Genomic DNA, 57538 nt, shown 5'->3' with positions numbered 1-57538 from the left:
GCGTCCGAGGCCGCACTGCGGGGCGCAACGCCGGTTACGATGCTGGGCGTTAGATATGGCCCCTGCGCGATAGTCTCCTGACCATTGCGAGACACGCGGTATTCCAGAACCTTTTCAACCGGAATGCTGTCTTCAAAGGCGGCCCATGCAACGCCATCGGAGAAATCAGGCGTATCAATCCCTGCCACTGCAAGAATCTCATCTCCGGGCTGCAAGGTGTAACCCGCAGCAGGCAAGTCTTTGACCGCCCCCACCGCGAGAGGCTCCTGCATCTGCCCCCGGCTCAGGTTCACACCCGTAAAGATGACGGCCGCGAGGATGAAATTGAACACCGGACCCGCAGCAACTGTCGCGGCACGCGCCCAGAGCGGGGCGCCATGCATGGTCTTGCGCAGCATTTCCGGATCACTCTGTGCCGCAGTTATCGCGCCGGAATCCTTGCCCGACGCGGCATCCGCATCGCCAAGGAATTTCACAAACCCGCCAAAGGGAAACGCCGCCAGTTGCCAGCGCGTGCCGCGCTTATCGACCCGGCTGGCCAATACCGGACCAAATCCAAGCGAAAAGACCTCCGGATGAATGCCACTCCAGCGCCCAACGATGTAGTGTCCGTATTCATGTACGAACACGATGATCGAAAGCACCACGACAAAGCTGCCAATCGTGTAGAGGAACCCGCCCAGTTGCGAGACCAGAAATACTGCGTCCAAAACTCTATCCTGTTCGTTGCGCCACGATCTGATCCGCCGCCTGCCGCGCCAGATCGTCAACTTGGGTGACGTTTTCAAGTGTCATTGAGGCGTCAATAAGGCCCGGCTGAGCCTCGAGCGCCTCCAACACCTGTTCAGTTATGGTGGCCATATCGAGAAAGCCAATGCGACCCGCGATAAAGTGATCAAGCGCCCGCTCTTTGGCCCCGTTAAAGGCCGCGCCGCTCAACCCGCCGCGCGCCATCACGTCCTGCGCCTGCCGGAGCGCCGGATAGCGCTGCAAGTCCGGAGTGCGGAATTCAAGCTGCCCGACAGCCGCGAGATCCAGTCTCTCAACCGGCAGTTCCTTGCGATGCGGCCAATGCAAGGCATATCCAATAGCGTGGCGCATATCAGGCGCGCCAAGGTGGCTCATCAATGCACCATCGCGAAAGCCCACCAGCGCGTGCACCAGCGATTGCGGATGCACCAGAACCTCAATCTGCTCAGGTGAGATACCAAAGAACTCTCTGGTTTCAATGACTTCGAGCGCCTTATTGAACATAGACGCGCTATCTATGGTGATCCGCTGCCCCATATCCCAGTTGGGATGCGACGAGGCCTGCGCCAGCGTTGCGGTTTTTAAATCCGCAAGCGGCCAATCCCGAAATGCCCCGCCCGAGGCCGTGATGATGATCCGCTCCACATCCTCGATTTGTTCACCGACAAGAGCCTGAAACACCGCGGAATGCTCGCTATCCACGGGCAGGATGCGCGCGCCATGCTGTGCGGCGGTTCGCATCAATAACTGTCCCGCGCAGACCAGCGATTCCTTATTGGCGAGCGCCAGTGTCGTGCCTTGCTCCAGCGCCGTTAGGCCCGGTGCAAGCCCTGCTGCGCCCACAATCGCTGACATGATCCAATCAGCCGGGCGGCTGGCAGCCTCCACCAAGGCCCGCGCGCCCGCGGCAGCCTCTACATCGCTCCCGGCCAACGCAGCGCACAGTTCCGGCAAGCGCGATTCATGCGCGGTGATCGCAATCTCCGCGTTCAGCTCGATCGCATCACGCGCCAGTTGCGCCACATTGTGACCACCGCTCAATGCCACGACATCATAGGCCTCCGGCGCCCGGCGGATCAGGTCAATCGTGCTCTGACCAATAGAACCCGTTGCACCGAAAATGGATATTTTTCTCATCTAGAACCTATTCGTCGTCGTCCTCTCCCCGGTTTCCCGAGGGTGAGGTCATCCCCAGATGACAGCGATCAAAAAGCAGAGCGCGCCTGCCCCCAGCATCCCATCAAAGCGATCAAACACGCCGCCATGACCGGGAATAAGCTGGCTGGAGTCTTTAACATCCATACGCCGCTTCAGAGCGCTTTCGGCGATATCGCCTGCCTGACTGGCCATCGACACGAGGATTGAAATCCAGATGAGGTTTGCAGGCAATCCGGCGAAAACCGAGAAGATCAAACCGACACCCGCTGCAGCCACCCAACCGCCAGCGGTGCCGGACCATGTTTTCTTGGGGCTGACAGCTGGCCAGAACTTTGGCCCGCCGAAATATTTCCCTGCAAAATAACCAGCGACATCGGTCGCCACCACCACGCAGATTAGCCAGACGGTCCAACTGACCCAGAAAGCGTCACGCAGCCATACCAGCCCAAAGCCACCCAGCAGCACCCATGCAAGAATGATGAGAAAGGATGTCTTTCGCTGCTCCAGAACACGAATGCCGAGCAACAGAGGCAGCGCGAGAACCGGCACCGCCACAATCAGCGGCATAAAGCAGGCAAGAAACACCAAAGCAGCTGCTGCAACGCCATATCCAACGGCGGCCAAGCTGTTGTCTTTGCGATACATTCGGGTCACTTCCCAGAACACCGCGCCGACGCTCAGCGATACAAATAACGCAAAGGCCACCCCGCCCAGATAGCTGGCACCTCCACCCACCAAGAGCAAAACCAGAGCCGACGCTGTGCGCGGCCCCAGGTCTGCCCAACGGCTGGTTTTCACAGCGTGCGAGGACATAGAGTTCTTCATTTCTTTACAGCCCCGAAGCGTCTGTCGCGATTGCCAAAATTCTGGCAGAGCCGCGCCAGTTCATCTGAGGAGAAATCCGGCCAGAGCGTGTCGATAAACTCGTATTCCGAGTAGGCCGACTGCCAGAGCAGAAAGTTCGAAATCCGCGCTTCGCCGGATGTGCGGATCACCAGATCCGGGTCCGGCAACACATGAGTGTCGAGATATCGCGGCAGTGTTTCCTGATCCACGTCAGCAGGATCGAGTTTGCCATCGGCCACATCCTGCGCCAGACGCTGGGTGGCACGGGCCACCTCATCGCGACCGCCATAGTTCAGCGCAATGGTCAGATGGGTGCCATCGTTGCCTTCGGTCTCGTGCTCCAACGCATCCATCAGCTGCACAAGCTTAGTGTCCAGCCGCACCCGGTCACCGATGAACCGCACGCGCACGTTCTTGGCCGCCAGTGCCTTCATTTCCTTGGAAATATAACGGCGAAACAGGCTCATGAGCCCGGCGACTTCAACTTGGGTGCGTTTCCAGTTTTCGGTCGAGAACGCAAATATCGTCAGATATTTGATGCCCAATGCGGGGCAGCATTCCACCACTTCGCGTACACGACGCGCGCCTGCATGATGCCCAAAAAGCCGTGGCCGCCCGCGCGCCTGCGCCCAGCGGCCATTGCCGTCCATAATGATCGCAACATGTCTAGGCCCGTCACCAATGCCCGGCGCCGCATTCTCCGCACCAGCCGCAGCCGGGGTTTCGCTATCCGTGACGCGTGACATATGCGCTGATCAAACCTGCATGATTTCGGCTTGTTTGGTCTCCAGCGCGGCGTCCACGGCCTTGATCATCTTGTCGGTCAGATCCTGTACCTCGGCTTCCCAGAACTTCTGGTCATCCTCGGACATGCCCTCGGACTTGGCTTTCTTGATCTGGTCCATCCCGTCACGGCGTACGTTACGAACCGAGACGCGTGCGTGTTCAGCGTATTGGCCCGCAACTTTGGTCAGCTCACGGCGGCGCTCTTCATTGAGCTCCGGAATCGGCAACATAATGATGGTACCGTTGAGCTGAGGGTTGATGCCAAGGCCAGACTCGCGGATGGCTTTTTCCACCTTACCGACGAGACCCTTGTCCCAGACGTTGATGGTAACCATGCGCGGCTCAGGCACGTTCACGGTGCCGACTTGGTTGATCGGAGTCTGCGATCCATACGCATCAACCATCACTGGCTCCAGCATCGAAGCGGAGGCACGACCGGTTCGCAGGGACGCGAATTCGGTTTTCAGGTTGGCCATCGCACCATCCATGCGGCGTTTCAGATCGTCGGTGTCCAGTTCAAACTCTTCAGACATGCTGCTCTCCCCTTGCTTGAGGCGGTCTTGAGGACGGCTCTTACGCCATCACATGTGTATTGTATAGCGATCTCGGCGGACAAACACCCGCGAAACCTTCGGAACTCGGTGAAATCCCACGCAAAACACGCGCCAGATTGCCGACGCGTGTCGCAGGGTATCGGCCTCGCGGAGTTAGCCGTGCACCTTGGTAAAAGTGCCCTTGCCCGCCAGAACACCCCGGAATCCGCCGGGTTCATCCAGACCAAACACAATCAGAGGCAGATTGTTGTCACGCGCCAGCGCAATGGCCGAAGCATCCATGACTTTCAGGCGTTTGGCCAGAACATCGTCGTAGCTCACGCTGTCATACCGCTTGGCGTCGTCGTTGGTTTTGGGATCTTTGTCGTAGACCCCATCAACGCCGTTCTTACCCATGAAGATCGCTTCGCAATTCATTTCATTGGCACGCAGGGTCGCGGCGGTATCGGTGGTGAAATAGGGGTTACCTGTGCCCGCGGCAAAGATGCAGACCCGTTTCTTCTCAAGGTGGCGCACGGCCCGGCGTCGGATGTAGGGTTCCGCCACCTCGTCCATGCGAATGGCCGAAATCACCCGCGTATAAACCCCCAGATCTTCGAGCGCGGATTGCATCCCCAGCGCGTTCATCACCGTGGCAAGCATCCCCATATAATCCGCAGTGGTGCGTTCCATACCCTGCGCAGAACCCGACAGCCCGCGAAAGATATTGCCGCCCCCGATCACCATACAAATCTCAACACCGAGATCGTGAACCGATTTCACTTCCTCGGCGATTCTGCGAACGGTCGGCGGATGCAGGCCAAAACCCTGCGTTCCCATCAGGGCCTCGCCGGAAATCTTCAGCATCACACGTTTATAACTAGCGGCCGTTGAGACGTCCGGCTGATCAGGGCTCTGGGGCATGTTGCGCTCCGCAATATGTCGGGGTTAAAACTCGCGGCAAAATGAAGCAAAAGCCGCCGAGGATCAATCCAGCCTGCCGGATAATTGCCGATCTTCTTCAGAACGCCTCTCGCAAACACAGGCCGCCTTACATATGCGCAGCGGAAAGCCTTGATGGACATAGAAAATATCCCCGCCGACAGGCCTGTACTCATCGCCGGACCCACCGCGTCGGGGAAGTCGGAACTGGCACTACGCATCGCGGAGCGAGATGGCGGTGTCATAATCAACGCCGATGCCAGTCAGGTCTATGACTGCTGGCGCGTGGTGACCGCGCGCCCATCCGCCCAGGACGAATCCCGTGCGCCGCATCTGCTCTATGGTCATCTGGCCTATGATGCGCCCTACTCCGCCGGGCACTGGCTGCGCGAGGTGACGCCCCTGCTGAACGGCCCCGAACGCCCAATTATCGTTGGCGGCACCGGGCTTTACTTTTTAACGCTGACCGAAGGCATGGCAGAAATCCCGGCCACGCCAGCTGCAATACGGGCAGAAGGGGACCAGATGTCGCTTGAAGCGCTCAGTGATGCCTTGGATGACATCACCCGTATGCGGATCGACATGAAGAACCGCGCCCGTGTTCAGCGCGCATGGGAGGTCCTTCGCGCCACCGGGCGTGCGCTTGCCGACTGGCAGGATGACACCCCGCCACCGGTTTTGCCCTATGAAAGTTGCACCGCCTTGGTGGTTGAGGCTGATCGGGACTGGCTGGAAGCGCGCATCAGACGCCGCTTTTCGATGATGATTGCCAATGGCGCGCTTGAGGAAGCGCGCGCGATGCAGGGGCGCTATGATCCCAGCCTGCCGTCCTGCAAGGCAATTGGCGTGCCGGAACTCATGGCCCATCTCAGCGGCGATCTTAGTCTAGCCGAGGCCGAAGAAAGCGCCTCTGTCGCCACCCGCCAATATGCAAAACGTCAACGCACATGGTTCCGTTCACGCATGAAAAAATGGCAAAGGGTCAGCCCTTCGCCATAAGCGCAGCGCGATAGATGCGTAAAAATCAGCCCTTACTCGCCTTTCTTGAACAAATTTTGCAAAAAAATTGAACGAATCACCGGCACAGGCCAATCTCGATTTCAACGAGAATAAGAACAGCTATTCACAGCAAGATGCCATTTGATCCAAACACCCATGGGCCTTTAGATGTAAGCCCGCTGCTGCGGCTTATGTCGGCTGGCAATTGGCAGATTGAGCTCGCGCATGAGCGCGACTGTCATCTGGTAATCTGGGTGACCCGTGGTCAGGGACGTATGCTGCTGGATGGTCAATGCCGGGGGTTTGGTCCGCACACCGCCATCTGCGTTCCCGCGCGCACATTGTTCTCGCTTGAGCTTGGCCGACAAAGCATCGGTCAGGTTCTCCAGATCGGCGAAGATATCCCCTGCGGCCTGCCAGATACGCCCATGCAGATCCGTATCAATGATATGCAGGAACAGGCCCGCATCAATTCCCTCTTTGATGCAGCACTGCGCGAACAACAGGTGAGCGACGACCACACGGCTCAGGCAATCAGAAGTTACGCCGACCTGATTGGGATCCACATGCAACGTCTGTGGCAAACCGCACCAGAAAACAGCAAACTTTCCGCGGCGCGCAAACTCTGCCGCGCCTACTGCGCGCGATTGGCCGAGGATAGCGAAGGTGCCTTTAACATGGCTGGGCACGCAGCGGCACTGGGCGTCACACCGACACATCTAACGCGTGTCTGCCGACAAGAGACAGGAAAGACCGCTGCCGCGTTGCTCACGGAACGCCAACTGCACGCCGCCCGGAGCCTTCTGATCCGCACCTCGCTGCCGATGCGTGACATTGCACAAAGCCTCGGCTTTGGCAGCGCCGCCTATTTCACCCGGTTCATCACGCAGCACACCGGCAGCACACCGAGCGCTTTGCGCAAGAAAGCGCGCCGCCCAGCGACCAGCGCCTCCGCGCATCACTGACTCGCTGAAATTTTCAGATTTCTGGACACAAGTGTCTTTTTGTCAAAAGCGACAAGAAAAATGTCGCTTTTATACACTTTCATGCCGATACTGTGCATTGACCTGCCCGCTCAACTGGTGCCGTATAGTGGGGATGGGGAAACTTTGTGACAATTCAAACACCTCAGCACGATGCCCGCCTGCCAACGTCAGGATGGTGTCATGCGACAGGTCGCCGCCCCACGACGCTCTAGACAGGGAGACATATATGACCACCACCAAACTCAAGAGCTCGACGACCCACCATTGGGCGGCAGAGATGCATGCGCAGGAGTTGAAGGCCGGAAAGATCTCGCGCCGCGAGTTCCTGACCCGCGCCACTGCGCTGGGCGTTTCAGCCACTGCGGCCTATGGTATGATCGGCCTGAGTGCCCCGGCGCGCGCCGCAGAAGGCATGAAAGAAGGCGGCACGCTGCGCGTCCAGATGGATGTTCGTGGCCTGAAAGATCCGCGCACGTTCGACTGGTCCGAAATCGGCAACGAGATGCGCGGCACGCTCGAATATCTGGTTGAGTACAACAACGATGGCTCTTTCACCCCGATGCTGCTGGAAAGCTGGGAAGTGAACGACAGTGCCGACGAATATATCCTGAACGTCCGCAAGGGTGTGAAGTGGAATAACGGTGATGACTTCACTGCCGAGGACGTGGCGCGCAATCTCAAAGGGTGGTGCGACAAGGACATGGAAGGCAACTCCATGGCTGGCCGTTTTGGCAGCCTGATCGATCCGGACACCAATCAGGCGCTGGAAGGCGCGATTGAAGTCATCGACAGCCACACCGTGAAGCTGAACCTGCCCAATTCCGATATCTCGATCATTCCGGGCATGGCGGACTATCCGGCAGCAATCACCCACGCGAGCTTTAGCGCCGATGACGCGCAGAATGCAGTGGGCACCGGACCTTACCTGATTTCCGAACTGGAAGTCGGCGTAAAATGCACCCTCACGCGCAACGAGAACCACACATGGTGGGGCGAAGAGGTGTTTGGCAAACCTGCGCTCGACAGCATCGAATATATCGATTTCGGCACCGACCCGTCATCGTGGCTGGCCGCACTGGAATCCGAAGAAGTTGACATGCTCTATGAATCCGTTGGGGAATTCATCGACGTGATGGACTCGCTCGGCTTTGTGAAATCCGAAGTTGTTACCATGTCCACCATCGTGGTGCGCCCGAACCAGCTCGCTGAAGTGGACGGCAAGAGCCCTTACGCGGATCAGCGCGTCCGCAAGGCGCTGCAGATGGCCGTCAATAACGACATCTGCCTCGAACTTGGCTATGGCAACCGCGGTGTCACGGCCGAAAACCACCACGTGGGTCCGGCGCATCCTGAATATGCCGAACTACCCAAACAAGAAGCGGATCCCGAAGGCGCCCGCGCCCTGATGGAAGAAGCTGGCATGATGGATTTCGAGCATGAGCTGATCTCCATCGACGATGACTGGCGCAAGAACACCACCGATGCGGTGGCTGCACAGCTGCGGGATGCCGGCTTTAAGGTAAAGCGCACGGTTCTGCCCGGCTCTACCTTCTGGAACGACTGGACCAAATATCCGTTCAGCTCCACCAACTGGAACCACCGCCCGCTTGGCGTTCAGATCTGGGCGCTGGCCTATCGCTCCGGCGAGGCATGGAACGAGTTTGGCTGGTCCAACCCGGAGTTTGACGCCATCCTCACCGAGGCACTTGCCATTGCGGATGTCGACAAACGTCGCGAAGTCGTCGCCAAGGGCGAAAAGCTCATTCAGGACGAAGGCGTTACGATCCAACCTTACTGGAAGTCACTCTTCCGCCATATGCGCGAAGGTGTGAAAGGTGCCGATATGCACATCGGCTATGAGCACCACCATTACAAATGGGGTTGGGCGGCCTGATCGCCTGAACCGCAATTGAAAAAGGCCGCTCTCGGTGACCCTTACCGGGAGCAGGCCAACAAGAACAAGAATAAGCTCACGACAACGAGGCCCCCACGGTTCTGTGCGCCCAGCACCGAACGACCTCAGGGCCAGCTGACCGCCAGTCTGCAGGGGAACACATGGGACTATTCATATTGCGCCGCTCGGGCGTGATGATCATTACGGCGTTGTGCCTGACGTTCATCGTGTTCGTGATGACCAACCTCTACCCGAACCTCGAAAAGCTCGCCAAAACCGAGGGCAACTTCCGAATGTCGGACGAAGCCGTTGCAAGCTGGCTGGACAAGAATGGCTACGGCCAGCCGATGCTGGTCAAATATGGTCAATGGCTCGGTGTGGTGCCGGGGTGGCAACGCCTGAGCGATGAGGGCGTCACCGGCCGCTGTATTGATGGCGCCGTTTCAGAAGATGAGGCCGCGCAAGCCCCGCGTTTCTGCGGTATCCTGCAGGGCGATTGGGGGTACTCCACCCGATTTAAGACTGATGTGAGCGAGATCATCCAGACCCGGCTTGGCAACACTGGCTATCTGATGATGTGGGTTTTGATCCTGATGGTGCCCTCGGCGCTCATTATTGGTGTGCTGGCGGGCATGCGCGAAGGCTCTGCCACCGATCGGTCGCTGTCAACGCTGTCTATCATGACCACCGCAACGCCGGAATATGTCTCCGGCGTGATCTTCATTGCGGTGTTCACCTCCTCCACCGTGGGGCTCAAATGGTTCAAGGGCACCGCCACCTCAGCGATGGAAAACCCGACGTTTGAGAACTTCTTCCTGCCGGTTCTGACCATTGCGCTTTATGGCATGGGGTATATCGCGCGCATGACACGCGCCTCGATGACCGAGGTGATGACCGCACAATATATCCGGACCGCGCGCCTCAAGGGGGTGAGCTTTCCCAATATCGTCCTCAAGCACGCCCTGCGCAACGCGCTGATTGCCCCCTTTACGGTCATCATGTTGCAGTTCCCATGGCTGTTGAACGGTGTGGTGATTGTCGAAAGCCTGTTCAATTACAAAGGTTTCGGCTGGTCGCTGGTAGAGGCTGCAAGCAACAATGACATTGAGCTTCTGCTGGCGATCTCTGTTGTCTCTGTCGTCGTGGTTCTGCTGACGCAACTGATTTCTGACATCGGCTACATCTTCCTGAACCCTCGCATTCGCATCTCATAAGGCAGGAGGCATCTCATGGACCCTTTGACTTGGACAGGCTCTCTCGCCTTCATCACTCCGATCTTTATGATCGCATTGCTTTTATTGGCAGCGACCATCGCCATCTGGGTTGTTGTCTCGATCTTCAGCGCTGGCACCCGTCATGTGGCAAATGCCGATGGCACCATGTCGCTTGCGGGCAATCCGCAGGCGATGGCGGCACTGGCGGTGCGTCTGGCCTTTCTCGCCGTCGCAGCCCTTGGGTTGGCCTATCTGGTCATGGGCCTGATCATGGGCACCGGCGCCGGAATTGTTGGGGCCATGTCGCGACAGATATGGCCCACATGGCTGGCGCTCGTAACGCTGTTTAGCCTGTCGATCCTTTTTAAACGTCGCTTGGGTCTTTATGGAAAGCTGTTTGACAGCCCCATTGGCATGGTCGGTTTTACCCTTGTGATGTTCTGGGTCTTTACCGGTGTGTTTGCGGCGATGGATCTGATCGCCACGCACGATCCGCTGGCGCAAGCTTCCGGCATGAAAAACAAAGTGCCCGGCACGCCACTACGTGGCGCGGAGGCCGGCGAATATGCGTGGTATCTCTTGGGCGGCGACAATCTCGCACGCGATGTGTTCTCGCGTATGGTCAAGGGCGCTTGGGAAGTTCTGAAATACGCCCCGCTTGCAACGCTCTTTGCCTTTATGGTCGGGATCACACTGGGCCTGCCTGCTGGGTATTACGGGGGGAAACTCGACACCTTCCTGTCCTTCCTCGCCAACCTCATTCTGGCCTTTCCGGTGATCTTGCTGTTCTACCTGCTGGTCACACCTGAAATTGTCGCAACGGGCTTGCCACAGTTTATGGCGGTGGTGCTTTTTGCCTTTCCGATGGTGTTTTGCGGCGTGCTGATCCATTCGAGGTTTCGCACGCAACCGGCGAAAAACACCTTCTGGCTCCTGCTGGTTCTGGGGCCAATCTTTCTTCTCTATATGTCTCTGATCAACGCCCAAGGCTCCAAGATCGACTTTTGGCCTTTGGACTTCTTTGACATTCCGGGCGGCGTGTTGGTGGTTTTTGTGTCAGTGGTTTTTGTGAACTCACCCACTGTGTTCCGGATCGTGCGTGGCCTTGCGATGGACATCAAGACCCGAGATTATGTGGCAGCGGCACAAACCCGTGGCGAGCGCCCGTGGTATATCATGCTCTGGGAGATCCTGCCCAATGTGCGTGGGCCGCTGATTGTCGATTTCTGTTTGCGCATCGGCTACACCACCATCCTCTTGGGGACGTTGGGCTTTTTCGGTCTTGGCCTGCCCCCTGAAAGCCCGGACTGGGGGTCCACCATCAATGATGGACGCAAACTCCTGTCGATCTACCTGCACCCGGCCCTGCCGCCTGCGGTGGCGTTGATGAGTTTGGTGCTGGGGCTGAATTTGCTGGCGGACGGCCTGCGCGAAGAAAGCCTCCGGGACTGATGAAAGCACTGCCGGGGGCGCTGCCCTCGGACCCCCGAGATATTTTGGGTTAGAAGAGGTGGATCACGCCTCATTCCGCCCACCAGGGAGACCAAAATGAGCAAACTTGCAGATTATGACGGCCCGATCCTTGAGATTGACAAGCTGTCGATCTCCTTCTTCACCCGCCTGCGCGAAATTCCGGCGGTGATGGATTTCTCTGTCGCGGTGCAACCAGGGGAAGCCGTGGGGCTGGTGGGAGAGTCGGGTTGCGGGAAATCCACCGTGGCGCTGGGCGTGATGCAGGATCTTGGCAAGAACGGACGCATCGTTGGCGGGTCGATCAAATTCAAAGGGCGCGATCTGGCCCAGATGAGCGCCGATGAGCTGCGCGATGTGCGCGGCAATGAGATTGCGATGATCTATCAAGAGCCGATGGCCTCGCTCAATCCGGCGATGAAGATCGGCAAGCAGTTGATGGAAGTGCCGATGATCCACGAAGGTGTCGGCGAAAAAGAGGCCTATGCCCGCGCCTTGGAAGTGGTGACCGACGTTAAGCTACCTGACCCCAAGCGGATGCTGAATTCCTATCCGCATCAGCTCTCTGGCGGTCAGCAGCAGCGGATCGTTATTGCGATGGCGTTGATGTCGAAACCGTCGCTGCTGATCCTCGATGAGCCGACCACCGCACTGGACGTGACGGTGGAAGCGGCCGTAGTGGAACTGGTCAAGGATCTGGGCAAGAAATACGGCACCTCGATGCTGTTTATCTCTCACAACCTCGGACTGGTGCTGGAGACCTGCGACCGGATTTGCGTGATGTATTCCGGTGAGGCGGCGGAGCGTGGCTCGATTGAGGATGTGTTTGATCACATGCGTCACCCCTACACGCAGGCGCTGTTTCGGTCGATCCCGCTACCCGGTGCGGATAAGAACGCACGCCCCCTGGTCGCAATTCCCGGCAACTTTCCCCTGCCCCACGAACGCCCAAAAGGCTGCAATTTTGGGCCGCGCTGCGATTACTTTGAGGCTGGGCGCTGTGATGCAGGTGACATCCTGATGGCACCCGTGCCCGGCAATGAGCGCCACCATACGCGCTGTCTGCGTTTTCAGGATATCGACTGGGACGCGCCCATCGCACTGGGCGAGCAAAAGGCCAAGAATGAGCCGGGGCGCGTTGTGCTCAAGATGGACAAGCTCAAGAAATATTATGAGGTTACCGCCAATGCGCTGTTCGGCAGTGGCGCCAAGAAAGTGGTCAAGGCCAATGAGACGCTGAGTTTCGAGGCGCGCGAATCCGAAACCCTGGCGATTGTCGGTGAATCGGGTTGCGGCAAATCGACTTTTGCCAAAGTCCTGATGGGGCTGGAGACCGCCACCGACGGCGAAATCCTTCTGGACAACCGCAACATCGAGGATATCCCGATTGAGGCGCGCGATCCCAAGACGATTTCCGATGTACAGATGGTGTTTCAAAACCCGTTTGACACGCTCAACCCGTCAATGACCGTGGGGCGTCAGATCATCCGGGCGCTGGAGGTATTTGGCATCGGTGACAATGATGCGGCGCGCAAACAGCGGATGCTGGAGTTGTTGGATCTGGTAAAACTGCCGCGTGCCTTTGCCGATCGAATGCCACGGCAGCTTTCGGGCGGGCAAAAGCAGCGGGTCGGTATTGCCCGCGCTTTCGCCGGTGGGGCACGGATTGTTGTCGCGGATGAGCCCGTCTCGGCACTGGATGTTTCGGTTCAGGCCGCCGTCACCGATCTGTTGATGGAAATTCAGCGCGATGAGAAGACCACGTTGCTGTTCATCAGCCATGATCTGTCGATTGTACGCTACCTGAGCGACCGGGTTATGGTGATGTATCTCGGCCATGTGGTTGAACTGGGCGACACCGAACAAGTGTTCTCGCCCCCTTATCATCCTTATACCGAGGCGCTGTTGTCGGCGGTTCCCATCGCCGACACCTCGGTCGAGAAAACCCATATCGTGCTGGAAGGCGATATCCCGTCGGCCATGAACCCACCATCGGGTTGCCCGTTTCAGACCCGATGCCGCTGGAAATCAAAGGTGCCCGGAGGGCTTTGCGAGGTTGAGGTCCCACCGATTCAAACACTTGCCGGTGGGCACCAAATCAAATGCCACTTGAGCGATGAAACGCTCGAGAGCATGGAGCCGGTGATCAAAATCGCTGCCGAGTGATTTGGCTCCGCACCTGCCCTTGCGGGGTAAATCGCGACGTAAAAAAGGCCTCACCTGTTCGGGTGAGGCCTTTCTTATTTTCTTACACTCCGGTGAATGCGGCAGGGGCGCATTGATACGCGGCCTGCCAAGCCGTCACAGGATCAGCGCAGCGTTGCGTCGAAGGTTTCCCATGCCGACACCCAGCGCTCGCCGCCAAGCTCATCAAAGACAGGCTTTAGCTGCGCCTCATAGGGCTGCCACTGGTTTTGGGTCTCAGTGGAAAGTTCTTCCTGACCCAGCATGGTGGCGATATTGTCCACATCACACAGCGCGTTTGGCTTCAGACATGCTGCGTTAAACTCCAGACCTGCATGCTCCAGCAGCAGACTGATTTCGCGCTCAGAGTTCTGCACCAGCGCCTCGTAGGACTGAAGACGCATGGTGTCGCCAAGTTTCGCGGCATAGTTGGTCGCGGAGGAATAGACAGTCCGCATCACCTGCGCGATCCATTCCGGACGTGACGCAAGCGCGTTTCCGTTCAGCACGTTAGACGCGATATTGGCAAGCGCCGTCTCCATCGGGTGCCGCGACATAAAGACGAACTTCGCCTCCGGGAACAGGAACTGCGCCAGACCAAACTCCAGACACCCCAGCGGGTGTGCGTCAACAATGGTCTTGCCACCGGCAACCTGACCACCCAGAGCACGCTCCAGATAATACTGGCGGAAGATGTCGATTTCTTCGGCGCTCAGTTGTTCCAACCAATCCCAGTAGTTACAGGGACGGCCGGTTTTTGCCAGATGCATACGGATGGCACCATGGGTGCGCGACAGAGCCGTATTTTCCCCAACGCTAAAGACGCCCGGATGCTGCGCCATGATGCGGTCAACCAGACCGGTGCCCGCCATCGGCATACCGCCGACAAAGACCAGCTTTGGCAGAAGAGAGGCATCCTCAGATGCCGGGCGCGGCTCAAACATCTGTTCCTGTTCAGCGACCATTTCGTCAAAGATGGCCGGAGCGAAGGGACCAGCGACTTCTTGACGCGCGGATTGGAACAGGGTGAAGGCAGCATCCACCTCGCCCGCGGCATGGGCAATTTGCGCCAGCGCATAATGGATCAGTGCGCGGTGCTTGCTGTCGAGATTTTCACGCTCGGACAGAGAAATCATGCGCTGCGCATAAAGGCTATCGACAGAGAACGTCTCGATCCCGTTGAGTGCAGTCAGCGCCGGAATAGAATTGGGATCGCGTTTCAGCACCTCTTCAAAGGCCTGTTCTGCGCCCAGCAGATCGCCCTTGGTCTGCAGCATCAGTCCGAGTTTACCCCAGGCGGATGTATCATCAGGCGCGTTTTCGGTGATGTGGCGCATGACGTTGACAGCGTTGTCGTAATCACGCATCTCAAAAAAGCAATCGGCGGTGCGATCAAGCAGGCCAGCATCCAGCTCACCTGATTGAACAAAGGGCAGCATCACGCTGAGAGAGCGCGCATATTTGCCCGTGGCCATCAGACCGTCGACTGTTGCAAATGCCTCGGTCAAGGCATCAGGAGTGTGGCTGTTTTCTACCAGCATGTGTTGTTCGCCCTTCTGTAACGATGGGCCGAAATTGCTGGACAGAAGTGAATCCCCGGTAAAGCGCTTGGTTCGAAAATGTGTCTTTTTCTTGGAATTTAACGCCCAACTCGTTGATGAGAGGTGACCTACTCTTTCAGGAGCGCCTCGTAGCGGGAATCAGTGAGCGTTTTTAGAAAGGCAACCAGCGCGTCAATCCGTCGATCATCCAGCGCAGGCCCATGCGTCAGCTCCGTTTCGGAGAGTGTCTCTGCCACCGGAATATCGCCCCAAGGCGCGCCGGTTTCCGGGTTGATCTGCGCGCTCTCGGCTTTGCTGTTGTAGCGATTATAAAACGCAACAACCGTGCGCAGATCCTGAAAGACCCCATTATGCATATAAGGACCGGTCACCGCCACATTGCGCAGGGTCGGAGTCTTAAACTTGCCGCGCTCCTTTGGATCATTCACCATAGGATTATCGAGCAGCCCATTGTCGACCCAATCCACAGCGACCCCGTTTTCGGATCGCCCAGCAAGATTCGCAGGCACGCCGATATTGTGATAGCGGAAATCAGTGAAAGGCTCAGCCGGGTCCATCGCACTCCGGCGCAACTGGTGACATTGATTGCAGTTGGTGAACTGCTGCGAGAAGAACAACAGCCGTCCTAATTCTTCTTCTTTTGTCAGTTCCGCCGCGCCGCGAAGAAAACGGTCATATTTGCTGTCAAAGCTCTGAAAGGTCTCAGTGCTCTCGAAACTTGCAAGCGCTGCGGTGAGCGCCTCAAACCCTGCCTCTACATCCTTGGTAATGTCGACGTCATAGAGGGTTTGAAAGGCAGTGACATAATCTTCCTGCTCGGCCAGACGGGCCATCGCATCCGCTTCTGTTGCAAGCCCAAGTTCAATCGGGTTGAGGATCGGTCCTCCGGCTTGCGCCGCAAGATCAGCGGCCCGCCCATCCCAGAACTGCCCGCCCACCCATTCACCATCTGCGTTTTGATGAAATGCCGGCGACAGCATTGCATAGGCCGCAGTCGGCGCATGGCGCGCGCCGAGCGACTGGCCGTCGTCTCCGCGTGAAAACGCGCCCTCAGCGTCCCGGCGCGGGTCAGCAAAACCGGCATTTGGATCATGACAGCTGGCACAGGATTGGGTGCGATTGAGTGAGAGGTCCGTTTCAAAAAACAGTGCCTCCCCCAACTCCTCGGCCGTCTTAAAGGGTGCCGCAGCCAAAGGGATAGCGCTCAGCAACAGGCACATGGTTTGGGACAGAAGCTTGAACATCGTAGTCTCCGGGATCGCCTAGGCGGTCTAGCGCAGCTCCGGGCCAAATTCCAGATGTAGAAAGGACGCAGCCCTCAGAGAGCTGCGCCCTTTCTCACTCCCACAGTCCCACCCGCGGGTATTCTCACTCCCTGGTGCTCAGACCAGATAAACAATCAACACGGTCAGCAGGTTGATCGACGCAAATTGCAATAGTTCAGGATTGGACTTTGCCCGCACGGCACCCAGAACCGCCGCCAACACAGCGGCTGCAAAACCGCCGAGCGCCAGCGCGCCGATCAGATCGCCAAAGAAGCCCGTGCCCGCACCCCAAGGTGAGCCATCAAGCCCCATCCCTTTTAAGAGAAGTCCAAGCAGCGCTCCCAGTGCGACCCCAAGCAGAGACGGGCCAATGTCGCGGCCTGCGTCATGGCCGTGATGATCAAGAATCCTGTCGACCAGTTCAGGACGCGGTCTTGCGCCGGGTTCCCAACCCATGCGTGACACCTGACCTTCAAACGATTTCCCACTCACTGCACTTCCCTCCGTGTTGAGGGAGAGATTTACGTCTGATTAAGGCAGATTAATGACCCGTTAACGAAGGTCGCGGGGCAAATGGTTAACGCGTCGTAACTTTTTGGCTTCCAGCGCCCGAACTTCGGCAGAATCCTGCCAGCGTTTTGCGGTTGTTTGCCGATTAGCTGCCGAGAATTTTGCGCACGTAGTTTTGGGTTTCTTTGTAAGGCGGCACGCCGCCGTGGCGCGTCACAGCCTCCGGTCCCGCATTATATGCCGCCAGTGCAAGCCGCCATGAGCCGAACTTGCGATATTGTTGCGCGAGGTATTTGGCGCCGCCGCGCAGGTTCTCTGCGGGCACCAATGGGTCGACCCCCAGTATACGAGCGGTCTGCGGCATCAACTGGGCCAGTCCCAAGGCCCCTTTATGAGACTGGGCGGCAGGGTTCCAATTGCTCTCTTGCTGCACCAAACGCAGGAAAAGATCCTCGGGAACACCATTTGCACGCGCTGCACTGCGGGCCACCTCAAGATACTCGCCACGATAGCTGCCCCGGTAAATGGGCAAGACATCGTCCTTGAGACTGTCTGGTTTCAGCCGTTCTGAGCCGCGATACTGGCTGGCACCGCGGGTGTCCAAAAATTTGGTTTGTGCCGCAAATACTTTGCGCTTGGTATTGTTGTTGAACAGATCAGCGGCCACAGCAGGTGTGGCCAGAACCGTCACGATGAGGGCAGCAGTCGAAATACGTTGCATGTGATAAATCGAAAACTCGTCGGTTTAGCTGGCGACAATATAGCGACCCGGTCCGTAAAATGAAAGGTAACAGCACCACCTTGCCGCTCTACGGCCCTGCCAACAGCGTAAATCTGGTGTTTGACCGTCAATCCCGCGCCTGATGCTCTTTCATCGCACGGTCAGGCTCGTTACTCTGCACCGCAGACAATGGGCGGGATTCGACATGCCGCTCTGGCGATGCGCCGCAATCGCTCACGAATAGATAAGAAACAAAGGACAGGACCCACATGGCCGGATCCCTGAACAAAGTAATGCTCATCGGCAACCTTGGCCGCGATCCGGAAGTGCGTAGCTTCCAGAACGGCGGCAAGGTCTGCAACCTGCGGATCGCGACGTCGGAGACGTGGAAGGACCGCAACACCGGTGAGCGCCGTGAAAAAACCGAATGGCACTCTGTTGCGATCTTCAACGAAGGTCTGGTGCGTGTCGCAGAGCAATTTCTGCGTAAAGGGTCCAAAGTCTATATCGAAGGCCAGCTGCAAACCCGCAAGTGGCAGGACCAGAGCGGTCAGGACCGGTATTCTACCGAAGTGGTGCTGCAAGGCTTTGGCTCGACGCTCACCATGCTTGATGGTCGCGGCGAAGGTGGTGGCGGCGGTGGCTTTGGCGGTGGTCAAGGCGGCGGCGATTACGGTGGCGGCGGTGGCGGCTACGGTGGTGGTGGCAACTACGGCGGCGGCGGTGGCGGCGGCAACCAAGGCGGTGGCTTTGGTGGCGGTGGCCCCTCGCAAAACATCGACGACGACGAAATTCCGTTCTGATCGTCAGGCACCTACGCCAAATAGATCAAGGGCCGACAAGAGTCGGCCCTTTTTTATTACCTGACATTCTGTTGCCTGACGTTCTATCGCCAGTCTACGGCCAGCGTTTAAGCTTATCCGCGCATGCGTGCGCCGTCCGCATCAAACAGTGGCTCTGTAATCAGACGCGCCGCATGTTTCTTGCCAAGGATTTCAATCTCGACCGTCAGCCCTTCGCGAGCGCGCTCCACCGGCAGAAACCCAAGCGCAATGGATTTCTGCGCGAAGTGGCTGTAGCCGCCAGAGGTGCAGAACCCCACCACGTCGCCGTCCAGCCAAATCGGCTCATAGGCGACCACATCCGCATCATCTGCGTCGACCTCAAAGGCACAAAGCTTGCGGCTGACACCTGCATCCCGCTCCGCTTCGGCTGCGGCGCGACCGATAAAATCAACCGGTTTCTTAAAGGAGATAAAGCGGTCCAGACCGGTCTCCGCAGCGGTGTAGTCCGGTGAAAACTCCGACAGCCAAGAGCCGAAGAACTTGTCGAGCCGCAGGGACATCATCGCGCGCATGCCGAAGGGTTTCATGCCATGGTTTTGCCCCTCGCCCCACAGGGCGGCCCAGAGCGCGCGCTGACTGGGAAGGTCACAATAGATCTCGTAGCCAAGATCGCCAGTATAGCTCACCCGTTGCACCACGCACTCCACCATGCCCACGGTCAGGTGGCGCACATCCAGAAAACGCATGTCGGAGATATCGCTGCGTGTGCAGGCTTGCAGCACCTCGCGCGCCTTGGGGCCAGCGATCTGAAAGCCGTTCACCCGATCGGAGACATTGTCGACCGTCACACCCTCATCGAGGTTCTGCAAGAACCAACGCATGTGGTAGGCCTGCGCGCCATAGGACGCCGTAAGCTGGAAATCACCTTCGCCAAGGCAAGAGATGGTGAAATCCCCAATCAATCGCCCCATCGGCGAGAGCATCGGCGTCAGGCTGAGACGCCCCTTTTGCGGAACACGCCCCGCCATGATCCGATCGAGCCAGGCGCGGGCACCCGCCCCTTTGACACGGTATTTCCCAAAGTTGTGGATCTCATTGATGCCAACCGCCTCGCGCACCGCCTTTACTTCCCGCGCTGTTGCATCAAAAGCGTTGGAGCGGCGGAACGAGGGTGTCTCGTAGCGGGCCTCGCCGTCAGCCGCGAAATAGTTCGGGATCTCCATGCCGTACTGGTGGCCCCAGACCGCGCCCATATCGTCAAAAATGTCGTACATCGGCGTTGTGCGGAAGGGACGCGCCGCTGGAAGTTCCTCGTTTGGATAAGCGATGGAAAACCGTTTCTGGTAGTTCTCGATCACTTTGGGTCGGGTGTAGCCGGGTGTGATCCAATTGCCGTAACGTGCAACATCCATGGCAGCGGTGTCGCGTTCACATTCGCCGGTTGTCATCCATTGCGCCAGCATCAACCCGACGCCACCACCCTGCGAGAACCCCGCCATCACCGCACAAGCCGACCAGTAGTTGCGCACGCCCGGCACCGGTCCAACCAGCGGGTTGCCATCGGGTGCAAAGGTGAACGGTCCGTGGATCACCGATTTCACTCCCGCCTCAGCAAGCGCAGGGAAACGTTTATACGCAAAATCAATGCTGTCTTCGATCTTGTCAAAGTCGTCGGGCAACAATTCATGGCCGAAATTCCACGGCGTGCCATCTACGGCCCAAGGGCGACAAGGCTGCTCATAAAAGCCGATGCAAAGCCCGCGACCCTCTTGCCGCAGATAGCTTTCGCCCGCCGGGTCCATAACATGGGGATGTTCGCCGCCGCCGTCGATGATCTCGGCAATCATCGGCACCTCGTCGGTGACGATATACTGGTGTTCCATCGGGTGCAGGGGGAAGTAGATCCCTGCCATCGCGCCAACTTCACGCGCCCAGAGGCCACCCGCATTGACGATATGTTCAGCGTGGATGGTGCCTTTTTCAGTCACCACATCCCATGTGCCGTCCGCACGCTGGTTGGTCTCAATCACCTTGCAGTGGGTCTCAATGGTGGCTCCCCCCATGCGCGCGGCCTTGGCATATGCGTGGGTCGTGCCAGAGGGATCAAGGTGGCCATCAAGCGGATCGTAAAGCCCACCAATGATCCCGTCGATATTGGTAACAGGTGCGATTTTCTTTATTTCTTCGGGGCTTACGATCTCAGTTTCAAGCCCCATAAAACGGTGCTTGGCCCGCTCCGCCTTCAACATGTCAAAGCGTTCTTGATTGTCCGCCAGTGTCACACCGCCCACATGGTGCAAGCCACAAGACATGCCGGTGATCGCCTCCAGCTCTTTATAGAGCTTAATGGTGTAGCCCTGCAGCGCTGCCATATTGGTATCGCCATTGAGCGTGTGAAAGCCCCCCGCGGCATGCCAGGTCGAGCCAGAAGTCAATTCCGATCGTTCGATCAGCATGACATCGGACCAGCCGAGTTTGGTGAGGTGGTAAAGAACGGAGCAGCCGACAACGCCGCCCCCGATAATGGCCACGCGGGTGGTGGTTTTCATGGGTCCGTCTCCCTGTCAGGATCGCAATCCCTTTCATTCTGGACACATGTGCCTATTAGTCCAGTCAAAAAACGACACTGCATGTCGCTCAGAAATATCGCCCCTCCCGCCCGGCAGGCCTATCTCTAGTGGGATAGCCGTTCCGGTTGGGTCAAGCGCCGCGCGCCCCGAAGGGGCGCGCGGCGCTGGTCGCTTCGGGCAAAGCCCGAAGCGAAACACCTCTACAGAGATCGGCGCGAATTGCTTGTTAGCTGTTCAGGGGGCGGATTTTCAGACCGGTCACGCGATTGCCCTCTCGCGCCGTGACCTCGAAACGGAAGCCATGGAAAGAGAACACTTGTCCCACGGTCGGGATCATCTGCGCTTCGTGAATAACAAGACCCGCCACCGTGTTCGCCTCAAGATCGGGCAGGTTCCACTCCATCGCCCGGTTCAGGTCGCGTATGGTGGTGGCACCTTCAACGATGAAATTACCATCCCCGGTCTTGCGCGCAAAACTCTGTTCCGCCGGATCAAATTCATCCGTGATTTCGCCCACGATCTCTTCGAGGATGTCCTCGAGCGTGATCAGGCCCTGCAATGAGCCGTACTCATCCACCACCAGCGCAAAATGCGTTCGCATCCGCAAGAACTGGCGCATCTGATCATCAAGCGTGGTGGTCTCGGGAACGAAATAAGGGGGTTTGCACACTTCGGCGATCTGAAAATCGCGCAGCGCCGAGGCATCCCCATCGGGACCGCCGATCTTGGCATACATCTGACGCAACAGATCCTTTGCGTGCACAACACCGATAATGTTTTCCTGATCCTTGCGAAACAGCGGCAACCGTGTGTGCGAGGAGGTCAGACATTGCTCCAGAATGGCTTCGGGGTCTGCCTCGGCATCAATCATCTCGATCTTGGAGCGATGCAGCATAATCTCTTCGACGAAGCGGTCAGAGAGATCGAGCGCCCCTAGAATGCGGTCGCGGTCTTCTTTCTCAACCACCCCCTCGGAATGGCCGATCTGAAGCGCGCCGACAATTTCCTCACGCACGGCCATGATGTGGCTGTCCGGGTCGATCTGAACGCCAAATATACGGAGCACACCTCGCACAAAGAACCGCACAGCCCCCACGATGGGTGCCAGAATTTTTACAAGCGTCGCAATGATCGGCGCAACAGCGGCAGCTGCTTTTTCAGAGTTGGTGATGGCGTAGGTCTTGGGCAGAACCTCAGCGAAAATCAGCACCAGAAGCGTCATGACCAATGTCGCCAGCGCCACGCCGCTTTCGCCAAATATCTTGGTAAACAGAGACGTGGCAAGCGACGCTGCGAGAATGTTCACGAGGTTATTGCCCAAGAGAACCGAGCCAATCAGTCTCTCATTGTCCTCGGTGACTTCCAATGCCACCTCGGCACCGCGCGATCCCTTGTCGGCCTGACTGCGCAGCTTGCCGCGCGAGGCCGCTGTCAGCGCGGTTTCTGACCCCGAAAAGAACCCGGAAAGCACCAGCAACAGGACAATGCCGCCGGCAGTGATCCAGAAGGAAGTGTCGAGTACGGTAGCAGCGCTGTCCATTATTGGGTCCTGATGAGCGTGGGATTTCTGTGGTTATGGGGTGCCAGGCGCTGTGGTTCAAGCGGCGCAGGCCTCTAATTCACTGGGAATCGTCGTCTTTTGTTGCAAGCGGATGATGCCGGTGCACCAGTTCAGCCAGCCGCGCGTCCAGCACATGGGTGTAAATCTCGGTTGTGGCGATATCCGCATGCCCCAAAAGCGCTTGGATCGCCCGCAGATCTGCGCCGTTTTGCAACAGATGCGTGGCAAAGGCGTGGCGTAAAGTATGCGGCGTGACCTTTTCCGGCGAGACACCTCCCGCAACCGCAAGTTCCTTGATCAGCAGGTAGAACCTGTGGCGGGTCAGATGGCCCTCTTTGCTGCGTGATGGAAACAGGAACCGAGAGGCTTTATGCCCCTGCCCTTCACGCTTGTCTTCAACTGCGTCGCGCACCCCAATCCATGTGCTAAGCGCCATGCGTGCAGGCGGTGAAAGCGGCACCATCCGTTCCTTGCCGCCCTTGCCAAGGATCAACAGCATATTGGGATCACCGCGTGCTGCCGAAACGGGCAAGGAGACCAGCTCGCTCACCCGCATGCCTGTGGCATAAAGCAGTTCCATCAAGCAGGTGTTTCGCAGCCTGTCGGCCTCGGTCCGGCCCACCGTGCGTGCGGCCCCAAGCAGCCTGTCGACCTCATTCTCATCAAGGGTCTTTGGCAGCGATTTTTCTCGCCCCGGCCCTTTGATCTGCAGTGCCGGGTTGTCTTGCCGCCACCCTTCCTCAAAGGCGAAACGATAGATCTGTTTGATCGCAGACAAGCGGCGCGCGCGCGTGGCGCGGCTAAGACCCTCGGCATCGCAAGAGATCAGGTAGGCCTCAATATCGCTCTGCTGCATCTGCGCAAATGACGTGCCTTTATGTGCCATCCAAGCTGTGACATTGCGCAGGTCGCGCCCATAGGCGAGCAGCGTGTTATGCGCGGCACCGAGTTCAGCTGCCTGCGCATCCAGAAAGGTCGAAATCCACTGCAGATCATCGTCAGGCGCGCGCATCTGTCAGCTTCCTCTCGGCAACAGCAACAATTGCAGAGCTGCCCGGCGCGCGATGTCTTCAAGCCCCATCAGCCTGAACGCCGCAAGCGACAAGGCAGCCGCTTCCAGATTGCCATCCGCCCCGTGGCTGAAACTCTTCATGGTGACCAAAATGGCTTCTCCCAACCGTCCCTGATCCAACAACAGCTTCTGCGCGGCTGGCATTTCGCTCTCTTGCGCAAACCCACGCACAATCGCCTTTTCCTGCGGGCTCGCCGCGAGATCCGATGCAGGCTCTCCCTTCGCAAGTGTGGCGAGGAAACGGCTCTGGCGGGTTTGATCCGGTGGCGTTGCGGCGGCGCTTTCGTACTCTGACGACAACAGGCGCAAGCGCCATGCAATCACGGCTGCTTTCCCATCAAGTTTGATCTTGGCCAGGCGCGGCGCAAAGAGATCGGCCATCGCCATCTCAAGCCCCGCAGCCTGCGCCGCCGACCAGAATGCGGGCAAGGTTTTCCGCACGGCTTCCGCGCTTTGGGTATTCAGCGCGGTATCAAATCGCTGCACCGCTTCGACGCGGTCCCAAATCCCACCAGACGCAGCAGGTTTGCGGTCCGTAAACAGGCCAAGCAGCTGGTTTGGGTTCATCGCGCGGCTGCGGGTCAGACGCTCGGCGGCCTCAAGCTGTGCTTTCCATCCCGCGATGTCACGCAGGTCCGCACTTGCAAAGGCACGGGGCAGCATTGTTGTGGGCATCGGCTCGCCAATCGCTTCGAACATGCGAAACTCCAGCGGCGTGGGGCTCGCCGGCAGCGGCAGCGGTGGCATCCCCTCGTAGATGTCGGGATTAAGGAAGCGATCCAGAATCGCCATATCCTGTTTGCCAATGAGCGACAGCGCATCGGCTGTCTCCAGCATCAGGGCTGCGGTCGGCCAATCTCCCCGGCGCGCGGCGCAGAAAATGCGCGCGGAATAATCCTGCATCAAATAAGGATCAGCCGTAAGCGCCGCGCAGCTGCGTTCTTCATCGCCATTCAACAGTGTCGCATCAAACCACCGATCAAACCGCGCAGGGCTTTGGGTGGGGCCGGCCTCTTGTACCAAGGCCTGCACGGGTTCCGTCGCTCCCAATTCACGCAGCCGGTCCAGCCGCGCCAGCAAGATCTGGTCATCATCGCGAAACGGCGGCCGTGCTTCCGTGAGCAACAGCGTCATCAGCAGGGACTGCATCGCGGGCAGGTCATAGACCGGCACATCCCGGATAAGAGCGGCCAATTGATCCGCAGGACTGCCCTGCCAGAGGGTGATCGGCAGTCCCGTTCTGGCCTCAGGCACCAACCCCACCGGCGGCAGCAATCGCTCCAGCGGGGTTACGGTAATATCGGGGCCATGCGCGCTCTGCGCCACGGGCGGCTCTTGCAAGAGTGTCGGCGGAATATTGGCAACCGGAGGAGCGGTATTCAGCCAATCAATCGCGGCCAGCGGTTCTCGCGCCAGCGCCGATGTCGCCGTTAGCAAAAATGTGCCAAGAGCCAGCGAGACGGTCTTAGTCGGCATTGAGCACCACAGGCTTGCGCACCTCCTCGGAGGGTGCTGAGAAATCCGCACCGAACCAAGGCCCTACGTAGGCATATGCAATCAACGCGATTGCCGCCAATAGGATGAGGATAGCCAAGTATTTTATTAAACGTGCCATGGGGGTCCCGGAGCCTGCTTCTTTGTGTGTTTTGAGAGTTTTATATATGGCCTTTTTGCCAATATCACGTCATTCACAGAAGAATGAGCGAAAATCACCAAATCACCGATGTGACGGCAGAAAGTTGCGCGCCGGGAAAATTGAAGAAGACCATTGTGCTGGTGGGGATGATGGGTGCCGGGAAAACCGCCGTAGGGCGAGCTTTGGCTGCGCGGCTTGATGTGCCGTTTCTCGACAGCGATCACGAGATCGAAGCCGCCGCCAATATGTCGATCCCCGAGATATTCGCCCGCGATGGAGAGCCGTTTTTTCGCGAAAAGGAACATCAGGTCATCACCCGTCTTCTTAAAGAAGAATGCGGTGTCCTGTCGACCGGTGGCGGTGCCTTTCTGGCGGAGCGAAACCGAACAGTGATGTCAGAATCTGGTGTGTCCGTCTGTCTGCAAGCCGATCTTGAGGTGCTGTGGAAGCGCGTCAAAGGTCGCGACACACGTCCACTGCTCCGGTCCCCTGATCCATACAAATCGCTCTCAGACCTCTATCATGCGCGGGTGCCGATCTATGCGCAGGCGGACCTCGAGGTGATCTCCGACGGGCAGGTTTCGATCGACAATATGGTGGACCGGGTGCTCGAGGCTCTGCGCGCCCGTCCCGATGTACTGGAGTTTAACTGATGGAACAGATCGTTCATGTCCCTCTTGGTGCGCGCGCCTATGACGTGGTGATCGGACCGGATCTGGTGGCAGAAGCCGGCAAGCGGATTGCGCCCTTTGTGAGCCGCAAAAAAGTGGCGGTGCTGACGGATGAAACCGTGGCCGTACTCCATCTTGAGGCTTTGCGTGCAGGACTTGCCGCCGAAGGCATCGAAATGGAAGCGCTCGCCCTGCCCGCGGGCGAAGCCACCAAAGGCTGGCCGCAATTTACGCGCGCGGTTGAGTGGCTGTTGGAAAAACGGGTTGAGCGCGGCGATATTGTCATCGCCTTTGGTGGCGGCGTCATCGGTGATCTTGCAGGGTTTGCGGCATCTGTCCTGCGCCGGGGCGTGCGTTTCGTGCAGATCCCTACATCGTTGCTGGCGCAGGTCGACAGCTCCGTCGGTGGCAAAACCGGCATCAACGCTCCGCAAGGTAAAAACCTGATTGGTGCGTTTCATCAGCCCACCTTGGTCCTTGCAGATACTGCGATCCTTGGCACGCTCACAGAGCGTGACTTTCTCGCAGGCTACGGCGAGGTGGTGAAATACGGGTTGCTTGGAGATGCCGCGTTTTTTGACTGGCTAGAGATCAACGCGCCCGCCATGGCGGCTGGCGACATGGCGCTGCGGGTCGAGGCGGTGGCGCGATCCGTCCAGATGAAAGCTGACATCGTGGCCCGTGACGAAACCGAGCAAGGCGACCGGGCGCTGCTGAACCTCGGGCATACCTTCTGCCACGCGCTCGAAGCGGCAACAGGGTATAGTGATCGCCTGTTGCATGGCGAGGGCGTCGCCATCGGCTGCGCATTGGCGTTTGAGCTTTCGGCCCGTCTCGGGCTGTGCAGCCAAGAAGACCCCAGCCGTGTACGTGCGCACCTAAAAACCATGGGGATGAAGACCGATCTGGCCGATATCCCCGGCGATCTGCCCCCGGCCGAAGAATTGCTCCGACTGATGGGACAGGACAAGAAAGTGGTCGATGGCCAGCTGCGCTTTATCCTCGCGCGCGGCATCGGCGAGGCTTTTGTGACCGCCGATGTGCCACAGAATAGGGTGCTGGAGGTCCTGAACGACGCGCTGGCCCAGAGCCAACCCGCTTAGGTCTCACTGTCCGTTGAGTGTCAGGGCCCTTCGCGGCTAGGGTAACCAGCAAAACAAGGTAACCCATGACACTCAACCCCACATCCGATGACGCAAATCTTGTGATCCTGCTGCTGGCTGCGGGTGCTTCGACACGTATGCGGGGGGGCGACAAGCTGATGGAATCCGTCGCAGGTCAGCCGCTCATTGCGCATTTGGCGCAGCAAGCACGGGCAACCGGGTTTTCTCTTTTTGTCACCCTGCCCGATCTGGATCATCCGCGCGCAGGTGCCATTCACGGGGCAAAACTGGTCCCAGTCCCCGACGCAGACCAGGGCATGAGCGCGTCAATCCGTGCGGGGATATCGAATCTTCCCGATGACACGGAGGGTGTGATGATCCTGCCCGCAGACATGCCGGAGATCACCACCGCAGATTTTCGAACGCTCGCGGATCAGTTTGATGGACCGGACGGCGCGACCCTGCGCGCAATCAGTGTGGACGATCACGGCCAGCCTCACCCCGGTCATCCGGTCCTGTTTCCACGGCGCTGTTTTCACGCACTCAAAACCCTGACAGGCGACAGCGGTGCCAAGGCGCTTTTGAGGGCAGAATCGGTAAGGCACATCCCCCTGCCCGACCGCCACGCGCTGACGGATCTGGATACGCCCGAGGATTGGGCGGCGTGGCGCGCGGACCAAAATCGCTAGCGCCACGATGCAAATTTAGTGCAGCAACATCCGCGCTTCGCGTTCTTTCAGCTCACGGCGCGCAGAGGGATAGGCTTTTTGCCCCTCCTGTGTCCGAAGCTCCGGGAAAAGTTCGAAAATCTCGTTGCGCTGCGCGTTGTCCAACCCACGCAGCGATTGGTCTACCGGCTGGAAACTCTCGGTCCACGCCCCATCAGACAGCACCACCTCGTGTTGATTGAACATGAAGTGGATATAGGTCACCGCCGTGGTCACAATCGCATCGATCCCAGTCAGTCCGGTCAGATGTTTTGCTGCCACCAAGACCTCGCGATCCTCAAAATAGAGCGCGGTTTTATCGTTGGCGACCAACACGCGGTGGTTCGGGCTGACCATCATATCGCGTTCTGGCAGACCATTGCCCAATGCCCCCTGACGGATCAGGATTGGCTGCAGATGCGCCGCGTGCGACAGATCTTCTTGCCCCAAGGCGTTGTGGCCAAACCAGCGGATTTCCTGAATGCCATTGTCGCGGGTAATAACCCGATCCCCGACCCGCAAGTTTTCCACGAGGCGTTCGCCACGCGGCGTTGCAATAAGTGTGCCGGGGGTAAAGCAGGGCGTGACCCGTTCGCAGCCCTGAGCCGAATTATGCCCCCCAGACGACGGCCTTTTCGGCGCGTTGTCGTGTGATTTGGCCATGCTGCGGTCTCCTTCACTGTCGTTAGGTCGAGGTTTGCCCCCGTTCCCCCTCGCCCGCCATAATTCATGGCTGTGGCGAGGTTCCAAAGACATAGCGGAGCTAACGCAGTGCACCTAGCCGAAACGCCAGTGCCCGCCCTCCGCAAGCATAGAGCTGCCACGAAATAGGTGAGTGTACTTCTCTTCTATTGTTTCCGCGAAATCACGGCTTTGCGGCATTGATCTCGGCTGATCCACTAAATTTGGCTAAAATTTGCGCCTAATTGGCGCAGAGCGACAATGAGCGCGCCCATGACAGATCATTTGTTTCCGGTTCCGAAACTTGCGCCAAACCAGCACTGGGGTCTGATGCATTCAACGCATGCTCAATTCGATGAAATCGATTGTTGCCCAGTTTGCTGGAAATCTCGCACCATGCCCGCTTCTGTTTCTCACCTAAACGAAAAACACGCCCGAATCATCGCATCTTTGTGATCCGGGCGTCGACGGCACAGCCTTTGACAGTGAAAACCAGCGCGGTTCAGGATCACTCGCCTGTCCAGTCCGGCATCGGAGATTTTGAGATAAACGCCCCGATCCCTGCCTCGGCATCGCGCGCCATCATGTTTTCGGCCATGGCCTGCCCTGCGTAGGCATAGGCGTCCGACAAAGACATCTGGGCTTGCTCATAAAACGCCGTTTTCCCGATCTTGATCGCTGCCGGAGATTTATCGGCGATGCGGCGGGCCAGATCCATGGTTTCTCGGCTGAGGTCTCCCAGTGGTACAATCCGATTGACGAGCCCCATCTCAGCCGCCCGCGGCGCGGAGATAAACTCTCCAAGCAACAGCATTTCCATAGCATGTTTGCGAGACAGGTTGCGGGTGAGCGCGACCATTGGCGTGGAACAGAACAAGCCAATGGTGACACCGGATGTTGCAAAACGGGCATCCTCGGCGGCGACCGCCAGATCACAGGTCGCAACCAGTTGGCAGCCCGCTGCGGTTGCGATGCCTGACACTTCGGCAATCACTGGCTGCGGCAGCTCCACAATGGTCTGCATCATCCGCGAGCACGTGGCAAACAGCGCCTGAAAATAGTCAAAGCCACCATCGCCCTGCTCACGCGCCGCAGTCATTTCCTTGAGGTTATGACCGGCGCAAAAGTGATCCCCCGCCCCGGAGAGGATCACCACACGCACAGTGCGGTCCTTGGCGATGTCATCAAGCATCGATTGCAGCGCCAGCAGCATCGCCTCGGAAAGGGCATTGATACTACGCGGCTGATTGAGCGTCAGGCGCGCAACACCTGCGTCATCCTGCCGGGTGATCAATTGATTATCCTCTGACATGGCACTCCTCCCTATCGCCGGGTGGAGCCTAGAACAGGCAACTGCCGCCGCCAAGAGACAGGGTTAACGCAGGCCAAGCTCCGATATGACCTCATCGCGCAACTGCTGACCGGTGGCGACCGTCAGATGCCCTTGGGTGAGTTCAGGCGCATAATCACGACCATCAGAGAGTTGCGCATGTCCCCCCGCTTCCAACGCGGCCAACACGCCTGCAGCATGATCCCAGCAGTTCAGCCCTTCGGTCTGAACAAAATCCACATGCCCCTGCGCCATCATTCGGTATTCATGGCAAGAACAGAACAAGGATGTCACGCGCTTCGCCTGCGCCATCCCCTGGACCACTGCCAGCTGTTCGTCTTTGGCAAACATGAAGTGCGGTACAAATCCATTCGCCTCGCTAAAGGCGCGCTGGGGTGCGACATGCAGACGGCGCGGATCAAGGCCGGGAGACGCCATCCACGCGCCGCCCCCTAAGCTGGCCTGAACCCAGTCATCGTTCACCGGGTCATAAAGGAGGCCAAAAACGGTTTTGCCACGCACCGTCACCGCAAGAATGACACCAAAGGTAGAAAGCCCATGCGCATAGTTCCAAGTGCCATCAATCGGGTCGACGATCACAGCAACCTCTGCGTCTGCGACCTGATCCAGAATTGTAGGATCTGCTGACACCGCTTCCTCGCCAATAACAACCGCGCCCGGAAGGATTGTCTGCAACGCGCGGGTTACATGTTCTTCTGCGGCGACATCGGCAACGGTCACCAAATCGATTGACGACGATTTCGCGGTGATCGCCCCAGCAGAAAGATTGCGAAAGCGCGGCATGATCTCGATGCGCGCGGCATCTCTGACCATGGAAATAAGAGCGTTTTCAATGTCGTGATCCAACCGCATGCGACCTGTGCCTTCTGTAGGTGTCGATGCAATGGTCCTAGCGCCTCATGCAGAGAAGTTCACGCCCAAGAATGCGGACTTCTATGAAGTTTTGACGACACCTCAGCCAAGAGGCGCGCATCAAGGCAAATGCAACTTGCCTGATCACACGATCAAGATCACTAGACAGTCATTTTGGGGTCATGGCGGAGAGACAGGGATTCGAACCCTGGAGACGGTTTCCCGCCTACACACTTTCCAGGCGTGCGCCTTCGACCACTCGGCCACCTCTCCGTGGAGGCGACTTTTGATGCATTACGGAGGGGATTGCAATAGGCTTTCTAAGAAAAAGTTCAGTTTTTTTTCCAATCCGTCCATTTCACCCTAAGTATTTGTGAAGATGGAGTTAATCATCTGGTTTCCGGCGCAGATCGCGCAGCGAAGTTTGCGGCCCCCCGCTCCGTTTCAGATAAAAAAACGCCGCTGCAGGAGATCCCGGCAGCGGCGTTATTTGCGCATCGGTTCTGTGGTCCTACCGGTCCGCGTCCCCATCTTCGTCCGGTGACAGATCCGCGAGATCCGGCTTTGGCGGCGCTGACGTCTGTGGCTCTGATACCGGGGATGAGGGCGTGGATTTTATCTCCGGCGCAGATGTGCCGGACTGCAGCGCCTCGGGATTTCGGATCCAGATATCGCGCTGTGCGAATGGGATCTCGATCCCTTCTTCATCGAACCGTTTGGCGATCTCGTAGTTCATGTCGGATTTGACCGAGAGCACCCAGTTTACATCCCGCAGGATCGCCCGGATCTCGAAATCAAGACTATCTGCGCCAAAGCCCTGAAACACCACCGATGGCGGTGGGTTCATCAGCACCATCGGATGCGATTTCGCCACTTCGGAGAGGATCTCCTCAACCTTGCGAGGGTTGGTGCCATAGGCCACCCCGACAGGCACAATCACCCGCCCCACGGTATTGCCACGGGTGTAATTGGTCACTGTGCCCGAAATCAGATCCGAGTTCGGAACAATCACATCAGTGCGGTCAAAGGTCTCAATCCGGGTGGAACGCACAGAAATATCGCGCACATAGCCCATGAGACCACCCACTTCGATCCAGTCCCCTTTGGAAACCGGGCGCTCGATCAACAAGATGATGCCCGACACAAAGTTCGACACGATGGTCTGCAGGCCAAAACCGATCCCGACTGATAGCGCACCAGCCACAATCGCCAGCGAAGACAGATCCAGCCCTGCGGTCGACACCGCAATCAACGCCGATAGGAAGATCCCGATATAGCCAACACCAGATACAATGGCGTTCTGCCCGCCGGGGTCGATCTTGGTTTTCGGCAAGAGTGACGAGCGCAGGCTGCCTTGCAGGAGCCGCGTCAACACATAGCCGCCCGCGAAGATCACCACAAAAGTCAGGAAGATCGTCGGAGAAATCTTGGTATCCCCGATGTCAAAGCCCTCAAGGAAGCGCGACCAAAGCTCGGTGAGATCAGAGGTCCGCGCGCCCCAGATCAGCGCAAAGAACGGCAGCGAGACCAGAGCCAGCACAAAGCCGGTCATTACCGCAAACAGCGAATCCTCTGCCCCTTGGCTGTTGCGCGTCACCCATCCGTAGATATCGGATAGGAAACGCTGCAAAATCATCAGGGTCGTGACCAGCGCAAGCGTCAGGATCACCGGATAAACGATTGCGATTGCGGCATTAATATACCCCAGCGCGCCTAAAACCGGAGCGATGAGTGCCAAAACAAACACCACACGACGCAACAGCGACATCGCCCGGCTTGCACCGGCAGCGATTGCGCCTTCGTCATCGTCACTGCCGTTATCACGTTCTTCCTGACGGCGTTGACGCACGCGGATGCGATTCAACCGAACCAAGAGCAGCGAAGCCAGCAGGATGAGCGGCCAACTCAGGACCGCATAGGTGCCATCTGCAAAATTCTCAATCGTATCAAGCCGGTCCAGCATCAACTGCATCACCAGCACCAGCGCCAGAGATACAAGGATAACCCGGACCTGCCGCTGAAAGCGCGGCTCAAACGGGATCAGCTCATTGGTGATTTCATAGACATAAAGCCGTTCCCCCAACCAGTGAGAGGCAAACAGGATCAGGGACCAAAGCGGCACATCGTCCAACAACAGCGTACCGCGTACGCCAAGAATTCCCGACAGGTCAATGGCCCGGACCAGCAGCACCGTCCCGACATACGGCAACAGGACCTGCAGAAGAGATACGATAAAACGCCATACCCCGGTGCCACGCCATCCCAACTCGCGCAGGTAACTCCCGGCCCGCCGCGCCCAATGGCGGCCACGGCCTAGCAACAGCAAAGCGCCCGCTGTGAGCAAAAGGATCACGGGCAAACGGCTGCGAATGCTCTCCCGCGTCGCGGGATTTGAGAGAAGACCTGCGGTCTCATGCCAAAACGCGCCCAGTACTTTTGCGGTATCCGCAAGAGCCGCTGGCCAGTTTTCAGGGTTCAACGGCATCGGGACGCGTTCCAACAGCGTGCGTGTGGCACGCTCCCGGATCAGCTTGTCAATCTCGGTGATCAGCCCCTGCGCCCGGCTGTAGCCCAGATCAGCCAAGACCTGAGGCGCGCTCAGTGTCGCCAGCTGTGACTGAAGCTCTTGGCGCAGTTTGGCGATATTTTCTGGCTCGCTGCCGCTGTCATCCGGAGCAGGTCCGAGCGCATCAATCTGCGCCCGCAACGTCTTTAGCCGGTCTGCATTCTGGTTTCCGGCATCCAGAAACTGCTGGCGGTATTCGGTCAACTCGACCCGCAGCGCCTCCAGCGCGCCGTTTGACGCGCGACGGGCATCCAGCACCCGCTCCGCCCGATCAGCAGTACGTTGCCACGCGTCGTAGTATTCGCCCAATTCGCCGGACGCCACGGTTTGAGCCAGATCTCGCGCTTCGGTCAGGCGCGTTTGATCACCATCGGTTTGCGCAGCAGCCGCAAGTGGCACAAGAAAACAGGTCAGCCATAGAAGGCCGACCTGAAGAAACGTTCTAAAGTTAGTCATTGGGTTCAGACGTCCTCGAACACGCCCGGAATAGATGCCGGGGTATGGGTCATCCAGTCCGGAACTGGCAGGCCCTTGTCCTTTAGGAATTCGGGGTTAAAGAGCTTGGATTGATAGCGGGTCCCATAGTCACACAGCACCGTGACGATGGTGTGACCTGGCCCCATTTCTTTCGCCAGACGCACCGCACCGGCGATATTGATGCCGGACGAGCCCCCCAGAACCAAGCCTTCATCGTGCAGCAGATCAAAGACATAAGGCAGCGCCTCTGCATCAGGGATCTGGTAATTGAAGTCCGGCTTCAACCCTTCAAGGTTCTTGGTGATGCGCCCCTGACCGATTCCCTCGGTGATGGAGGAGCCTTCGGATTTTAGCTCGCCTGAGGTGTAGTAGGAATAGAGAGCCGCACCGTTAGGATCCGCAAGGCCGATCTTCACGCCCTTGGGCTGCAACGCCTCGGCGATACCGGCAAGCGTGCCGCCAGAGCCTACCGCACAGATAAAGCCATCGACTTTGCCACCTGTCTGTTCCCAGATCTCTGGACCAGTGGTTTCGACATGCGCCTGACGGTTGGCGATATTGTCGAACTGGTTTGCCCAAATGGCCCCATTTGGTTCGGTTTTCGCAAGCTCATTTGCCAAACGTTCCGAATAGCGGACATAATTGTTCGGATTTTTATAGGGTGCTGCGGGCACCTGTACCAATTGCGCGCCAGCCAGACGCAGCATGTCTTTCTTTTCTTCAGACTGGGTTTCCGGGATCACAATCACCGTCTTGAACCCCATCGAGGCCCCGACCAGCGCCAGTCCGATACCGGTGTTGCCCGCCGTGCCTTCAACAATGGTGCCGCCGGGTTTCAAATCACCACGGGCGATGGCGTCCTTGATAATATAGAGCGCAGCGCGATCCTTGACGGATTGGCCGGGGTTCAGAAACTCCGCCTTGCCAAGAATTTCGCAGCCGGTTTCTTCGCTGACTTTGTTCAGTCGGATCAGAGGGGTATGACCGACAGCATCGGCCAGATCGCGTGCAATGCGCATGAAATTCCCTTTCGCTCGTTCCCTTTTGATGTAGCCGGGGGCACGCTCGATCACAAGGGTCGTCAGCAGCGACAGGCAAGCCTTTGCGATGTCTTCGACCTTTAGCGCGCGAAGACGGTTCTATCGCGACGTGCGCCACCGCAAAACCATCACCTGAAGACCGCCCCAAGCGGTACATTGTCCATCAATGGAATGAATTCACAGAACGCGCTGACTTACCTGTCGAGTTGCGATGTTTTCACGACACCACATCAGTCTGGCAGGTGTTTCACTTCCAGCGCTTACTGGCAAACTCGGTCACCAGCCCCACCAATGTCCCGCCAACAACCAAAGTGACGAGAACAGTCGGAACGGCCATCACAAAGAAATACTCAAGTGCAATGGTAAATATCGCAGCCAGTGCTTCAAACGGTCCATCGTAAATATTCCGCTTCGCAAGGCGAAACATCTCCACTGCGCCCTGAATGATCAAAGCCCAAATCACCAAGACCGCCATCCCGGTTAGGCCGTTGTTGATGCCCGGCACGAAACCGCGCCCGGCACGTGGTCCCATTACTTTCCAGCCGGCCACCAGAGCGAGCCCTACATTTACATGGGTAAAATAGCCAAAATCTGTGGATTCGGGCATCAAAGGCATGATTTGCCCTGAGACGACGAACGCCAATAGAGCGAGGGCAACAGAGGCCACGAGGTGTGCGGCGGTAGGCATGGATTTGATTTTCCTGATGTCTGCTCGATTGCCCATAAGGCTAAGCGCAGCTGAGCCACAAATCCAGCGTAAACCCCATGTCGCCGCGCGCTTTTATCTGTGACTCAGGGCCAAATGGGATCAGCTTTTGTCCCTGCTGTCGTGGTACGCCTCCAGCGCGCGTTCACGGCCGCGTTTGAGATCGATAATTGGCCGCGCGCGCGCTTCTTTGGGGCTCAACTCCCAACTCAGCGGCGTGGCCGCAAAGAAACCCATCGCAGTCTGGGGCGGGTCCGACTGTCCCTCTGCCAACCAATTGCGCACGTAGCGCCCTTTGGGGTCAAACTTATCTAACTGGCCATCGGGGTTGAAAATCCGAAAGAAAGGCGCGGCATCCGGCCCCGATCCGGCCACCCATTGCCAGCCCATGGCATTGGATGCAGGGTCCCAGTCCACCAAGCAGTCCTCAAACCACTGCATCCCGAATTTCCAATGGATCATCAGGTGCTTGGTGAGGAAACTTGCCACAATCATCCGGGCGCGGTTGTGCATTTTACCGGTGACATAGAGCTCTCGCATTGCCGCATCGACAAAATCATAGCCTGTTTGCCCTTGCTGCCAACGCAAGAGCGCCTCGCCCGGATCGTCTTGCCATGGAAAACCGTCCCATTCCTCGCGCCAGTTGCGGGTCAGGATATGCGGCGAGTGATACATGAGGTGATAGGCAAACTCGCGCCAGACCACCTCTTTGAGAAAATGTTCCGCACCCTGTTTGCCGTCCCGCATTGCCTGCGCGCCCAGATGCCACATCCGGTGCGGGCTAATTTCACCCCATGCGAGATTTTCCGATAGCTCTGACGTGGCCTCGCGCGCAGGGAAGTCGCGATCCGCTTTGTAGGTCTGAACCCGCTCCTCAAGGAAGCGGTCCAGCTGCTCCAGCGCCGCGTCCTCACCCACCCGGCAATATCCTGCGACGATTTCAGCACCGCGACGCATGGCGGCACTCATCTTGTAATCTGCAAGCTTGTCCGTTGCGGGCCACGCATCCGGCTTTGGCAGGTTTGCGGGCGCATCAATCAGACCCTCGACCTCGCGGTCGCGCACGGCCTTCCAGAACGGCGTGTAGACCTTATACATACCGCCATCTTTGGTCTCGACCGTCCAGGGTTCGAACATCAGTCGTCCGCCGGTGGATTTCACCGTGATATCAGTGGCTTTGAGCTGCTCCTTGATCTCAGTGTCGCGCTTGATCGCCTCTGGATCATAAAGCCGGGACCAGACCACATGATCGGCTCCGCTCTCCTTGATGACCTCGCGCAACACCTCAAGCGCATCCCCCTTTCGCAGGGTTAATCGACTGCCGTGCCCCTCGAGCGTTTTGGCAAAATGCTCAAGCCCAAGCCCAAGCCGAAACTTTGGAGCAGCGCCCAGGGCCTCATCCTGCGGGTCGTGGATATAGAGCGGAATGATCGGTCCGCCCGTCTCCAGCGCCGCCGTCAGGGCCGGATTGTCACGCAGGCGCAGGTCGCGCCTGATCCACCAGATCACCGGTCGGGTGTCAGCCATGGTCAGTTAAATCCCTTGCTCAATCAGAGTTTACAGGACGCGATCTAGGGCCTCGATCAGCGCTGTCACCTCCGATTGATCGGTATAATGGGTAAAACTCAGCCGCAGTACGCCCTCGGACGGGTCCACCCCCATCGCATTAAGCGCACGCACCGCATAGAAATCACCGCCGCCTGCCATGATACCCAGCTCTGCCAGTTGCTTTGCCACCGGCTCTGCCGCACGCCCCAGCGCAAGTGCCACGGTCGGTGCGCGATCCTCAGCCGCCGAAGGGCCAAGCAGCCGGATGTCGTTGCGATCCTTCACGGCGTCCAAAAGCGGTTGCAACTGGGCAATTTCGCGCTGCCGCATCAGGTCATGCACAAAGGTCCCCATGGCTGCGCCCTTGGTTTCCATCGCACCGTGATGGGCGGCGAGTGCTTCAAAATAGTCGACCATCCCGGCACAGGCGGCGACCTGCGCATGATCCGGTCCTGCCGGGGTAAAGCGCTTGTAGGGCACATCCGCGTTGAAATAATGCGCCTGATTGGGCAGCAGCTCAGCGAGCGCCGGGTTGATGACCATGATCCCCTGATGCGGGCCATAGGTTTTATAGGCCGAAAACAGATAGATATCTGGCCCCAGCTCACCCACATTGGGCAGGCCATGTGGCGCGTAAGAGACCCCGTCGACACAAACAAAGGCCCCGGCGGCATGCGCCAGCGCGGTTATTTCGGTCACCGGATTGATTTCACCGACGACATTGGAGCAATGGGGAAAACACACCAACCGGACGTTTTCATCCAAAAGCTCTTCCAGCGCAGTTGGGTCTAGATGGCCCGTCGCCGGATCGATCTGCCATTCCAGAACCTCAATGCCCTCGTCCACCAGACGGCGCCACGGACCGGAATTCGCCTCGTGATCCTGATTGGTGACGATGATCTTCTCGCCCGGTTTCAGAAACTTACGAAAGGCCTGTGCCAGAACATAGGTGTTTTGCGTCGTTGAGGGACCAAAGCTCACGTCTTGGGCACCGACACCAAGAAGTGCCGCCAGACGATTGCGCGCTTCGTCCATTTCAGCCCCCGCAACCTGCGAGGCCGAATAAGGTGCGTAGGGCTGGACCTTGTATTCTGTGTAAAACCGGAACAGGCGATCAATCACCTGACGGCAGGTATAAGACCCGCCTGCGTTTTCAAAAAAGGCCTGCCCTTGCAGGGCGGCCTGATCAAATGCTGGAAACTGTTTGCGGACAAAATCGATATCCATGGTGCGGCGCGTGCTCCCTTTGCGGATCAATGACGCGATGAGTGCAATTTCACGCCGCAAGATCAAGCCCGGAAACGCCTCGGCGCGGCGCTAAGACGCGCCGAGGCATCATAATTTACCGAATTACTGGAGTGTTAGCCGTTTAGATCGACAACAACGCGCCCTTGCACCTGCCCCGCAAGAATATCCGCACCGAGCTTTGGCAGGTCCGCTAGCGTCGCGGGGTGCACCATCGCGTCGAGTTTCTCCATCGGCAAGTCAGTTGCAATCCGCTGCCACGCGCGCTGACGGTTCTCAAACGGTTGCATCACGGAATCGATACCCAGGAGGTTCACGCCGCGCAGCAGGAACGGGATCACGGTTGCCGGAAGCGCCGCACCACCCGCCAGCCCCACGGCAGCAACCGAAGCGCCGTATTTCATCTGGCCAAGCACCCGCGCCAGCATGTCGCCGCCAACGGCATCGACGCAACCTGCCCAGGTCTCACTCTCCAGCGGGCGTTTGACGGTCTCGTTCAGATCCGCGCGCGGCACGATCTGGGTCGCGCCAAGGCTCTGGAGGTAATCCGCCGTCTCTGGCCGCCCGGTAACCGCTGCCACCTCATAGCCCAGATGCGCGAGGATCGCTGTCGCCACCGATCCGACACCGCCCGCAGCACCGGTGACAAGCACCGGACCGTTCCCCGGTTTCAGACCGTGATCTTCCAGCGCCATCACCGCCAGCATTGCGGTGAAACCAGCCGTTCCCACCGCCATGGCCTGACGTGCCGTGATCCCACCCGGCAGTGGCACCAGCCAATCCGCCTTGACCCGCGCCTTTTGGGAATAGCCGCCCCAATGGGCCTCCCCCACGCGCCAACCGGTCAGCACCACCTTGTCGCCGGGTTTATAGCGATCATCCGATGATGCCTCCACGGTGCCTGCAAAATCGATCCCCGGCACATGCGGATAATTGCGCACCAAGCCGCCACCTTTGGGGCTGAGGCAGAGGCCGTCCTTGTAGTTCACGGTGGAATAGTCGACCGCAACAGTGACCTCACCGTCGGGCAGATCCGCGAGGTTCAGGTCCTGAATTTCAGCAGACGCCTTGCCGCTCTCGCTGTCCTGCGTCATCACTAGTGCTTTGAACATGTTGATCTCTCCCGTTAATTCCAGAAATTCTCATAGACGGTCGCAGGGCGCATTCCGTCCGGTGTCTCAACCTCGACCCGCGTGCCCGCGTCCCAATGGGTCATCTTCACCATGCCGATGGCGACATTGGTGGTATGATCGGGCGACCATGTGGCCGAGGACACCCGCCCCACCCGGCGGCCATTCGCATAGAGCGGCCAGAACCGGTCACAGGGCGGCACCGCGTCGCCCTCAATGGCGATGGGGCGGATCTGCTGCACCGGGCCTTCCTTGGCCACCCGAAGAAGGGCGTCGCGCCCGATACAGCCGATGGCCGTATGGGTGTTGCAGAAGCGGCCCAGCCCGCATTCATGCGGCGTGTTGTCGTCGGTCATATCGTTGCCGTAACTCAGCAGGCCACTTTCGATCCGCTCGATCAGGTTCGGACAGCCTGCCCGCACCTCCAGATCCGCGCCCGCCTCAAACAGCCGATGCCAGAGCGGCATGCCGATGTCGCTGCCTTCGACATAAATCTCGAACCCACCCTGTTTCGAGTAGCCCGAGCGCGCCACCACCAGATCGCGCCCCTCGAACTGATAAACGCCAAAGCGAAAGAACCGGATCGCGCGCACGGTCTCGCCAAAGACGCGCGCCATCAGATCCTCGGCCTTTGGTCCCTGAATTGCGAGCGGTGAGACATCCGGCTCATCCACCAGCACATCCAGCCGCCAGCCATTGGCGATGCCCTTCACCCAATAGAGAAGATCACTGTCCGCAATGGAGATCCGCCAGCGGTCCTCGGCCAGCTTCACCGCTACCGGATCATTCAGCATGCCGCCGGTCTCATCCACGATGGGCACATAGTAGCACTGACCGGGCATCATGCCGCGCAGATCACGCGGGGTCAGCATTTGCATCAGGCGCCCCGCATCGGGGCCGCGCAACTCCACCTGCCGCTCGCAGGCGACGTCCCAGACCTGCACATGGCGTTTGAGGTGGTGATAATCCGCCTCAACGCTCTCGAACACGGTTGGAAGCAGCATGTGGTTGTAGACGGTGTAGCCTTTGACACCTGCGGCCTCCACACCCTCCGAAAACGGGGTACGGCGCAGGCGGCGGGACAGGGAAATTCTGGGTTGAAACACTGCCATGGCGATCCCTTTCATGGCCCGAGTGCGAGGGGAGCGGCGGGCATCGGTGACCGCCGCCCGATGTCACAGAAGACGCGCGATCAGCGCGGACCTTTCCAGTCGATCTGGCAAATCTCGGCAGAGCGCCCGTCAAAATCCCATACCCGGCCAAAAGCGCGCACGCGGCCCTTGGTGGCGGTGGCAACTGTGATGTCCGGGCCCATCCAGTACTCGGTGTTGGTGACCACAATGTCCTGTTCGCTGTCAGCCCCGCCCACCGGAACAACCTCACCGTGGATCTGCTTACCCACGATCAGGCGGCGGGTCTTGCCGTCGGTTTCAAACAGCACCGGCGCGCGCTCCGCCCCGAGGAATTCGCTCACCAAGACCTTGAAGAGCCCCGTGGTTCCCCTTGCTTCTCCAGAGAAAATATCGATCAGACCATCATAGGCCTCTTCGCTTGCGCGCTCGTCGATATAGGCCGCTGCTTTCCAATTTCCGCGCGCCATCAATCCCGGGATTTCCAGGATCAGCCCGACATTCAGACCAGACAGATCGGCGTCGCCATAATGCCCTTCATCGATGCGCACACCCGCCCAGGCCTGACAGTAACCTTCGGTGGGCGGATGCTTGCCCAGCGATACCACGCAGGGGCAAAAGACAGTACAGTTGCAGTTCAGGATCAGCTCGCCTTTGATCGCCCAGGGCATAAGCTCGGGCGCCGATGCGACTTGCGGATTTGCCATGTGATTTTTCCTCCCAATTCAAACAGATGTCACAAGAAGCCAAAGTCCCGACGCGCAGAGGACAACGCCCATCGGACGGGTCAGCCAGCGCCCGATCTCGGGCAGTTTTTCCAGAACCATAAAAACCGTCGCCAACCCCATGAAGACGAGGTTCATGACCCCACCGACAAAGGCCAAAAGCATCAGCGCCCAGCAGCACCCCAAACAGACCGCACCAAGGCGCAGACCGTTGCGCAATGGGCCCTCCTCCCAATGCTGCATAAAGAACACCAGCGGGCGGCGGCATTTGGACAGGCAAGCGTCTTTGAGCGGCGTGAACTGGTAGCCCCCCGCAATCAGCAGAAGCACCGCCGACAGCAGGGACGAACGGCTGTCGCCAAAAACGCTGACCATACCCGCATGGACAAGCGTCAGTTGCAGCGCGGCTGCCAGCAGTGAAAATCCAATCCAGACCATAAGATAGCCAAGCACCAGATCCCCAAACCGGGTTCCTTCCGCCGATTGGCTCAGGTCATCGTAGGTGGCAAAGGCCGGCAGTGCCGTGGGCGCCATCATCGCCGCCGACATCAAAACCCACATCAGTGCCATCTTGCCCGCGCCTGCCGCATCCGGCGTCATGCTACACAACGACACCCAAAATTCCGCACCATAAAGCGCTCCGGCATCGCGCAAATTCTCCGGCACCGACATGGCAAACAACGCACCCCAAGCCAGCAGAATACCACCAAAGAGCAAGAGCCAATGTAGGCCGCTCATCTGGCGAATACTCTCTGTCAGGCGTGCTTTAAGCATGGCTTTGCGATGACCTCCCCGTCTCGCTGCGACTCAATAGCTCTTGTGAATCAAATGTCAGACTTTTAAATGTCTGACAAATAAAAATTCCAAACACCCCGTCTGACGTGAGGGAAAACCAATTTGAAGATCGACCCAAACAGCACCGCAGATCTCTCTGCCCAGATTGCCACGGCCATTCGTGATGCCATTGTTGCGGGCGATCTGATCGTTGACGAACGCCTGCCCTCGGAATCGGAATTGGCCGAGCAATTTCAGGTGTCTCGCGCAACCGTGCGGGAAGGTTTGAAACGCCTCGCCGCGCAATCCCTGATCCGCACCCAACGCGGCGCAACCGGTGGGGCCTTCGTCAACCGTCTCAGTTTCGAGGACGCCTACAGCCAGCAGATCACCACCTCGACGCTGCTTCTGAGCATGAATGCGGTGAGTTTCGACACCGCCTGCGAGGCCCGATATGCGCTGGAACGGGCCTGCGCGCCGCTTTCGGCCAGCCGCCGCACCGCCGATCAGCTTGCGACCATGCGGGCAGAGATCTTTCGGCAGGGCCAACCCGGCCTCACGGATGAGGCCTTTTGTGCGTCAGACGTGGCCTTTCATCGCGCGTTGGTGGACGGGGCGCATAATCCGGTGCTGTCCTATCAGCTTGCCGGGGCCGTGGAGGCGATGCAGCCGCTGATGAACATGATCACCTTCACGGCGCGGGATCGCGCCACCATTCTTGCGCTGCACACCACCATCACCGATGCCATCGAAGCCGGCAAGGGAGACGCAGCCGTCGCGGGCCTCAGCGCGCTGGAGGAGGAAACACGCAACCTCGCCGCCGATGTCTTCGCCCGCCGCGTGTCAAAGCGCTGAGCCTCTTCATCTTCTTTCAAATATCCCCGCCGGAGGCCACGCGCGTCAGCGAGTCAATTCCCCCCTTTAACTCCCCGCCAAACCACCCTATATTTAGCCTGTTCCTTCGGGAACTATGGACATAAACGCGCTCGTAATAAGCGGATCGGACCCGGGGGCGGTACCCGGCGGCTCCACCAAATATCCTTCGTTTGGGGATTATGGGGCCGAAATAGGATCGACGGACGTCTAAAGGGGTTAGCTTTGTCTCGGCTGTCTGCCACCGTTACCGGCGAAAACAGTACAATTGCAAACGACAATCGTGCTCCGGTTGCTCTGGCTGCGTAAGCAGTCCGAGTTGAACCGACTTTAAGCCCTAGCGCCTAGCAGCGTTAGGCGGGGTTCGCAGGTACCTGGCAACAGAAACCTGCACTTTCACTCCCCTGAAATAGCGATGCACCTCTGGGCCATAAGGCATCTCTTATTGCTCTTTTACGAGCAGCTGCGGCTATCGTTAAACTTTGACGGGAAATTCCCGCCAATTTCCTTCCTTTTAACGCTAGCATTGCGAAGTTACAGCGATATGGCTCTCGACATTATATGTAACACGCCTGTAGGTGGCGCCTTCCTCAAATGTCAGAATGTGAAACTTCCCTGAAATGAAAAACAGCACTCTGCTGAAATACTGGTTCGAAGAAGTCTGGAATAAAGACAATCTGTCCGTCATCGACGACCTGCTTGATCCAGATGTCACTTTTAATGGGGCTCTGGATGGTGTCGTATCCCCCGGCGTCGACTACAAAGAGGTCGTTTGCGCCATCAAAGCGCTGCTCGACCAGCCCCATGTGACCATTACGCATAGTATGGATGAGGGGGATCTTGCCATGGCGCGGGTGCAGGTTTCGGCTTTCGATCACAGCCGCACACGCAAGCTGGATTTCACCGGTCATGTGAGTGTGCGCGTCCATGATGGGCGTTTCATCGAGTTCTATACCAACTTCGACTACCTGCGCATGTTCGAACAACTCGGACAGTTGCCCACAGACGCCCTGCCCGTCTGTCTGACGGGTGAGCGCCTCGTCTGGGTGGAATAGCCACCACGCCCCCATAGAAAAACAACTGCTTCAAAAGAAACGCGAGCGCTGGTGATATTGCTGGGCTTTGATAAAAGGGCCAAAGGTGAAAGCAACCGGGCAGCCGTGATGTCAAAGACCGCAACCTCGCATCCCACCCCGCCTTCCTGGTGGGTTTTGTTTCACTGTTTCGGCCTCATTGGTCTGCTGAGTTTCGGCGGTCCCGCGGCACAAATCGCGCTGATGCATCATGAATTGGTCGATCGCCGCAACTGGCTCAGCGAAGAGCAATTCCTGCGCGGCTTGTCGTTTTGCATGCTGCTGCCCGGACCAGAAGCCATGCAACTGGCCACCTATACCGGGTGGCGGATGCGCGGCATCGGCGGGGGGCTGTTGGCAGGGAGTTTGTTCATCCTGCCCGGCGCCTTCGTCATTTCCATATTAGTCTGGCTCTATGTGGCCTTTGGTACTCTGCCGGCGGTACAATCGGCCTTTCTCGGCATCAAAGCAGCCGTTGTGGTGATTGTCGTGCAGGCGCTCTGGCGCATTTCTCGAAAAGCACTCAAATCAACCGGAGCCTGGCTGCTCGCATTAACCGGGTTCGTGGCAATATTTGCACTCAACCTCCCCTTCCCGGTTGTGGTTCTGGGGGCGGGGATTATCGGACTGTTTCAAAGTGCAGAGACGGCCAACACCCCACCACCCGTGCAGCCCGTTGCCCCCAATCACTGGCGAGTCATTGTGTTGTGGAGCACGCTGTGGCTGCTCCCCCTCCTCGGTCTCTCACTGATCGGAGCCGACTTTCTGGCCACAATTGGCTGGTTCTTTGCTAAACTTGCGGTTGTCACCTTCGGGGGCGCTTATGCTGTGCTTGCCTATATGACCCAGACGGTGGTCAGCGAACATGGCTGGATCACAACAGGTCAGATGATTGATGCCCTCGGTCTGGCAGAGACCACGCCCGGTCCTCTGGTATTGGTGACGCAGTTCGTCGCGATGCTGGCCGGGGCCGAAGTGGGCGGTGCGATGCTGGCGCTGGCGGCAGGCGCTGTGGCGTTATGGGCGACCTTCACACCCTGTTTTTTATGGATTTTTGCGACAGCTCCGTTTGTGGAACGACTGACGCATCAGCCCCGTTTACGCGGCGCGCTGCAGGCCATTACTGCGGCTGTCGCGGGGATGATGCTCAACCTCTCTGTGTGGTTCTTGTTGCACTTGTTGTTTCAAAAGCAGACCTCTGTGATGCTCGGCCCAGTCACGCTCCCTGCCCCGGATGTTCAAAGCCTCAATGTCCCATCCCTTGTTCTTGTTGCTTTGGCACCGATTGTTGCGTTGGTCTTGCGCGGGCGCATCCTGTGGTTGCTGGCGGCGATGGCCAGTCTCGGCCTGATTGCCGCTGGCTTCACGGTCGGCTAAAGACCGCTAGCTTGTCTTGCAATGCCTTCAAAATAGGTCCAAAACTGGAGGGGATAGGGTGTGGCCTCAAACCATGTTGTCAGCGCCGCACCCCCAACTACAAAAGGTGAGGCGATGTCCCGTCAGATCGACTATGGAAACCTGATGCATCGTGCCATGCGTGGCCTGATCCGCAACGTCCTGGACGATGTTGCGGCCAATGGCCTGCCCGGAGCTCATCACTTCTTCATCACGTTTGATACCTCACACCCGGATGCCGAACTGGCCGATTGGCTGTCTGACCGTTATCCCGGTGAGATGACCGTGGTCATGCAGCATTGGTTCGACAATCTGAACGTCACCGACGAGGGCTTCTCCGTGACGCTGAATTTTGGCGACGCGCCAGAGCCGCTCTATATTCCCTATGACGCGATCAAGACGTTCGTCGACCCATCTGTCGAGTTTGGTCTGCGCTTTGAAAGCACCGGCGAGGATGACGATGAAGATCTGGCACCTGTCGAGGTGGCGAGCGATTTGCCCGATGATGAGGATGAAGACGACGCACCCGCCGCAAAGAAAGATGCGGATGTGGTGTCTCTGGACAGCTTTCGCAAATAGGCTGTCACACCTAGCACGGCATCAGAAATTGCAGCGGCGCCCCGGCATCTCGGCGGCGCCGTTTTTATGTCGTCGCAACGCGCGTTCAGATCAATCTCTGGTCAGAAATGTCGAAACCTTGCGCGAAGGCATCCCATTGCGGTGCAAAGAAAAATCCAGATCCAAGCCGCCATCCGCCAAGGTGCGATCATATTGCTGCATCAGGTAATCGCCGTTTTCCGCCACATAAAGCGAGAAGATCGTCAGCGTGTCATCAATCACGCGCGCCCAGACGAAGGGCTCCCCCTTCATGGGGTTCATCTGAACCGTATGGCCAAACACATTTGTCTGCATCGCAGCGGCAAAAACACCGTCGCGCTCTGACGGAATAAATTCGATCTTGTAGCTCTTGGTTTTTGCGTCGCCATCCGCGCGCCGGATGGCCGTGCTCCACTGCACCTCGAACCCTTTGTAAGTTTCGCGGATTGCGACACTCATATCACGTTGCTCGACCGTTCCGTCGATTTGCTCGACCTCGGCGCTCCCGGAATAAGATCCGACAAACCGGTTGAGCGTTTCCGCGCAAAAAGCGCTCTGAACGCTCAGGAACAATGCCGACAGCATCACAAGACACCACAGGGTCAAACGGGAGGTGTCAGGCATAGACCGTATCTGGCTGAGGGTGATGCTGCGCATATCTTGGATTCGAACTCCTGTTGGGGACGCGGTCTGACGACTCTCTTTTGGTGTAATCTATGCATCTTACCCAAACTGGCAATGGCACTTGCGGAATTGGGGCAGTATACCAGCCGCTGAGGACCCGTAAGATCGGTCAGGTGGCGCAGAACAATTGCGTCAGGCCGCCCGCGCGGGTACACGGCATACATCAGTATACCACTTGCGATATCCAAGTGGCCGAACCAGCGACGGAGACAGACACAATGTCGAACACCCGCACCGAAACCGACAGCTTTGGCCCGCTTGAGGTCCCTTCCGACAAATACTGGGGGGCACAGACTCAGCGTTCGATCATGAACTTCCCGATTGGGTGGGAAAAACAGCCTGTCGCCATCGTGCGCGCGCTTGGCGTGATCAAGCAAGCCTGCGCCATGGCCAACAAGGCCTCCGGCAAGCTGGACGCCAAAATCGGCGATGCCGTTATTCAGGCTGCGGGTGAGGTGATCGAGGGCAAGTTCGATGACAACTTCCCGCTGGTGGTTTGGCAGACTGGTTCCGGCACCCAGTCCAACATGAACTCCAACGAGGTGATCGCCAACCGCGCGATCGAGATCCTCGGCGGCGTGATCGGCTCCAAAGATCCGGTGCACCCGAACGACCACTGCAACATGGGGCAGTCCTCTAACGACACTTTCCCGACCGCAATGCACATCGCCACTGCGATGTCAGTGCGTGACGTGCTGGTTCCCGGCCTGACCAAACTGGCTGAAGGCCTGGAAGCCAAGGCAGCGGAATTCAAAGACATCATCAAGATCGGCCGCACCCATACGCAGGACGCCACGCCGCTGACACTGGGTCAGGAATTTGGTGGCTACGCGCATCAGATCCGTCAGGGTCTGGCACGGGTCGAGGCGGCAATGCCCGGCATCTATGAACTGGCACAGGGCGGCACCGCCGTCGGCACCGGTCTCAACACCGTGGAAGGCTGGGGCGAGGAAGTCGCTGCAAACATGGCCGAAATCACCGGCCTGCCCTTCGTGACCGCGCCCAACAAGTTCGAAGCATTGGCCGCACATGACGCGATGGTGTTCCTCTCGGGCGCTCTCGCGACCATTGCTGGCAGCTGCTACAAGATCGCCAACGACATCCGGTTCCTGGGCTCCGGCCCGCGCTCTGGTCTGGGCGAGTTGATCCTGCCTGAAAACGAACCCGGCTCCTCGATCATGCCGGGCAAGGTGAACCCGACCCAGGCCGAGGCGCTCACACAGGTGGCAGCACATGTCATGGGCAACGACGCGGCGATCAAATTTGCAGGCTCTCAGGGTCACTTTGAACTGAACGTCTACAACCCGATGATGTCCTATAACCTGCTGCAGTCCATTCAGCTTCTGGGTGACGCCGCGGACAGCTTCACCGAGCGGATGCTCAATGGCATCAAGGCCAATGAGCCGCGTATCGACAAGCTGATGAAGGAAAGCCTGATGCTGGTGACCGCATTGGCCCCGACCATCGGTTACGACAACGCGACGACCGTAGCGAAGACTGCGCATAAGAACGGCACCACCCTGAAGGAAGAGGCGGTCAAACTCGGCTTTGTGGACGAAGAGACCTTCGACAAGGTCGTACGCCCCGAGCAAATGATCGGTCCAAAGGCCAAGTGATGGCAAAGCCGGTCAATCTAAACCGGTTTCGAAAAGAAAAAGCGCGGGCTGAGAAAAAGGCCCGCGCTGACCAAAACGCTGTGAAATTTGGTCGCACCAAAGACCAGAAAGATTTAGACAAAGCCGCGAAACGGATCACGATAGACCGTCTGGATGGGCATAAAATCGACGATTAGCGAAAACACGACCTCACGCGTTTTCACCCAATCATGCCCTCACAATTATTTTTGTTAGCAATTTCTTTACCTTTTTTGACAGCGCGCGCATAATTGCCCATCAAAAGCGCGCCAAAAAACTGAGCGCCGAGCAGTAGAATATTACGGAGGCGGCTCAGGCATGCCCACCCATCGCTATTTCGTCTACACGGCGGACGCCCTGAGTTTTTCCGGCGGATCCGTGAGGCTTAGTTCAGACGTCGACCCTGATGCAGATCGCCGAGTGGTGTCTATTTCAGATAATGACAACACCCTCGATGGCGATTTTACGCGGGACGAACGCGGCGCGGATAATAATCAACGTGGAACCGTCTATGAAAGCGACGGCAGTACACTGGCGCGTGTGGATGGCGATTACATCTACAATGATCGTATTTATGCCGAAAACCAGATCGTCCTCACCGGCGATGATGGCAGTCAAATCACACTATATGCATTGGAAAGTGGTGGTGAATTTATTGGCTATTTGCCGACGACGCCACTTTCGAGAAATGTAAATTACAGCTACGAGACCCACAATGTCATCAATGATGACGAGCTTACCGGGTACAACCGATATAAATATTGGCAATACGTCGGCGAAGACGAAACCGATGCCGGGTCTTATTCGGATATCGAAGGCGCAACGGTTGTCTGCTTCACGCCAAACGCGCAGGTGACAACACCTGAAGGTCTCCGTCGTATTCGCAAGCTCAATATCGGCGATCAAGTGCTGACGCGCGACCGGGGCTATCAAACGGTGCGCTGGATTTACCGGCGCAGGCTGTCGCGTTTCGATCTACAAAAGAACCCGCATCTTGCGCCGATTGTGTTTGAACGTGATGCGCTTGGCCCTGGTTGCCCAAAGCGCAGGTTCAAAGTCTCTCCGCAGCATCGCATCCTGATCGAAACCCATATGAGCCATTTATTGTTTGCGAGCCATGCCATCCTCGCCCCTGCCAAAGGGCTGGCAAACGGGGACACCGTGTATCAGGATCAAAGCTGCGCGCCGATTACATATGTGCACCTGATGTTCGACCAGCATGAAGTTATTGAAACCGACGGGCTTTACTCCGAAAGCTACCATCCCGGCGAGTGGGTCTTAACGGCATCACAAACGCATGTACGGCAAGAGCTTTTTCAGATTTTTCCAGAGTTGGAAACGAGTCTCAGCGCTTACGGGCCGACTTGCTACCCCTCTGTCAGCGTGCAAGAAGCACGTCTATTGATAGCATGAGATTATATGATGATTGGCGAACGGCCTAAAAAACGCTCTTTGACCCTGCGCGGTCACCGGACCTCTGTTTCTCTGGAGGATGCTTTCTGGGCTGAATTCCGACGCCTTGCCGCAGCAGAGGGGCGCGCCATCAATGAACTGGCCGCCGACATTGACGAAAAGCGCGGCACCGATTGCGGTCTGGCCTCTGCTATTCGCCTCTATGTGCTCATGGCGCTGAAGGCCGAGGCTGAGGGCTAACGCTCTGTAAGGCGCAGCCAGATCCCATTGCGCGAGCGCACTGTCAGATGCGCCACGGGCTGCGGGTCGCGCCCCTCTACGCGCTCAACGCGAAAACGGTGTAGCAGCTGGGCGAGGATCAAAACGCCCTCAACCATCGCAAATCCCGCGCCTGTGCAGACCCGCGACCCCGCTGAGAATGGCATATAGGCGCTACGCGCGCAGGTCTTGCCATTCTCGGTCTGCCAGCGACCGGGATCAAAGTCATCCGGTCGCTCCCACAGCCGTTCGTGCCGGTGCAGGTGCCACGGGCTCAGCACCATTTGCGATCCTTCTGGCACCTCACGGTCGCGAAACCGCTCCGGGCATTGCGCTTCACGTACCATCATCGGCACCGGCGGATAGAGGCGCAGGGTCTCGCGAAACACATCCCGCGTCAGGCGCAACCGGGACACCGCCGCAAAATCCCCAGTGCCGTGTTCCGCGACCTCTGCCGCCAGCTTTTCCTGCCACTCTGGATAAAGCGCCATCAGATAGAGCGCCCACCCCAGCGCCGACGCACTGGTTTCGTGCCCCGCCAAAAAGAAAATCGCCACCTGATCGACCATTTCCTCAGCGTCAAAGCCAACGCCCGTGTCCGGGTCACGCGTCGTCATGATCTTGGTGGCGAGGTCATCAGGGGCGGTTCCGGCCTCAATCTCGGCCAGACGTGTGTGTGTCAGATCAGAGATCAGGCGGCGGATGTGGGTGGCATTTGTGCGCGTGCCTTTGGGATAGAAACGCGGCATCCAGCGCGGCACGGGCACAAAGGCCGCAAGATTAAGGATCGGTTGCGCCTGCTGATAGGCGCGAAAGCGGGCAAAGACCTCAGAGGCCACCTCATGTTCGATCGGGATGGAAAACAGGGTGCGAAAGATCACATCTGCCGCGATATGCGAGGTCTCGGCCTCAATCTCCAGCGGGGTCCCATCCGCGCGCGGCAATAGGCGCGCGACACCTGCCTCGGCTGCCGCATGCATCGCGGGAAACGTCTCTCTCAGCCGCCCGCCTTCGAACGCAGGATCAATGATGCGCCGCTGCCGTTTCCATGTTTCTCCATTGGTCAGAAAGACGGAGTTGCCCAAAAGCGGCCTCAGCCCCTCGCCCACGCGATCGGATTTTGGGAAATCATCCGGGCGCTGCTTTAACAGCACGTCCAGAAGCTCCGGCTGGTTCACCAGAAAGGAGCGAAAGAACGGTGTGCGAAACTCAGCCATCCATGCGCGATAAAGCCGCTGCGGCTGGGCCGACAGGATGTCAGCGCGAAACAGCTTCAGATACCGCCAGAGCGAGACCTTGTCCGGACGCGCCGGTGGTTTGGGGGGCAACCTGTTCATCTTTCACTCACGGAGCGATACCCGCTCACAGGGTCGGCCAGTCGTGACCGAGAATGCCCCCGGTCTCGCAACCTCTCACCAAGGGTCAAAGGTCCGGAGGTGATGCGAAAATAGTCGTAATCCTTTGGCTGATCGAACGCGCAGAGGTACTGGAAATGCAGCCGAAAATAGCGCCGTTTCAGCGCCTTCCAGCGCGCGGGACTAAGCGTCTGGGTGAAGGCGGCAGAAAACACGATGGGCCAATGCTGCGCCTGTGTTGCAACGCCCGTCACCGCAACGGGATCACAAAGCGCAAAGGCACAGCCGTCTCCGGGGGCGGTGACATCATACCAGGGGATCAACTCCTGCTCTGACATCTCTTGCAGATCCCGGCGCAGGCGCGCAGCACGCGGCAGGAAGGAGACCATCGGCACAACCTGCCCCACCGTGAGGAAACTCAGGGCGGGGCGTTCTTCCGGCAGGCCCGCGTGCAGAAGATCCGCCAGCACAGAGACGCCGATATGCGCCCCCGACGAATGCCCCACAACCAGAACCTCATCCACCGCGTCCTCTTCCAGTGCGGTGCGAATGGCAGCGGTGAACGCCTGCATGCGCGCCTCAAGCTCTGCCGGAATAGCGCCGCGCTGGCCCGCAGAATAGGCGTAGTCATGCATCAGATAATAAACAAATAGCTTATTGTCGCGGGATTTGAACGCCATCAAAAGCGCCACAGCCGCCCCTGCGCCGGCGATGATCTGCAATGGGCGGACTACCCACTCCGGCACCGCAACAAGCCCCGCCAGCGCCCCTAGTCCAGATGCCACCCCGACCCCGAGCAGCGCCGCAAGTCCCGCCTGAAGCAGCAGGATCACCACCGGATAAAGTGCCGCGATCACCGGTCCTTTGCGCAAATGCATCAGTCGCCACAAGGCGCCGGAGCCGATGTAGATCCAAGCCGTACGCAGAAGCTGCCAATAGGTTGCAACAATCGAGCTGTTCATGCTGTGTTTGACGAGGTCCGACCAGACCAGAACCTCCATATCCGTCTCGACCCGCGCGCCCTCAATCTCAGCCGAGACATGCCAGCCAAATGGCCCCCCGGTCGCCTTGGGGCTGAGCGATAGCGCATAGCCGGAAATCTGCGCCTGTTCTGCGCCTTCGCTGCGATAAAGCTCGCGGTACCGGCGCGGGTGGAACGGATCATAGCCCGGAATGTAGAACACCCGACGCCGGCGCACCGGTCTTGTGCTGGAGTTGCTGCTCATGCCCGATCTTCTTGCCCCGATCTTTTGACCATGAGCCTAGCGCAGCTTCGCGCGCTGCGTAAGACGGTGCGTGCAGCAGATCAGCCGAGTGTGGCAAGCGCGGGGAAGGTTTCCAGGAGCCAGAAGGAGAAACTGGTGAACAATCCCGTTACCAGCATAAATCCAACAAGCAACAGCAACCCGCCCATCAGTTTCTCAATCAATCCCATGTGACGTTTGATGCGGTTCATCAGCGCCATGGAGCGGTTGAGGAAAACCGCTGCCAACAGAAACGGCACCCCAAGCCCCAACGCATAGACGCCGAGCAGGATCGTCCCCCGGCTGACGGAGGCCTCTGACGCGGCAAGCGACAAGATCGCGCCAAGTTGCGGGCCAATACATGGCGTCCAGCCAAAGGCAAAGGCCAGCCCAAGAACATAGGCCCCAAGCGCCGAACCGCCGGTCTCACCCGTCTCCATGCGTGCTTCACGATCAAGGAGCGGAATACGGAATACGGACAGGAAATGCAGCCCGAACACGATCACCACCACGCCGGAAGCTTTGGCGAAAAGCTCCTGATTTTGAAGCACAAATGCCCCAAATGCTGACGCCGTGAACCCTAAAAGCAAGAAAACCGTCGATAGCCCCATCACAAAGAACAGCGCCGCCAAAATCGCCTTGCGCCGGGCTGCTGCCGTGCCTTGTATCTCACCAATCGTGACACCGCTCATATAAGCCAGATAGGGCGGCACAATCGGCAACACGCAGGGGCTCAAAAAGCTGACGATGCCCCCGACAAGGGCCACGAACATGGCGGGCAAAAGGCTCGCGTCGATGATCTCGATTCCAAACATATCGTCTGCATAGTCGAAGCCATCAACGGCGTCACCTGCACGGCATGTCACATCCTTGTGGACAGGCTGTAACACGGGGCTTATCTCGGAAGGTATGACAGATTTTGACGCCACGCTGGACGCCATCGGCCTCCTCTGCCCCCTGCCCGTATTAAAAGCCCGCAAACGCCTTGAGCCTCTTCCGGAGGGCGGTGTATTGCGCATTTTGGCCGATGATCCGGCGGCTATCATTGATGTGCCGCATTTCTGCGCCGAAGCCGGACACGGGTTTTTAGGCATGGAGGAAAGCGGCGCGCACCAGATTTACCTGATCCGAAAAGGCGTGGCCTGACAAACGGCGTGTCACTCTGACGCAGTCCTTTGGCCGCGTTTGGGATCTGCAATAAGAAAAGGCGGCCCCGTGCGGGCCGCCTTTTTGTTTGTTTTGACCTGTGGTCTTAGCGGCCTGCCGACCACCAGCCGCGGCGCTTAGGCTTTGCAGGCTGCTGCGGTTCAGGTTCTGCTACAACCAACTCCGGCTCGGGCTCCGGTGTGGCCTCTTCAGCAGGTTCCTCGGCAGGTGCGTCCTCGGCAGCGTTTGCGACAGGAGCGTCATCCTTCGCCACTTCCGCTTCAGCTTTTTCTGACGCTTGCTCCGTCTGATCAACTTCTGCATCCGCAACCACAGGCGTTTCAACCTCGGGTTCTGGAGCAGGTTCCGCCTTCGGTGCCTCAGCAGCTGGTGCCTCGGCCACGGCAACCTCTGCAACCTCTGCGACCTCATCAGCGGGGGCTTCTGCTACCGCATCTGCCTCTTTGGGCGCTTCGCTGTATGCGGGCGCCTCAGTTGTCTGTTCGGCCTCAGGTTCTACCTTCTTGCGCGAACGGCTGCGGGTCCGGGTGCGGGTTTTCTTTTTCTTCGGCTCGGCCTCAGTTTCACCTTCGACCTCAGCAGCACCATCTGCGGAGGCTTCAGCTTTCACCTCTGCTTCGCCACCGGTCTCAGCATCCTTGCTTTCATCAGACGTCTCGGACTCTGCGGCGCTATTCTCGCCATTGTCCTGACCGTTCTCACCGTTGCCAGACTTCTTGCGACGACGACGACGGCGCTTGCGCTTGGGTTTGCTTTCGCCTTCTGTCTCTTCCGCCTCGACAGGTGCTGCAGCGGGGGCCTCTTCGACCTCTTCTGCAACTTCTTCAATCGCGTCGACCTGATCCATGATGGATGCATCGACAGATACCACAGGCGCAGTCACCGCCGGGATCGCGCGCGAGGCGGTTTTGAACTTCTCAAGCGAGAAATCGGGGCTGACCAGTGTCACATCGCCTTCGATACGGACCGACAGACCATACCGGGCTTCGATCTGCGCGATATGCTCGCGCTTTTGGTTCATCAGGTAGTTGGCAATATCCACCGGGCATTTCACCAACACCTCACGAGAGCGACCACGAGTGCCCTCTTCCTCGATCTGGCGAAGGATCGACAGTGCCATGCTGTCATCGGACCGGATCAGGCCAGTGCCGTGGCAATGCGGGCACGGCGCGGTGGTCGCCTCGATCATACCGGGGCGCAGACGCTGACGCGACATTTCCATCAGACCAAAGCCAGAGATACGTCCCACCTGAATACGGGCACGGTCGGTCTTCAGCTTGTCTTTCATGCGCTTTTCGACGGCGGCGTTGTTCTTGCGCTCGTCCATGTCGATGAAGTCGATGACAATCAGACCGGCAAGGTCGCGCAGACGCAGCTGACGTGCCACTTCTTCGGCGGCCTCAAGGTTGGTCTTGAGCGCGGTTTCCTCGATCGAGGCTTCCTTGGTCGCCCGGCCCGAGTTCACGTCGATGGCCACCAGCGCTTCGGTCACGCCGATCACGATATAGCCGCCGGATTTCAACTGTACGGTCGGATTGAACATCCCGCCGAGGTAGCTTTCCACCTGATAGCGCGCAAAAAGCGGCAACTGATCGTGGTAGTTTTTCACGTTCTTGGCGTGGGACGGCATGATCATCTTCATGAAGTCCTTGGCGATGCGGTAGCCGCGTTCGCCCTCCACCAGAACCTCGTCGATCTCACGGTTATAAAGATCGCGGATCGAGCGTTTGATCAGGTCGCCTTCTTCATAGATCTTCGCGGGCGCGATGGATTTCAGCGTCAGTTCGCGGATCTGCTCCCACATGCGCTGCAGGTATTCATAGTCGCGCTTGATCTCGGCCTTGGTGCGTTTGGCACCGGCGGTGCGCACGATGAGACCCGCGCCAGTCGGCACGTCCAGCTCTGCGGCGATCTCTTTTAGCTTTTTGCGGTCGACGGCATTGGTGATCTTGCGAGAAATGCCACCACCACGCGCGGTATTGGGCATCAATACGCAGTAGCGACCGGCCAGCGACAAATAGGTGGTCAGCGCTGCACCCTTGTTGCCGCGCTCTTCTTTGACGACCTGCACCAAGAGAACCTGACGGACCTTGATGACTTCTTGAATTTTGTAACGCTTAGGGCGCGGTTTGCGCGGCGGGCGAATATCTTCGTGGTCATCGTCGTCGGCAACCGACTCGATGCTATCATCTTTGTCAGCGGCATCGGACGAGCTGTCCTTGGCCTCGGTCTCAGCGTTTTCGTCATCGCTGTCGTACGCCTCATCCTCAGAGGAGGTATCAGCGAAGGATGCCTCTTCTGTCTCAGCGGCAGCATCAGCAATCACGCCTTCGGCTTCAGGCGCATCGACAATAGTGTCGTCACCCTGCGCTGCGCCAGTTTCGCTGTCGCTGGCCTGATCTTCACCCTTGGGTTCTTCGACCGGAGTTTCGGCGACGGTTTCCATCGGCGAGGTCGCCTCTGGCACCTCTGCCAAATCGGTAGTGTCGTCGCTCAGGTCGATGGTCTCCATGCCGGAGATTTCACCGTTGGAGGCCGCCACTTCTTTGGTCTCCACCGCATCAGCAGTCTTGGCCTTTTCAGCGCGGGTCTTGCTGCGCGAGCGAGTGCGGCGCTTGGGTTTTGGGTCCTCGTCTTCTTCGTCCCGTGCGCGCATCGCCTCGGCATAGGCGCGCTCTTCCTCCATCAGGGCCTCTCGGTCCGCAACGGGGATCTGGTAATAATCCGGGTGAATTTCGGAAAACGCAAGGAAACCATGGCGGTTTCCACCATAATCTACAAAAGCCGCCTGCAGCGAAGGTTCGACGCGGGTTACTTTTGCGAGGTAAATATTGCCAGCCAGCTGGCGTTTGTTTTCAGATTCAAAGTCAAATTCCTCAACTTTGTTTCCATCCACCACCACAACGCGGGTTTCTTCCGCGTGGGTGGCGTCGATCAGCATTTTCTTCGCCATTAGTCCTTAGATTGCACCATGCCAGCACAGGCCGCCGCCGGTCGGGGCGCATGGGACGCGAGGCAATTGCCCCTGATCCCGCGCCGGGTCCGGGTGGACGCGCATGTTGTGGGTGGTGTCTTGTCAGGGCGATATTCGACTGCGTGGCGGACCAAGAGATGCACGAAAGGGATTTCCGGCATATGTGCGGAAAGCCTGCGTTTGTGCTCAATAGTCTCGCGCGCGTCATCGCGGTTCTTCTCCGACAGGTGGGGGTATCCCGATCCCTGCCCATTATTTCCTCTTTGATCTGACCGGGTTGCGGCCGCGTCAAAGCAGGCACTCTTCTGCCTCGCAATGTGCGAGACGATCTGGTCTGCCACTCGCGCCCCGGCTTAAGCCGGTCGGACATGAGGGCAGAAAATCTCATGTGCGAACACCTGTAGATGCAGTGTTCGTTTATTCAGCATAAGGCCTGTGGATAGGTAATGACAATGGGCATTCTACGCCCAGACCCCTGTGAATGGTGTTTTCCATCCATCGGTGCAAATTTCAAAGGCAAGGTTAACAAGCGTAGCCTTTCCGACATTTTGACGCAAAAAGGCCGGTCAACCGGCATCAATTTGTCAAGTCGAGCCGTGTCTTTTGCTGCCCGAAGTGCGCACGTGCAGCCGCGACTGCGTCCTTGAGAGTTGGTGCAAATCGCTGACCTACCTCAGGAAACGCCCGCGACGCAGGGCGTAAATCCGGAATCTGCACCGCA

At 58.3% G+C, this 57538-nt stretch carries 53 protein-coding genes, 1 tRNA gene and 1 other RNA gene (2 of these 55 running past the window's edge); 21 read left to right on the top strand and 34 right to left on the bottom strand.

The window, feature by feature from the left end:
• The 6 genes from rseP to pyrH form a co-directional block, all read right to left on the bottom strand.
• Nucleotides 1-710, bottom strand: the 5' portion of a protein-coding gene (rseP, locus tag K529_RS06530) for an RIP metalloprotease RseP (RefSeq protein ID WP_005617889.1). Its footprint begins 643 nt before the window's first position; the window shows 710 of its 1353 coding nt (coding positions 1-710); it begins with the start codon at nucleotides 708-710; its stop codon lies off the left edge, out of view.
• Nucleotides 711-714: 4 nt separating this feature from the next.
• The gene (dxr, locus tag K529_RS06525) at nucleotides 715-1887 is read right to left on the bottom strand and encodes a 1-deoxy-D-xylulose-5-phosphate reductoisomerase (RefSeq protein WP_005617890.1); all 1173 of its coding nucleotides are present in this window, start codon (nucleotides 1885-1887) and stop codon (nucleotides 715-717) included.
• A 48-nt stretch (nucleotides 1888-1935) separates the two neighbouring features.
• On the bottom strand, nucleotides 1936-2721 hold the full coding sequence (locus tag K529_RS06520; protein WP_005617892.1) for a phosphatidate cytidylyltransferase: 786 nt from the start codon (nucleotides 2719-2721) through the stop codon (nucleotides 1936-1938).
• 8 nt (nucleotides 2722-2729) lie between these two features.
• The gene (uppS, locus tag K529_RS06515) at nucleotides 2730-3404 is read right to left on the bottom strand and encodes a polyprenyl diphosphate synthase (RefSeq protein ID WP_235859494.1); all 675 of its coding nucleotides are present in this window, start codon (nucleotides 3402-3404) and stop codon (nucleotides 2730-2732) included.
• A gap of 105 nt (nucleotides 3405-3509) precedes the next feature.
• Complete coding sequence (gene frr / locus K529_RS06510; RefSeq protein ID WP_005617897.1) at nucleotides 3510-4073, bottom strand: ribosome recycling factor; 564 nt, start codon at nucleotides 4071-4073, stop codon at nucleotides 3510-3512.
• A 174-nt stretch (nucleotides 4074-4247) separates the two neighbouring features.
• Nucleotides 4248-4997, bottom strand: coding sequence for a UMP kinase (gene pyrH, locus K529_RS06505; protein WP_040642010.1), 750 nt, complete (start codon nucleotides 4995-4997; stop codon nucleotides 4248-4250).
• Nucleotides 4998-5150: 153 nt separating this feature from the next.
• Between pyrH and miaA the strand changes: the two genes are divergently transcribed.
• The 6 genes from miaA to K529_RS06475 all read left to right on the top strand — a co-directional run bounded on the left by miaA (nucleotide 5151) and on the right by K529_RS06475 (nucleotide 13744).
• Nucleotides 5151-6014, top strand: coding sequence for a tRNA (adenosine(37)-N6)-dimethylallyltransferase MiaA (gene miaA, locus K529_RS06500; RefSeq protein ID WP_005617903.1), 864 nt, complete (start codon nucleotides 5151-5153; stop codon nucleotides 6012-6014).
• 134 nt (nucleotides 6015-6148) lie between these two features.
• On the top strand, nucleotides 6149-6979 hold the full coding sequence (locus K529_RS06495; RefSeq protein WP_005617906.1) for an AraC family transcriptional regulator: 831 nt from the start codon (nucleotides 6149-6151) through the stop codon (nucleotides 6977-6979).
• Between the two features lie 247 nt (nucleotides 6980-7226).
• Nucleotides 7227-8894: an ABC transporter substrate-binding protein gene (locus K529_RS06490; RefSeq protein ID WP_005617910.1), complete on the top strand. Its 1668-nt coding sequence runs from the start codon at nucleotides 7227-7229 to the stop codon at nucleotides 8892-8894.
• Between the two features lie 161 nt (nucleotides 8895-9055).
• The gene (locus tag K529_RS06485; protein WP_005617913.1) at nucleotides 9056-10108 is read left to right on the top strand and encodes an ABC transporter permease; all 1053 of its coding nucleotides are present in this window, start codon (nucleotides 9056-9058) and stop codon (nucleotides 10106-10108) included.
• A gap of 15 nt (nucleotides 10109-10123) precedes the next feature.
• Nucleotides 10124-11560 carry an ABC transporter permease gene (locus K529_RS06480; RefSeq protein ID WP_005617914.1) on the top strand — a complete coding sequence of 479 codons (1437 nt, stop codon included), beginning with the start codon at nucleotides 10124-10126 and terminating at the stop codon, nucleotides 11558-11560.
• Nucleotides 11561-11656: 96 nt separating this feature from the next.
• Nucleotides 11657-13744 (top strand): dipeptide ABC transporter ATP-binding protein, encoded by a 2088-nt coding sequence (locus tag K529_RS06475; RefSeq protein WP_005617916.1) that lies wholly within the window; start codon nucleotides 11657-11659, stop codon nucleotides 13742-13744.
• 143 nt (nucleotides 13745-13887) lie between these two features.
• On the opposite strand, the gene K529_RS06470 is transcribed toward K529_RS06475, so the two are convergent.
• The 4 genes from K529_RS06470 to K529_RS06455 all read right to left on the bottom strand — a co-directional run bounded on the left by K529_RS06470 (nucleotide 13888) and on the right by K529_RS06455 (nucleotide 17820).
• Nucleotides 13888-15303 (bottom strand): tetratricopeptide repeat-containing sulfotransferase family protein, encoded by a 1416-nt coding sequence (locus tag K529_RS06470; protein WP_005617918.1) that lies wholly within the window; start codon nucleotides 15301-15303, stop codon nucleotides 13888-13890.
• Between the two features lie 128 nt (nucleotides 15304-15431).
• Nucleotides 15432-16568, bottom strand: a complete 1137-nt coding sequence (locus K529_RS06465; RefSeq protein WP_005617919.1) for a cytochrome-c peroxidase — start codon at nucleotides 16566-16568, stop codon at nucleotides 15432-15434.
• 138 nt (nucleotides 16569-16706) lie between these two features.
• On the bottom strand, nucleotides 16707-17081 hold the full coding sequence (locus tag K529_RS06460) for a hypothetical protein (RefSeq protein WP_040642012.1): 375 nt from the start codon (nucleotides 17079-17081) through the stop codon (nucleotides 16707-16709).
• Between the two features lie 163 nt (nucleotides 17082-17244).
• On the bottom strand, nucleotides 17245-17820 hold the full coding sequence (locus K529_RS06455) for a lytic transglycosylase domain-containing protein (protein WP_005617923.1): 576 nt from the start codon (nucleotides 17818-17820) through the stop codon (nucleotides 17245-17247).
• Nucleotides 17821-18089: 269 nt separating this feature from the next.
• On the opposite strand from K529_RS06455, the gene ssb reads away from it, so the two are divergent.
• Complete coding sequence (gene ssb / locus K529_RS06450; RefSeq protein ID WP_005617925.1) at nucleotides 18090-18623, top strand: single-stranded DNA-binding protein; 534 nt, start codon at nucleotides 18090-18092, stop codon at nucleotides 18621-18623.
• Nucleotides 18624-18736: 113 nt separating this feature from the next.
• Here ssb and K529_RS06445 read toward each other — a convergent pair whose 3' ends face one another.
• From K529_RS06445 to K529_RS23655, 5 genes are all read right to left on the bottom strand, one after another.
• Complete coding sequence (locus tag K529_RS06445; protein ID WP_046002160.1) at nucleotides 18737-21154, bottom strand: GcvT family protein; 2418 nt, start codon at nucleotides 21152-21154, stop codon at nucleotides 18737-18739.
• Between the two features lie 247 nt (nucleotides 21155-21401).
• On the bottom strand, nucleotides 21402-22715 hold the full coding sequence (locus tag K529_RS06440; protein ID WP_005638837.1) for an HlyC/CorC family transporter: 1314 nt from the start codon (nucleotides 22713-22715) through the stop codon (nucleotides 21402-21404).
• Between the two features lie 79 nt (nucleotides 22716-22794).
• Complete coding sequence (locus tag K529_RS06435; protein WP_005638838.1) at nucleotides 22795-23748, bottom strand: tyrosine recombinase; 954 nt, start codon at nucleotides 23746-23748, stop codon at nucleotides 22795-22797.
• Between the two features lie 3 nt (nucleotides 23749-23751).
• Nucleotides 23752-25284, bottom strand: coding sequence for a hypothetical protein (locus K529_RS06430; protein ID WP_005638840.1), 1533 nt, complete (start codon nucleotides 25282-25284; stop codon nucleotides 23752-23754).
• Complete coding sequence (locus tag K529_RS23655) at nucleotides 25274-25423, bottom strand: hypothetical protein (protein WP_005638842.1); 150 nt, start codon at nucleotides 25421-25423, stop codon at nucleotides 25274-25276. Before K529_RS23655 ends, K529_RS06430 begins: the two co-directional genes overlap by 11 nt.
• An 83-nt stretch (nucleotides 25424-25506) precedes the next feature.
• Here K529_RS23655 and K529_RS06425 point away from each other — a divergent pair, with 83 nt between their 5' ends.
• The 3 genes from K529_RS06425 (at nucleotide 25507) to K529_RS06415 (ending at nucleotide 27907) form a co-directional block, all read left to right on the top strand.
• A complete protein-coding gene (locus tag K529_RS06425; RefSeq protein WP_005638844.1) occupies nucleotides 25507-26097 on the top strand; it encodes a shikimate kinase in 591 nt (196 codons plus the stop codon).
• Nucleotides 26097-27218: a 3-dehydroquinate synthase gene (aroB, locus tag K529_RS06420; RefSeq protein WP_005638846.1), complete on the top strand. Its 1122-nt coding sequence runs from the start codon at nucleotides 26097-26099 to the stop codon at nucleotides 27216-27218. Before K529_RS06425 ends, aroB begins: the two co-directional genes overlap by 1 nt.
• Nucleotides 27219-27283: 65 nt before the next feature.
• Nucleotides 27284-27907, top strand: a complete 624-nt coding sequence (locus K529_RS06415) for a nucleotidyltransferase family protein (protein WP_005638847.1) — start codon at nucleotides 27284-27286, stop codon at nucleotides 27905-27907.
• A gap of 15 nt (nucleotides 27908-27922) precedes the next feature.
• On the opposite strand, the gene K529_RS06410 is transcribed toward K529_RS06415, so the two are convergent.
• On the bottom strand, nucleotides 27923-28588 hold the full coding sequence (locus tag K529_RS06410) for a Hint domain-containing protein (protein WP_005638849.1): 666 nt from the start codon (nucleotides 28586-28588) through the stop codon (nucleotides 27923-27925).
• A 291-nt stretch (nucleotides 28589-28879) separates the two neighbouring features.
• Here K529_RS06410 and K529_RS23455 point away from each other — a divergent pair, with 291 nt between their 5' ends.
• Entirely contained in the window at nucleotides 28880-29062 is a 183-nt protein-coding gene (locus tag K529_RS23455) for a hypothetical protein (RefSeq protein WP_157888508.1), read from the top strand.
• A 52-nt stretch (nucleotides 29063-29114) separates the two neighbouring features.
• On the opposite strand, the gene K529_RS06405 is transcribed toward K529_RS23455, so the two are convergent.
• The 12 genes from K529_RS06405 to K529_RS06350 form a co-directional block, all read right to left on the bottom strand.
• Nucleotides 29115-29918 carry an enoyl-CoA hydratase gene (locus K529_RS06405; RefSeq protein WP_005638850.1) on the bottom strand — a complete coding sequence of 268 codons (804 nt, stop codon included), beginning with the start codon at nucleotides 29916-29918 and terminating at the stop codon, nucleotides 29115-29117.
• 63 nt (nucleotides 29919-29981) lie between these two features.
• Nucleotides 29982-30809, bottom strand: coding sequence for an inositol monophosphatase family protein (locus K529_RS06400; protein WP_005638852.1), 828 nt, complete (start codon nucleotides 30807-30809; stop codon nucleotides 29982-29984).
• A gap of 183 nt (nucleotides 30810-30992) precedes the next feature.
• Nucleotides 30993-31082 (bottom strand) — tRNA-Ser (locus K529_RS06395).
• A gap of 238 nt (nucleotides 31083-31320) precedes the next feature.
• Nucleotides 31321-33831: a DUF3772 domain-containing protein gene (locus K529_RS06390; RefSeq protein WP_005638854.1), complete on the bottom strand. Its 2511-nt coding sequence runs from the start codon at nucleotides 33829-33831 to the stop codon at nucleotides 31321-31323.
• Nucleotides 33832-33836: 5 nt separating this feature from the next.
• A complete protein-coding gene (locus K529_RS06385; protein WP_005638856.1) occupies nucleotides 33837-34871 on the bottom strand; it encodes a cysteine synthase A in 1035 nt (344 codons plus the stop codon).
• Nucleotides 34872-35139: 268 nt separating this feature from the next.
• Nucleotides 35140-35580: a TrgA family protein gene (locus tag K529_RS06380; RefSeq protein WP_005638858.1), complete on the bottom strand. Its 441-nt coding sequence runs from the start codon at nucleotides 35578-35580 to the stop codon at nucleotides 35140-35142.
• 120 nt (nucleotides 35581-35700) lie between these two features.
• On the bottom strand, nucleotides 35701-37125 hold the full coding sequence (locus tag K529_RS06375; RefSeq protein ID WP_005638860.1) for a cryptochrome/photolyase family protein: 1425 nt from the start codon (nucleotides 37123-37125) through the stop codon (nucleotides 35701-35703).
• A gap of 30 nt (nucleotides 37126-37155) precedes the next feature.
• Nucleotides 37156-38373: an aminotransferase class V-fold PLP-dependent enzyme gene (locus K529_RS06370; RefSeq protein ID WP_040643055.1), complete on the bottom strand. Its 1218-nt coding sequence runs from the start codon at nucleotides 38371-38373 to the stop codon at nucleotides 37156-37158.
• Nucleotides 38374-38507: 134 nt separating this feature from the next.
• A complete protein-coding gene (gene acuI / locus K529_RS06365; protein WP_046002161.1) occupies nucleotides 38508-39503 on the bottom strand; it encodes an acryloyl-CoA reductase in 996 nt (331 codons plus the stop codon).
• A 14-nt stretch (nucleotides 39504-39517) separates the two neighbouring features.
• Nucleotides 39518-40633 (bottom strand): dimethylsulfoniopropionate demethylase, encoded by a 1116-nt coding sequence (locus K529_RS06360; protein WP_005606118.1) that lies wholly within the window; start codon nucleotides 40631-40633, stop codon nucleotides 39518-39520.
• An 80-nt stretch (nucleotides 40634-40713) separates the two neighbouring features.
• Complete coding sequence (locus tag K529_RS06355; protein WP_005606121.1) at nucleotides 40714-41358, bottom strand: DUF1326 domain-containing protein; 645 nt, start codon at nucleotides 41356-41358, stop codon at nucleotides 40714-40716.
• A gap of 18 nt (nucleotides 41359-41376) precedes the next feature.
• Nucleotides 41377-42150: a DUF2182 domain-containing protein gene (locus K529_RS06350; protein ID WP_005606124.1), complete on the bottom strand. Its 774-nt coding sequence runs from the start codon at nucleotides 42148-42150 to the stop codon at nucleotides 41377-41379.
• A 123-nt stretch (nucleotides 42151-42273) separates the two neighbouring features.
• On the opposite strand from K529_RS06350, the gene K529_RS06345 reads away from it, so the two are divergent.
• The 5 genes from K529_RS06345 to K529_RS06320 all read left to right on the top strand — a co-directional run bounded on the left by K529_RS06345 (nucleotide 42274) and on the right by K529_RS06320 (nucleotide 46070).
• Nucleotides 42274-43005 (top strand): FadR/GntR family transcriptional regulator, encoded by a 732-nt coding sequence (locus K529_RS06345; protein ID WP_005606126.1) that lies wholly within the window; start codon nucleotides 42274-42276, stop codon nucleotides 43003-43005.
• 61 nt (nucleotides 43006-43066) lie between these two features.
• Nucleotides 43067-43418: a transfer-messenger RNA gene (ssrA, locus tag K529_RS06340) on the top strand.
• A 225-nt stretch (nucleotides 43419-43643) separates the two neighbouring features.
• Entirely contained in the window at nucleotides 43644-44078 is a 435-nt protein-coding gene (locus K529_RS06330; protein ID WP_005606128.1) for an ester cyclase, read from the top strand.
• A 108-nt stretch (nucleotides 44079-44186) separates the two neighbouring features.
• Nucleotides 44187-45473 carry a chromate efflux transporter gene (gene chrA / locus K529_RS06325; protein WP_040641202.1) on the top strand — a complete coding sequence of 429 codons (1287 nt, stop codon included), beginning with the start codon at nucleotides 44187-44189 and terminating at the stop codon, nucleotides 45471-45473.
• A gap of 114 nt (nucleotides 45474-45587) precedes the next feature.
• Nucleotides 45588-46070, top strand: a complete 483-nt coding sequence (locus tag K529_RS06320; RefSeq protein ID WP_005606136.1) for an SspB family protein — start codon at nucleotides 45588-45590, stop codon at nucleotides 46068-46070.
• Nucleotides 46071-46160: 90 nt separating this feature from the next.
• Here the strand turns inward: K529_RS06320 and K529_RS06315 are convergent, their stop codons facing one another.
• Entirely contained in the window at nucleotides 46161-46712 is a 552-nt protein-coding gene (locus K529_RS06315) for a hypothetical protein (protein ID WP_227512275.1), read from the bottom strand.
• A gap of 278 nt (nucleotides 46713-46990) precedes the next feature.
• On the opposite strand from K529_RS06315, the gene fumC reads away from it, so the two are divergent.
• The 4 genes from fumC to K529_RS06295 all read left to right on the top strand — a co-directional run bounded on the left by fumC (nucleotide 46991) and on the right by K529_RS06295 (nucleotide 50059).
• Nucleotides 46991-48388 carry a class II fumarate hydratase gene (gene fumC / locus K529_RS06310; protein WP_005606142.1) on the top strand — a complete coding sequence of 466 codons (1398 nt, stop codon included), beginning with the start codon at nucleotides 46991-46993 and terminating at the stop codon, nucleotides 48386-48388.
• Nucleotides 48388-48564 carry a DUF4169 family protein gene (locus K529_RS06305; RefSeq protein WP_005606145.1) on the top strand — a complete coding sequence of 59 codons (177 nt, stop codon included), beginning with the start codon at nucleotides 48388-48390 and terminating at the stop codon, nucleotides 48562-48564. The genes fumC and K529_RS06305 overlap by 1 nt, the downstream gene beginning before the upstream one ends.
• Before the next feature lie 160 nt (nucleotides 48565-48724).
• A complete protein-coding gene (locus K529_RS06300; RefSeq protein ID WP_005606149.1) occupies nucleotides 48725-49819 on the top strand; it encodes a Hint domain-containing protein in 1095 nt (364 codons plus the stop codon).
• Between the two features lie 6 nt (nucleotides 49820-49825).
• Nucleotides 49826-50059: a ribbon-helix-helix domain-containing protein gene (locus tag K529_RS06295; RefSeq protein WP_005606153.1), complete on the top strand. Its 234-nt coding sequence runs from the start codon at nucleotides 49826-49828 to the stop codon at nucleotides 50057-50059.
• Here the strand turns inward: K529_RS06295 and K529_RS06290 are convergent.
• The 3 genes from K529_RS06290 to K529_RS06280 all read right to left on the bottom strand — a co-directional run bounded on the left by K529_RS06290 (nucleotide 50056) and on the right by K529_RS06280 (nucleotide 53491).
• A complete protein-coding gene (locus K529_RS06290) occupies nucleotides 50056-51414 on the bottom strand; it encodes a cytochrome P450 (RefSeq protein WP_005606155.1) in 1359 nt (452 codons plus the stop codon). The two genes, K529_RS06295 and K529_RS06290, sit on opposite strands and share 4 nt — an antisense overlap.
• Nucleotides 51411-52658, bottom strand: coding sequence for a hypothetical protein (locus K529_RS06285; RefSeq protein WP_005606157.1), 1248 nt, complete (start codon nucleotides 52656-52658; stop codon nucleotides 51411-51413). The genes K529_RS06290 and K529_RS06285 overlap by 4 nt, the downstream gene beginning before the upstream one ends.
• An 80-nt stretch (nucleotides 52659-52738) precedes the next feature.
• The gene (locus K529_RS06280; protein ID WP_005606158.1) at nucleotides 52739-53491 is read right to left on the bottom strand and encodes a cytochrome c biogenesis CcdA family protein; all 753 of its coding nucleotides are present in this window, start codon (nucleotides 53489-53491) and stop codon (nucleotides 52739-52741) included.
• 94 nt (nucleotides 53492-53585) lie between these two features.
• On the opposite strand from K529_RS06280, the gene K529_RS06275 reads away from it, so the two are divergent.
• On the top strand, nucleotides 53586-53822 hold the full coding sequence (locus K529_RS06275) for a sulfurtransferase TusA family protein (protein ID WP_005606160.1): 237 nt from the start codon (nucleotides 53586-53588) through the stop codon (nucleotides 53820-53822).
• A gap of 106 nt (nucleotides 53823-53928) precedes the next feature.
• Here the strand turns inward: K529_RS06275 and K529_RS06270 are convergent, their stop codons facing one another.
• Nucleotides 53929-56796, bottom strand: coding sequence for an Rne/Rng family ribonuclease (locus tag K529_RS06270; RefSeq protein WP_005606162.1), 2868 nt, complete (start codon nucleotides 56794-56796; stop codon nucleotides 53929-53931).
• Between the two features lie 597 nt (nucleotides 56797-57393).
• Nucleotides 57394-57538, bottom strand: the 3' end of a protein-coding gene (locus tag K529_RS06265) for an HAD family hydrolase (RefSeq protein WP_040641197.1). Its footprint extends 545 nt past the window's final position; the window shows 145 of its 690 coding nt (coding positions 546-690); the start codon falls outside the window, past its right edge — the gene reads right to left on this strand; its stop codon occupies nucleotides 57394-57396.

Source organism: Tritonibacter mobilis F1926, from assembly GCF_000376545.2.
GTDB lineage: Bacteria > Pseudomonadota > Alphaproteobacteria > Rhodobacterales > Rhodobacteraceae > Epibacterium > Epibacterium mobile.
The sequence above is the reverse complement of the archived record's forward strand: the minus strand, read 5'-3'. Positions and strand labels throughout refer to the sequence as shown.

Coding starts and splice junctions, on each gene's coding strand:
- K529_RS06445 (WP_046002160.1), bottom strand. CDS start 21,154: ATGAAAACCACCACCCGCGTGGCCATTATCGGGGGCGGCGTTGTCGGC.
- K529_RS06275 (WP_005606160.1), top strand. CDS start 53,586: ATGACAGATTTTGACGCCACGCTGGACGCCATCGGCCTCCTCTGCCCC.
- fumC (WP_005606142.1), top strand. CDS start 46,991: ATGTCGAACACCCGCACCGAAACCGACAGCTTTGGCCCGCTTGAGGTC.
- K529_RS06400 (WP_005638852.1), bottom strand. CDS start 30,809: ATGCGGTTGGATCACGACATTGAAAACGCTCTTATTTCCATGGTCAGA.
- K529_RS06485 (WP_005617913.1), top strand. CDS start 9,056: ATGGGACTATTCATATTGCGCCGCTCGGGCGTGATGATCATTACGGCG.
- K529_RS06440 (WP_005638837.1), bottom strand. CDS start 22,715: ATGGACAGCGCTGCTACCGTACTCGACACTTCCTTCTGGATCACTGCC.
- K529_RS06520 (WP_005617892.1), bottom strand. CDS start 2,721: ATGTCCTCGCACGCTGTGAAAACCAGCCGTTGGGCAGACCTGGGGCCG.
- acuI (WP_046002161.1), bottom strand. CDS start 39,503: ATGTTCAAAGCACTAGTGATGACGCAGGACAGCGAGAGCGGCAAGGCG.
- K529_RS06315 (WP_227512275.1), bottom strand. CDS start 46,712: ATGCCTGACACCTCCCGTTTGACCCTGTGGTGTCTTGTGATGCTGTCG.
- K529_RS06375 (WP_005638860.1), bottom strand. CDS start 37,125: ATGGCTGACACCCGACCGGTGATCTGGTGGATCAGGCGCGACCTGCGC.
- K529_RS06305 (WP_005606145.1), top strand. CDS start 48,388: ATGGCAAAGCCGGTCAATCTAAACCGGTTTCGAAAAGAAAAAGCGCGG.
- K529_RS06280 (WP_005606158.1), bottom strand. CDS start 53,491: ATGTTTGGAATCGAGATCATCGACGCGAGCCTTTTGCCCGCCATGTTC.
- K529_RS06405 (WP_005638850.1), bottom strand. CDS start 29,918: ATGTCAGAGGATAATCAATTGATCACCCGGCAGGATGACGCAGGTGTT.
- frr (WP_005617897.1), bottom strand. CDS start 4,073: ATGTCTGAAGAGTTTGAACTGGACACCGACGATCTGAAACGCCGCATG.
- K529_RS06475 (WP_005617916.1), top strand. CDS start 11,657: ATGAGCAAACTTGCAGATTATGACGGCCCGATCCTTGAGATTGACAAG.
- dxr (WP_005617890.1), bottom strand. CDS start 1,887: ATGAGAAAAATATCCATTTTCGGTGCAACGGGTTCTATTGGTCAGAGC.
- aroB (WP_005638846.1), top strand. CDS start 26,097: ATGGAACAGATCGTTCATGTCCCTCTTGGTGCGCGCGCCTATGACGTG.
- K529_RS23455 (WP_157888508.1), top strand. CDS start 28,880: ATGACAGATCATTTGTTTCCGGTTCCGAAACTTGCGCCAAACCAGCAC.
- K529_RS06320 (WP_005606136.1), top strand. CDS start 45,588: ATGTCCCGTCAGATCGACTATGGAAACCTGATGCATCGTGCCATGCGT.
- K529_RS06480 (WP_005617914.1), top strand. CDS start 10,124: ATGGACCCTTTGACTTGGACAGGCTCTCTCGCCTTCATCACTCCGATC.
- K529_RS06290 (WP_005606155.1), bottom strand. CDS start 51,414: ATGAACAGGTTGCCCCCCAAACCACCGGCGCGTCCGGACAAGGTCTCG.
- K529_RS06350 (WP_005606124.1), bottom strand. CDS start 42,150: ATGCTTAAAGCACGCCTGACAGAGAGTATTCGCCAGATGAGCGGCCTA.
- K529_RS06430 (WP_005638840.1), bottom strand. CDS start 25,284: ATGCCGACTAAGACCGTCTCGCTGGCTCTTGGCACATTTTTGCTAACG.
- K529_RS06300 (WP_005606149.1), top strand. CDS start 48,725: ATGCCCACCCATCGCTATTTCGTCTACACGGCGGACGCCCTGAGTTTT.
- K529_RS06415 (WP_005638847.1), top strand. CDS start 27,284: ATGACACTCAACCCCACATCCGATGACGCAAATCTTGTGATCCTGCTG.
- K529_RS06385 (WP_005638856.1), bottom strand. CDS start 34,871: ATGCGCATTGCACGCGATCTGGCCGATGCTGTCGGTCATACCCCTCTG.
- uppS (WP_235859494.1), bottom strand. CDS start 3,404: ATGGACGGCAATGGCCGCTGGGCGCAGGCGCGCGGGCGGCCACGGCTT.
- miaA (WP_005617903.1), top strand. CDS start 5,151: ATGGACATAGAAAATATCCCCGCCGACAGGCCTGTACTCATCGCCGGA.
- K529_RS06295 (WP_005606153.1), top strand. CDS start 49,826: ATGATGATTGGCGAACGGCCTAAAAAACGCTCTTTGACCCTGCGCGGT.
- K529_RS06390 (WP_005638854.1), bottom strand. CDS start 33,831: ATGACTAACTTTAGAACGTTTCTTCAGGTCGGCCTTCTATGGCTGACC.
- K529_RS06285 (WP_005606157.1), bottom strand. CDS start 52,658: ATGAGCAGCAACTCCAGCACAAGACCGGTGCGCCGGCGTCGGGTGTTC.
- K529_RS06425 (WP_005638844.1), top strand. CDS start 25,507: ATGAGCGAAAATCACCAAATCACCGATGTGACGGCAGAAAGTTGCGCG.
- K529_RS06495 (WP_005617906.1), top strand. CDS start 6,149: ATGCCATTTGATCCAAACACCCATGGGCCTTTAGATGTAAGCCCGCTG.
- chrA (WP_040641202.1), top strand. CDS start 44,187: ATGTCAAAGACCGCAACCTCGCATCCCACCCCGCCTTCCTGGTGGGTT.
- K529_RS06370 (WP_040643055.1), bottom strand. CDS start 38,373: ATGGATATCGATTTTGTCCGCAAACAGTTTCCAGCATTTGATCAGGCC.
- K529_RS06435 (WP_005638838.1), bottom strand. CDS start 23,748: ATGCGCGCGCCTGACGATGATCTGCAGTGGATTTCGACCTTTCTGGAT.
- K529_RS06355 (WP_005606121.1), bottom strand. CDS start 41,358: ATGGCAAATCCGCAAGTCGCATCGGCGCCCGAGCTTATGCCCTGGGCG.
- K529_RS06465 (WP_005617919.1), bottom strand. CDS start 16,568: ATGTTCAAGCTTCTGTCCCAAACCATGTGCCTGTTGCTGAGCGCTATC.
- K529_RS06470 (WP_005617918.1), bottom strand. CDS start 15,303: ATGCTGGTAGAAAACAGCCACACTCCTGATGCCTTGACCGAGGCATTT.
- K529_RS06270 (WP_005606162.1), bottom strand. CDS start 56,796: ATGGCGAAGAAAATGCTGATCGACGCCACCCACGCGGAAGAAACCCGC.
- pyrH (WP_040642010.1), bottom strand. CDS start 4,997: ATGCCCCAGAGCCCTGATCAGCCGGACGTCTCAACGGCCGCTAGTTAT.
- K529_RS06455 (WP_005617923.1), bottom strand. CDS start 17,820: ATGCAACGTATTTCGACTGCTGCCCTCATCGTGACGGTTCTGGCCACA.
- K529_RS23655 (WP_005638842.1), bottom strand. CDS start 25,423: ATGGCACGTTTAATAAAATACTTGGCTATCCTCATCCTATTGGCGGCA.
- K529_RS06410 (WP_005638849.1), bottom strand. CDS start 28,588: ATGGCCAAATCACACGACAACGCGCCGAAAAGGCCGTCGTCTGGGGGG.
- K529_RS06330 (WP_005606128.1), top strand. CDS start 43,644: ATGAAAAACAGCACTCTGCTGAAATACTGGTTCGAAGAAGTCTGGAAT.
- K529_RS06490 (WP_005617910.1), top strand. CDS start 7,227: ATGACCACCACCAAACTCAAGAGCTCGACGACCCACCATTGGGCGGCA.
- K529_RS06380 (WP_005638858.1), bottom strand. CDS start 35,580: ATGCCTACCGCCGCACACCTCGTGGCCTCTGTTGCCCTCGCTCTATTG.
- ssb (WP_005617925.1), top strand. CDS start 18,090: ATGGCCGGATCCCTGAACAAAGTAATGCTCATCGGCAACCTTGGCCGC.
- K529_RS06360 (WP_005606118.1), bottom strand. CDS start 40,633: ATGGCAGTGTTTCAACCCAGAATTTCCCTGTCCCGCCGCCTGCGCCGT.